General features: G+C 35.1%; 52 protein-coding genes and 1 rRNA gene (1 of these 53 running past the window's edge). 25 read left to right on the top strand and 28 right to left on the bottom strand.

All coding sequences use genetic code 11. The features are described from left to right. A 16S ribosomal RNA gene (locus BMW29_RS09365) occupies positions 1-167 on the bottom strand; the annotation flags it as partial. A gap of 567 nt (positions 168-734) precedes the next feature. Here BMW29_RS09365 and BMW29_RS09370 point away from each other — a divergent pair. Continuing rightward, entirely contained in the window at positions 735-1523 is a 789-nt protein-coding gene (locus BMW29_RS09370; RefSeq protein ID WP_092652735.1) for a tyrosine-protein phosphatase, read from the top strand. Positions 1524-1563: 40 nt separating this feature from the next. On the opposite strand, the gene lysS is transcribed toward BMW29_RS09370, so the two are convergent. Beyond that, a complete protein-coding gene (gene lysS, locus BMW29_RS09375; protein ID WP_092652737.1) occupies positions 1564-3063 on the bottom strand; it encodes a lysine--tRNA ligase in 1500 nt (499 codons plus the stop codon). 109 nt (positions 3064-3172) lie between these two features. After that, positions 3173-4180: a tRNA dihydrouridine synthase DusB gene (gene dusB / locus BMW29_RS09380; protein WP_092652739.1), complete on the bottom strand. Its 1008-nt coding sequence runs from the start codon at positions 4178-4180 to the stop codon at positions 3173-3175. A 222-nt stretch (positions 4181-4402) separates the two neighbouring features. Between dusB and BMW29_RS09385 the strand changes: the two genes are divergently transcribed. Further along, positions 4403-5047: a DedA family protein gene (locus BMW29_RS09385; protein WP_218139663.1), complete on the top strand. Its 645-nt coding sequence runs from the start codon at positions 4403-4405 to the stop codon at positions 5045-5047. A gap of 28 nt (positions 5048-5075) precedes the next feature. On the opposite strand, the gene cysK is transcribed toward BMW29_RS09385, so the two are convergent. Further along, the gene (gene cysK / locus BMW29_RS09390) at positions 5076-6008 is read right to left on the bottom strand and encodes a cysteine synthase A (RefSeq protein WP_092652743.1); all 933 of its coding nucleotides are present in this window, start codon (positions 6006-6008) and stop codon (positions 5076-5078) included. Positions 6009-6096: 88 nt separating this feature from the next. Next, on the bottom strand, positions 6097-6525 hold the full coding sequence (locus tag BMW29_RS09395) for a helix-turn-helix domain-containing protein (protein WP_092652745.1): 429 nt from the start codon (positions 6523-6525) through the stop codon (positions 6097-6099). A gap of 149 nt (positions 6526-6674) precedes the next feature. Between BMW29_RS09395 and BMW29_RS09400 the strand changes: the two genes are divergently transcribed. The 9 genes from BMW29_RS09400 to BMW29_RS09440 all read left to right on the top strand — a co-directional run bounded on the left by BMW29_RS09400 (position 6675) and on the right by BMW29_RS09440 (position 15746). Then, the gene (locus BMW29_RS09400) at positions 6675-7943 is read left to right on the top strand and encodes a serine/threonine-protein kinase (RefSeq protein ID WP_092652747.1); all 1269 of its coding nucleotides are present in this window, start codon (positions 6675-6677) and stop codon (positions 7941-7943) included. 126 nt (positions 7944-8069) lie between these two features. Further along, positions 8070-8573, top strand: a complete 504-nt coding sequence (locus tag BMW29_RS09405; RefSeq protein ID WP_092652749.1) for a DUF5067 domain-containing protein — start codon at positions 8070-8072, stop codon at positions 8571-8573. Positions 8574-8583: 10 nt separating this feature from the next. Beyond that, the gene (locus tag BMW29_RS09410) at positions 8584-8943 is read left to right on the top strand and encodes a hypothetical protein (protein WP_092652751.1); all 360 of its coding nucleotides are present in this window, start codon (positions 8584-8586) and stop codon (positions 8941-8943) included. Positions 8944-9051: 108 nt separating this feature from the next. Beyond that, a complete protein-coding gene (locus BMW29_RS09415) occupies positions 9052-9750 on the top strand; it encodes a CPBP family intramembrane glutamic endopeptidase (protein WP_092652753.1) in 699 nt (232 codons plus the stop codon). Between the two features lie 264 nt (positions 9751-10014). Beyond that, on the top strand, positions 10015-12690 hold the full coding sequence (locus tag BMW29_RS09420) for a pectate lyase-like adhesive domain-containing protein (protein WP_092652755.1): 2676 nt from the start codon (positions 10015-10017) through the stop codon (positions 12688-12690). Between the two features lie 16 nt (positions 12691-12706). Continuing rightward, on the top strand, positions 12707-13270 hold the full coding sequence (locus tag BMW29_RS09425) for a hypothetical protein (protein WP_245706265.1): 564 nt from the start codon (positions 12707-12709) through the stop codon (positions 13268-13270). Positions 13271-13348: 78 nt separating this feature from the next. Then, a complete protein-coding gene (locus tag BMW29_RS09430) occupies positions 13349-14008 on the top strand; it encodes a hypothetical protein (RefSeq protein WP_092652759.1) in 660 nt (219 codons plus the stop codon). 136 nt (positions 14009-14144) lie between these two features. Then, on the top strand, positions 14145-15263 hold the full coding sequence (ald, locus tag BMW29_RS09435; protein ID WP_092652761.1) for an alanine dehydrogenase: 1119 nt from the start codon (positions 14145-14147) through the stop codon (positions 15261-15263). Positions 15264-15275: 12 nt separating this feature from the next. Then, on the top strand, positions 15276-15746 hold the full coding sequence (locus BMW29_RS09440) for a nucleoside 2-deoxyribosyltransferase (RefSeq protein WP_092652763.1): 471 nt from the start codon (positions 15276-15278) through the stop codon (positions 15744-15746). A 64-nt stretch (positions 15747-15810) separates the two neighbouring features. Here BMW29_RS09440 and BMW29_RS09445 read toward each other — a convergent pair whose 3' ends face one another. The 3 genes from BMW29_RS09445 to BMW29_RS09455 form a co-directional block, all read right to left on the bottom strand. Continuing rightward, positions 15811-16218 carry a hypothetical protein gene (locus tag BMW29_RS09445; RefSeq protein WP_092652765.1) on the bottom strand — a complete coding sequence of 136 codons (408 nt, stop codon included), beginning with the start codon at positions 16216-16218 and terminating at the stop codon, positions 15811-15813. Further along, entirely contained in the window at positions 16215-16520 is a 306-nt protein-coding gene (locus tag BMW29_RS09450) for a DUF1129 domain-containing protein (protein ID WP_092652767.1), read from the bottom strand. Before BMW29_RS09450 ends, BMW29_RS09445 begins: the two co-directional genes overlap by 4 nt. 135 nt (positions 16521-16655) lie before the next feature. Further along, entirely contained in the window at positions 16656-18641 is a 1986-nt protein-coding gene (locus BMW29_RS09455) for a S9 family peptidase (RefSeq protein ID WP_092652769.1), read from the bottom strand. A gap of 160 nt (positions 18642-18801) precedes the next feature. On the opposite strand from BMW29_RS09455, the gene BMW29_RS09460 reads away from it, so the two are divergent. The 5 genes from BMW29_RS09460 (at position 18802) to BMW29_RS09480 (ending at position 23312) form a co-directional block, all read left to right on the top strand. After that, positions 18802-19482: a response regulator transcription factor gene (locus tag BMW29_RS09460; protein ID WP_092652771.1), complete on the top strand. Its 681-nt coding sequence runs from the start codon at positions 18802-18804 to the stop codon at positions 19480-19482. 96 nt (positions 19483-19578) lie between these two features. Then, complete coding sequence (locus tag BMW29_RS09465; protein WP_092652773.1) at positions 19579-20511, top strand: ATP-binding cassette domain-containing protein; 933 nt, start codon at positions 19579-19581, stop codon at positions 20509-20511. Further along, positions 20508-21398 carry a hypothetical protein gene (locus BMW29_RS09470; protein ID WP_092652775.1) on the top strand — a complete coding sequence of 297 codons (891 nt, stop codon included), beginning with the start codon at positions 20508-20510 and terminating at the stop codon, positions 21396-21398. The genes BMW29_RS09465 and BMW29_RS09470 overlap by 4 nt, the downstream gene beginning before the upstream one ends. A 28-nt stretch (positions 21399-21426) precedes the next feature. Next, a complete protein-coding gene (locus BMW29_RS09475; RefSeq protein ID WP_092652777.1) occupies positions 21427-22368 on the top strand; it encodes a hypothetical protein in 942 nt (313 codons plus the stop codon). A gap of 17 nt (positions 22369-22385) precedes the next feature. Beyond that, entirely contained in the window at positions 22386-23312 is a 927-nt protein-coding gene (locus BMW29_RS09480; RefSeq protein ID WP_177165736.1) for a sensor histidine kinase, read from the top strand. 6 nt (positions 23313-23318) lie between these two features. Here the strand turns inward: BMW29_RS09480 and BMW29_RS09485 are convergent, their stop codons facing one another. Beyond that, positions 23319-23708, bottom strand: coding sequence for an HIT family protein (locus BMW29_RS09485; protein WP_092652781.1), 390 nt, complete (start codon positions 23706-23708; stop codon positions 23319-23321). A 131-nt stretch (positions 23709-23839) separates the two neighbouring features. Beyond that, on the bottom strand, positions 23840-25468 hold the full coding sequence (locus tag BMW29_RS09490) for an ABC-F family ATP-binding cassette domain-containing protein (RefSeq protein ID WP_092652783.1): 1629 nt from the start codon (positions 25466-25468) through the stop codon (positions 23840-23842). Between the two features lie 287 nt (positions 25469-25755). Between BMW29_RS09490 and BMW29_RS09495 the strand changes: the two genes are divergently transcribed. Further along, positions 25756-26127, top strand: a complete 372-nt coding sequence (locus tag BMW29_RS09495) for a VOC family protein (RefSeq protein ID WP_092652785.1) — start codon at positions 25756-25758, stop codon at positions 26125-26127. Positions 26128-26366: 239 nt separating this feature from the next. Here the strand turns inward: BMW29_RS09495 and BMW29_RS09500 are convergent, their stop codons facing one another. Both BMW29_RS09500 and BMW29_RS09505 read right to left on the bottom strand, forming a co-directional pair. Beyond that, on the bottom strand, positions 26367-26903 hold the full coding sequence (locus BMW29_RS09500) for a hypothetical protein (protein WP_092652787.1): 537 nt from the start codon (positions 26901-26903) through the stop codon (positions 26367-26369). 19 nt (positions 26904-26922) lie between these two features. Further along, a complete protein-coding gene (locus tag BMW29_RS09505; RefSeq protein WP_092652789.1) occupies positions 26923-27384 on the bottom strand; it encodes a hypothetical protein in 462 nt (153 codons plus the stop codon). Between the two features lie 180 nt (positions 27385-27564). Here BMW29_RS09505 and BMW29_RS09510 point away from each other — a divergent pair, with 180 nt between their 5' ends. After that, entirely contained in the window at positions 27565-28530 is a 966-nt protein-coding gene (locus BMW29_RS09510) for an aromatic acid exporter family protein (RefSeq protein WP_092652791.1), read from the top strand. Between the two features lie 76 nt (positions 28531-28606). On the opposite strand, the gene BMW29_RS09515 is transcribed toward BMW29_RS09510, so the two are convergent. From BMW29_RS09515 to BMW29_RS09525, 3 genes are read right to left on the bottom strand one after another with little or no spacing between them, the layout of a single operon-like run. After that, on the bottom strand, positions 28607-29755 hold the full coding sequence (locus tag BMW29_RS09515; RefSeq protein WP_245706266.1) for an ArgE/DapE family deacylase: 1149 nt from the start codon (positions 29753-29755) through the stop codon (positions 28607-28609). A 12-nt stretch (positions 29756-29767) separates the two neighbouring features. Beyond that, entirely contained in the window at positions 29768-31165 is a 1398-nt protein-coding gene (locus BMW29_RS09520; protein WP_092652793.1) for an MFS transporter, read from the bottom strand. A 2-nt stretch (positions 31166-31167) separates the two neighbouring features. Next, positions 31168-32370, bottom strand: a complete 1203-nt coding sequence (locus tag BMW29_RS09525; RefSeq protein WP_177165737.1) for a M20 family metallopeptidase — start codon at positions 32368-32370, stop codon at positions 31168-31170. Between the two features lie 182 nt (positions 32371-32552). Between BMW29_RS09525 and BMW29_RS09530 the strand changes: the two genes are divergently transcribed. Further along, entirely contained in the window at positions 32553-34892 is a 2340-nt protein-coding gene (locus BMW29_RS09530) for a helix-turn-helix domain-containing protein (RefSeq protein WP_092652797.1), read from the top strand. Between the two features lie 51 nt (positions 34893-34943). On the opposite strand, the gene BMW29_RS09535 is transcribed toward BMW29_RS09530, so the two are convergent. After that, positions 34944-36365: an amino acid permease gene (locus BMW29_RS09535; protein WP_092652799.1), complete on the bottom strand. Its 1422-nt coding sequence runs from the start codon at positions 36363-36365 to the stop codon at positions 34944-34946. A gap of 326 nt (positions 36366-36691) precedes the next feature. Between BMW29_RS09535 and brnQ the strand changes: the two genes are divergently transcribed. Further along, positions 36692-38050, top strand: coding sequence for a branched-chain amino acid transport system II carrier protein (brnQ, locus tag BMW29_RS09540; protein WP_281241522.1), 1359 nt, complete (start codon positions 36692-36694; stop codon positions 38048-38050). A 104-nt stretch (positions 38051-38154) separates the two neighbouring features. Here brnQ and BMW29_RS09545 read toward each other — a convergent pair whose 3' ends face one another. Further along, positions 38155-39897 (bottom strand): ABC transporter ATP-binding protein, encoded by a 1743-nt coding sequence (locus BMW29_RS09545; protein WP_092652801.1) that lies wholly within the window; start codon positions 39895-39897, stop codon positions 38155-38157. Continuing rightward, complete coding sequence (locus tag BMW29_RS09550; protein WP_092652803.1) at positions 39890-41653, bottom strand: ABC transporter ATP-binding protein; 1764 nt, start codon at positions 41651-41653, stop codon at positions 39890-39892. Before BMW29_RS09550 ends, BMW29_RS09545 begins: the two co-directional genes overlap by 8 nt. A gap of 157 nt (positions 41654-41810) precedes the next feature. On the opposite strand from BMW29_RS09550, the gene BMW29_RS09555 reads away from it, so the two are divergent. Together BMW29_RS09555 and BMW29_RS09560 are read left to right on the top strand one after the other, a co-directional pair. Next, positions 41811-42638, top strand: coding sequence for a putative ABC transporter permease (locus tag BMW29_RS09555; protein ID WP_092652805.1), 828 nt, complete (start codon positions 41811-41813; stop codon positions 42636-42638). Positions 42639-42652: 14 nt separating this feature from the next. Continuing rightward, a complete protein-coding gene (locus BMW29_RS09560; RefSeq protein WP_092652807.1) occupies positions 42653-43399 on the top strand; it encodes a DUF2262 domain-containing protein in 747 nt (248 codons plus the stop codon). Between the two features lie 124 nt (positions 43400-43523). Here the strand turns inward: BMW29_RS09560 and BMW29_RS09565 are convergent, their stop codons facing one another. From BMW29_RS09565 to BMW29_RS09580, 4 genes are all read right to left on the bottom strand, one after another. Further along, a complete protein-coding gene (locus BMW29_RS09565) occupies positions 43524-44513 on the bottom strand; it encodes an NAD(P)-dependent oxidoreductase (protein WP_092652809.1) in 990 nt (329 codons plus the stop codon). A 351-nt stretch (positions 44514-44864) separates the two neighbouring features. Then, positions 44865-45269, bottom strand: coding sequence for a hypothetical protein (locus tag BMW29_RS09570; RefSeq protein ID WP_092652811.1), 405 nt, complete (start codon positions 45267-45269; stop codon positions 44865-44867). Positions 45270-45300: 31 nt separating this feature from the next. Continuing rightward, positions 45301-46749: a DEAD/DEAH box helicase gene (locus BMW29_RS09575; protein ID WP_092652813.1), complete on the bottom strand. Its 1449-nt coding sequence runs from the start codon at positions 46747-46749 to the stop codon at positions 45301-45303. Between the two features lie 22 nt (positions 46750-46771). Beyond that, on the bottom strand, positions 46772-47167 hold the full coding sequence (locus BMW29_RS09580) for a hypothetical protein (protein WP_092652815.1): 396 nt from the start codon (positions 47165-47167) through the stop codon (positions 46772-46774). 151 nt (positions 47168-47318) lie between these two features. Between BMW29_RS09580 and BMW29_RS09585 the strand changes: the two genes are divergently transcribed. Then, positions 47319-48290, top strand: coding sequence for an asparaginase (locus BMW29_RS09585; RefSeq protein ID WP_092652817.1), 972 nt, complete (start codon positions 47319-47321; stop codon positions 48288-48290). Positions 48291-48358: 68 nt separating this feature from the next. Here the strand turns inward: BMW29_RS09585 and BMW29_RS09590 are convergent, their stop codons facing one another. Both BMW29_RS09590 and BMW29_RS09595 read right to left on the bottom strand, forming a co-directional pair. Continuing rightward, positions 48359-48841, bottom strand: a complete 483-nt coding sequence (locus tag BMW29_RS09590) for a transcriptional regulator, SarA/Rot family (protein WP_092652819.1) — start codon at positions 48839-48841, stop codon at positions 48359-48361. A gap of 223 nt (positions 48842-49064) precedes the next feature. Then, positions 49065-49550: a PTS sugar transporter subunit IIA gene (locus BMW29_RS09595; protein ID WP_092652821.1), complete on the bottom strand. Its 486-nt coding sequence runs from the start codon at positions 49548-49550 to the stop codon at positions 49065-49067. Between the two features lie 537 nt (positions 49551-50087). Between BMW29_RS09595 and BMW29_RS09600 the strand changes: the two genes are divergently transcribed. Both BMW29_RS09600 and BMW29_RS09605 read left to right on the top strand, forming a co-directional pair. Beyond that, entirely contained in the window at positions 50088-51575 is a 1488-nt protein-coding gene (locus BMW29_RS09600) for a glycosyltransferase (protein WP_092652823.1), read from the top strand. A 44-nt stretch (positions 51576-51619) separates the two neighbouring features. Next, on the top strand, positions 51620-52789 hold the full coding sequence (locus BMW29_RS09605; protein WP_092652825.1) for a nucleotide sugar dehydrogenase: 1170 nt from the start codon (positions 51620-51622) through the stop codon (positions 52787-52789). Positions 52790-52823: 34 nt separating this feature from the next. On the opposite strand, the gene BMW29_RS09610 is transcribed toward BMW29_RS09605, so the two are convergent. From BMW29_RS09610 to BMW29_RS09625, 4 genes are all read right to left on the bottom strand, one after another. After that, entirely contained in the window at positions 52824-53774 is a 951-nt protein-coding gene (locus BMW29_RS09610) for an ROK family protein (RefSeq protein WP_092652827.1), read from the bottom strand. Between the two features lie 114 nt (positions 53775-53888). Further along, positions 53889-54635, bottom strand: a complete 747-nt coding sequence (locus tag BMW29_RS09615) for an acyl-[acyl-carrier-protein] thioesterase (RefSeq protein ID WP_177165738.1) — start codon at positions 54633-54635, stop codon at positions 53889-53891. 146 nt (positions 54636-54781) lie between these two features. Next, entirely contained in the window at positions 54782-55840 is a 1059-nt protein-coding gene (rlmN, locus tag BMW29_RS09620; protein ID WP_092652831.1) for a dual-specificity RNA methyltransferase RlmN, read from the bottom strand. Between the two features lie 86 nt (positions 55841-55926). Beyond that, positions 55927-57671 carry the 3' portion of a heavy metal translocating P-type ATPase gene (locus BMW29_RS09625; RefSeq protein WP_092652833.1) on the bottom strand. It continues 121 nt past the right edge of the window, so 1745 of the gene's 1866 nt are visible here — the last part of the coding sequence; its start codon lies beyond the right edge, outside the window — the gene reads right to left on this strand; its stop codon occupies positions 55927-55929.

Consider the following 57671-nt stretch of genomic DNA (forward strand, 5'->3'; position numbering starts at 1 on the left):
CGACTGTTATCCCCCTCTTATGGGCAGGTTACCCACGTGTTACTCACCCGTCCGCCACTCCTCTTTTCAATTGAATGCAAGCATTCGGGAGAAAAGAAGCGTTCGACTTGCATGTATTAGGCACGCCGCCAGCGTTCGTCCTGAGCCAGGATCAAACTCTCATAAAAGTATCGTTCAAACCCGAAGGTTTAAAGTCATTTTTATAATGTGCTTGTAGCTCATTATTTTTGAATTGCTAGCGAATTTTATTCACTAATGTTGTTTGTTTTAACCTTGTTAAAACAACCTACACATTTGGTTCGTCTTACTTTGTTCAGTTTTCAAAGGTCTAGTTTGTCGTCTTTTCGACAACTTCTATATATTATCAGTTATAGAAGCAACTGTCAACAACTTTTTTTATTTATTCGCAAGTGATTTTTGTGTTACGTCATTTGCGACTTCATAAGAATACCATCATGTAGACGTGTCGTCAACAATATTTTTACAAATTTATACATTTTTTTTAAAATACGAATTTCAACCTATGAATCTTGCAATAATCATCAGAAAATCCTTAAAAAAAGGGAACAATAAACAACTATTAGCCTTTTATATTTCGCTATCATTTTATTTATTCTCCTATATTATTCATTTAAAGTTCGATTTTATACATATTTATATGAGATTTTCTCTTTTTCCTATTGTATGTTAAAATGATGACAAAAGATTACATATGAACTAGGAGCTGATTGAATATGACAAAAACACGTTTATTACCTATTGAAAACGGCATAAACTTTAGGGATTTAGGTGGTTACCAAACGATTGATGGCAGAACCGTTAAGTGGCATAAATTAATTCGTTCTGCTTCATTAAATGAGCTAAGCCTTAAAGATCAAGCATTCTTAAAAGATTATGGCTTAAAAACGATTGTTGATTTCCGCTCTCCTGAAGAAGCTGAAAAGGAACCAGACATGACAATCGAAGGAACCAATTATCTTTTTATGCCCGTTTTTGATATTGATGAAACGAAAAACTCGATTTCACCCACCGAACTATTTAATGAATTGTTAAAAGACCCTGATGGTGTCAAACAAATGGTTCAAGTGAATAAAAATTTAGTTTTAGAGCCGCATGCAACAGAAACTTATCGTCAATTTTTCCAACTCTTATTGGAGAATATCGGCGATGACCATTGCCTATTATTCCATTGCACTGCTGGGAAAGATCGTACCGGATTTGGTGCTGCACTGATTTTATCCGCTTTAGGTGTCCCACAAGACACTATTATGGAAGATTATTTATTGTCAGCTCAATATTCCAAAGAAAAGAGTCAGAAAACACTCACTTATTTAAAAGAAAAAGGTGCCCCACAGGCTGTACTTGATGGTGTTGCTGACTTATTAGATGTCAAACCTGTTTATTTACAAACTGCTTTTGATACAATTAATGAAAAATATGGAAACATGTCTACTTATCTAATAGAAGAAATGGGGATTGACGAAACAATCCAGCAAGCATTAAAAGATATTTATTTAGATTAATAAAAGCCCTTGAAACCTAAAGTTTCAAGGGCTTTTCATTTTAGTGATTACGCATTGCTGGAAAAAGTAAAACATCACGAATAGATTGTGCATCTGTTAAGAGCATTACTAAGCGGTCAATCCCAATTCCTAAACCACCTGTTGGCGGCAAACCATATTCCAAAGCTTCAATGAAGTCTTCATCTAATTCATGCGCTTCATCATTACCTTGCTCACGTTCTTTCATTTGTGCTTCAAAACGTTCTCTTTGATCAATTGGATCATTTAATTCACTAAAAGCATTCCCATATTCATGTCCAACAATGAAGAACTCAAAACGATCAGTGAATCTTGGATCTGCTTCATTTTTCTTCGCCAATGGAGAAATCTCTAATGGATGGCCATAAATGAAGGTTGGTTGAATTAATTTATCTTCAACAAAGGCTTCAAAGAATTCATTGACAACATGTCCAAATTGCATATGTTCAGTTACTGGAACATGATGTTTTTTAGCAATTTCTCTTGCTTCTTCATCTGTCATTTCTTGCCAGAAATCAACGCCAGCATATTCTTTGATTGCATCAACCATGTGTTGACGTTTCCATGGTGTTCCTAAATCAATTTCAGCACCATCATAAGTGATTTTAGCAGTTCCTAATACGCGCTCTGCAACCGTTCTAATTAAACCTTCTGATAAATCCATGACATCAGAGTAGTCTGTGTATGCTGTATAAACCTCTAGCATTGTGAACTCTGGATTATGTGTTGTATCTGCACCTTCGTTACGGAAAACACGGCCAATTTCATAAACACGCTCCATGCCACCAACTACTAAACGTTTTAGATGTAATTCTAAAGCAATACGCAAGTAAAACTCTTGGTCTAATGCGTTATGATGTGTGATAAATGGTCGCGCGGCTGCACCACCTGCTAAATTATGCAAAGTTGGTGTTTCTACTTCTAAATAATCTTGTTCATTTAGATAGTTACGAACTTCACGGATAATTTCACTACGTTTTGTGAAGCGGTCAAAACTTTCTTTATTACTAATTAAATCAAGATAGCGCTGACGGTAACGTTGTTCAATATTTGTTAAACCATGATATTTATCAGGAAGCGGGCGTAAAGCTTTTGATAGTTGGATAACTGAAGTAGCTTTAATCGTTACTTCCCCAGCATCCGTCTTCATAATTTCCCCTGTAATGCCTAAAAAGTCACCTAAGTCTGCTGCTTTAAAGGTTTCATAGTCTTCATCGCCTACGGTATCTTTACGAACGTAGACTTGAATTCTGCCAGTACGGTCTTGTAGATGCGCAAAGCCAACTTTCCCTTTACCACGTTTGGTCATTAAGCGACCACCAATTGTTGCTTGCACTTCTTTTTCATGAATTTCTTCTTTTGTTAAAGCATCATAAGTTTCATGCAATGCTTCTGCCAAATGTGTACGATCAAATCTGCTACCAAATGGATCGATGTTACGTGCACGTAAATTTTCCATCTTTTCGCGGCGAACCTGTAATTGATCATTTAGTTCTTCTTGATTATTCGTCTCAAGCGTCATTTTGTTCCACTCCATTTCTAAATGCTTCATTAAAATTAAATATTAGGGCAACTTTCATTCTTCTTAATAATGCCAATAGTTGGCAAAAAAAGCAAGGTTATTCAGAGAATTATTCTGCATTTTTTATTGTATTTTTTGCTTCTCTCTCTTCAGTATCTTCCACAAGTTGATCAAATAGCGCAATCATTTCCTGTTGTTTTAAAGTTTGATTCACCGCTACTTTGGTTTTAGCAGCTCTGGGAATCCCTTTTAAATAATAAGCTGCATGCTGTCTAAACTCAGGAACAGCAACACGTTCGCCTTTTAAATCAACCAAACGTTGCAAGTGGGTTTTAGCTGTTTTAATTTTTTCACGAGCAGTTGGTTCTGCTACTAATTCACCAGTTTCTAAGTATTGCTTCGTTTGATAAATCATCCAAGGATTACCTAGGGCAGCGCGCCCTATCATGACACCGTCAGCACCCACATGTTCTAGCATGCGCTTTGCATCTTCTGGTGTACGAACATCCCCATTTCCCATTAGCGGAATGGTTAATTCTTTTTTTACGTCCCTTAAAACATCCCAATCGGCTTTTCCTTCATACATTTGAACGCGGGTTCTCGCATGCATTGCAATCGCACTTGCACCTGCTCGTTCTGCTGCTAATGCATTTTCAATCGCAAATAGATGTTCTTCATCCCAGCCAGTTCTCATTTTCACTGTTACTGGCACCTTAACTGCATCTACAACTGCTGCCACCATTTCATACACTTTATTGGGATCTAGCAACCATTTCGCACCTGCTTCGGCTTTGATAATTTTATTGACAGGACACCCCATATTAATATCGATCACATCTGCTGTTGTATTTTCTTCAACAAATTTAGCAGCCTCTACCAAGCTTGCTCGATCGCCACCAAAGATTTGCACACCCAGCGGATGCTCTCTTTCATCAATATATAACATATCTAAGGTTTTCTTATTGCGCTGTAAAATACCTTTATCGCTAATCATTTCGCAGACAACATATCCTGCACCAAATTCTTTGACTGTTACGCGAAATGCTGCATTGGAAATCCCAGCCATAGGTGCAACAACTACTCTATTTTGAATCTCTATATCTCCTATTTTCCACATGAGGTTTGCCTCTTTCTATTTGATCTTTCTTTATCTTTTTTACTAAGAGCTTTAGGTATCATATCATATTTAATCAAAGTTCGAAACAATAAATGGTTGCGTCATAGGAAGCAAAAACTTATTTAAAAAATGATTAATTTTCTATTTTATGGTCTACTTTCTCTTTAAAGTATGCTACAATTTTTCGAGAATGTTCCTATTTATAAGAGAGAGGGTTTTAATTTGGCTTGGGTAATTGATTTTATATTGCATATTGATACACATTTAGTTGAGATGATTAACACATTTGGATTGGGTACTTACTTCCTCCTATTCTTAGTGATTTTTATTGAAACAGGTTTGGTTGTTTTCCCATTTCTTCCTGGGGATTCTTTATTATTTGCCGCAGGTGCTTTAACAGTAGCTCATGGTTCTTCTTTAAATATTTTTGTCGTCATTCTGACGTTTATTACCGCAGCTATTTTAGGGGATTTAATGAATTATCATATTGGGAAAAAAATTGGGACTAAAATTCCGGAAAAAGGTATTATCAGCAAAGTTATTAATCAGGAGAAGCTGGATAAGGCAGAAGCTTTCTTTAATAAGCATGGTGGGAAAACGATTTTCATTGCACGCTTCATGCCTTTCATTCGTACGTTTGCACCTTTTGTAGCAGGCGGGAGTAACATGAATGAACGTGCTTTCCTTAAATATAATGTTACTGGCGCAATTGTTTGGGTACTTATTTGTACATTATTTGGTTATTTCTTTGGAAATATTCCATTTGTAAAAGATAACTTCTCTTTAGTTGCATTAGGCGTTATTTTTGTTTCTCTTGTGCCAATTTTAGTTGGATTTATTCGAGGTAAAATGTCTAAAAAAGCTTAACACAATTGTGTTAAGCTTTTTCTTTAGTCTAATCTTCTATATTTGGATAAAGCGCAGTTGAAAGGTAACGTTCGCCATTATCTGCAACAATTGCTACAACGCTTTTCCCTTTACCTAATTTTTTAGCTACTTCAATCGCACCAGCAATTGTTGCACCAGATGAAATTCCTACTAAGATGCCCTCTTCAGCAGCAACTCTTCTACCCATCTCAATCGCATCGTCACTTTTGACTTCTAAAACATCATCATAAACAGATGTATCTAATACTGTCGGAATGAAACCTGCACCAATTCCTTGGATTTTATGTGGGCTTGGGCTGCCACCTGCTAATACTGGTGATTCTGCTGGCTCTAACGCATAAATCAAGACATTTGGATTTGCTTTTTTCAAAACACGCCCTACTCCTGTAATCGTTCCGCCTGTTCCAACTCCTGCTACAAAAGCATCTGGCGTCTTGCCATCAAAGGCTTCTAAGATCTCTGGGCCTGTTGTTAGCTCATGAATTTCAGGGTTGGTCGGGTTATCAAATTGCATTGGCATATAAAAGCCTGGTTTATTCGCAAGCTCTTCAGCTTTTGCAATTGCCCCTTTCATGCCATCAGCCCCTGGGGTTAACACAAGCTCAGCACCATATGCACGCAATAATTTTCTACGTTCCACACTCATGGTATCTGGCATCACAAAAATTGCTTGATAACCTTTGGCCGCCGCAATCATCGCTAAACCAATTCCTGTGTTTCCACTAGTCGGTTCAACAATGGTATCTCCTGCCTTAAGGGTACCTTTAGCTTCGGCTTGTTGAATCATATTTAGTGCAATTCGATCTTTTAAACTGCCTCCTGGATTAAAGAATTCTAGCTTCACATAAACATCTGCTGCCTCTTCTGGTACAACTTTATTTAATTTAACAAGGGGTGTCTTTCCTACAAGATCTGTGATTGATTGAACAATTTTTGTCATCATTTTTCCCTCCTGAATTCTTTTACTAACCTTAGTTTATTAATCTTGAGTATATTTGTCAAGTTAACGCCTTTCTTTTGGAAAACAATTAAAAATCGCCTAAGGTATCTAAACCTTTTTCAAAAAGAAGTAGATTCGTTTCTTCTATTGAATAATCTTTTGCTAATCCATAGATAATGACTGCATCCCACACATGCTTAGCATATAATCTAGCATAACCACTTTTTTTCAATAATTGGTTTGCTTCCTCATCATTTAATCCCAAGCCAAAACATAGGGCGATTAAGCGTTCTCTTGAAGGGTTTCTTTTACCATCAAAATATTGATACCCTGTTACCTCAGACATTGCAGACCTACGAATCACTTGAGCTTTGGTTAGTTTCTTTTCTTCTAGCCATTCATTCAAATAGAACATCACTGTATTCTCTACAAAATGCTCTGTATTTTGTGCAAAAGTTTCAAAAAAATCATCTGATTTTTTCAGTTCGTGATGCAATTTATCTGTATCTTTTTCCATGAAGCATCTACCTCTCTGTCAATTCCGTCTCTATACTTGATGCGTATATTTTACCACTTTTAGGGAACAATACAAAATTCTCCTTTTTATTCCAATATGAGGTGCTATAATAAGCTCATTAAGATTTTTACTAAAGAAAGGGATTCACTATGGACAAGCACTCAGCAAATGAGTATCATAAGGAACATTTTGACCAATATAAAGAAATTGAGCCTTTAAATCAAAAGGAAAACAGTCCTATTTTAGTGCGACATCTTCAGTCAAATGAATTTTTTGTTCGTAAAAAGTATGACCCTAGTTTAAGCAAGCGATTGATTCAATTAAAAAAAGTAAACCATCCAAATTTACCTAAAATCAAAGAAATTGTTTTACAAAATAATCATCTCTGGATTTTTGAGGAGTATATTCATGGTAAAAATTTAACAGATATTTTAAAAGCTGTTCCTGCATTAAAAACGGAAGAAATATTGGAAATCGGGATTTCTGTTGCTGAAGCACTTACCGCTTTGCATGAAGAAAAACTCATTCATCGTGATGTGAAGCCTGGTAATATTATGATTACAACAGATGGCGTTGTAAAGTTAATCGATTTTGATGCGTTAAGATTCTATGATGATTCGAAAAATACAGATACAGTTAATTTGGGCACAATTGGTTTTGCATCTCCTGAGCAGTTTGGCTTTGCACAATCTGATGAACGGAGTGATATTTATTCATTAGGGGTTGTTTTAAATGTCTGTTCGGCGAGAAGATATCCTAAGAACGGAATCACAACTGACCCTATTTTAGCAACCATTATTACCAAAGCAACGAAATTAGATCCTGATGATCGCTATGAAAATATGTTGGAGATGACAAATGCTTTATTGCAAGTAAAAAAAGCAAGCTTCCCAGCAGTTCAGAGCGCTCAGCAACAGCAAGATTTTTATGTGCGAACACTTCCAATTAAAGAAGAAGCCGTCATACAGCAAGAAAAAAACAGCTGGACCCCCTTATCTCCTGAAATGATTCAAGCAGCACAGGAGCAACCTCAGCAGGCAGCGAGTAGCGTTCAACAAAATTGGCTGAGACGTTATGTACCAGGTTTTCGAACCGATCTATTAGCCAATAAAATTTTTGCCTGTTTGATTTATGCTTTATATGCCTATCTTATCTTCTATGAAAACTCAATTGTTACCTTTAAAGATTGGTTACTTCGAGCGCTTCAGAATGCATTTATTTTACTGCCGTTGTCCATCCTTTTTACCAATTTTATGAATATCCAAAAGAAATTACCTTTGATTAAATCAGAGGATAAAAAGAACAGGCGGCTTGGCTTCCTTCTATATATTGTCATTTGGCTCATTGCCTTAACCTGTCTCATTGCACTATTTGATTCACTTCATACACAAGCATTTTTAGATTTTTTTAATAAATAACAAAATAAGCAAAACATTTCATTTAGATAAAAAGAAAATCTTATGCTTGAAGCATAAGATTTTTTCCATATTTCCCTGCATAATTTGATTTGTAAGACGGATCAAATAACAAAGGAGTGCAAGGAAATGAAACAATTAAAAAAATTAGGTGTATTAGGATTTATTACTTTATTATCAGTGGTGATGGTGGCTTGTGGTTCATCAGGTAGCTCTGATAAAGGGAAAGAAAAAGAAAGTGAAAAAACAGAAGAAAAGAAAGCAACAGATTCTGGTGAGCTTGGCGATTATAGTTTAACGATTCATGATGGTTTTGAACTAGCAAAAGATTATAATGATCAAGATGTAATTGTACTTACTTATGATTTCACAAATAATAGCGATGAGAATCAATCTTTCATGTTTAGTATCTCAGATAAAGTTTTCCAAAATGGCGTTGGGTTAGAAAGTGCCATTATGTCGGCTGATTCTCCTGAATTAAAAAACCGCAGTACAGAAATCCAACCAGGTGCTTCTCTTACAGTAAAAGTGGGCTATGTATTACAAGATACAACGTCTCCAGTTTCAGTTGAAGCAAAAGAACTTATTTCATTAGATGATAACAAATTAACCAAAGAATTTAACTTACAGTAGTGATGCCGATATGAAAAAAACAATTGGTATTCTTTCTATTGTCATTGTCCCTATTATTCTTTTTCAATCAATGATTGTGGGTGCTGCAAACACCCTTTCAAATGATTCAACTGCAGTTGATGGTTCAGCTGGTGTTCTGTTGGCAGTCTGTTTATTAGTCAGCGGAATTCTAGTATTAGCTTCTAAAAAAAGCAGAGGCACGTTGATTACAGCGATTGTCTTTTATACACTAGGTGGTCTTATTGGTTTAGCAGGAGCAGGTATCTATCGAGATTTAGTTATTTGGTCCGTCATTAGCTTAATCTTTGCCACATTGCTCTTGGTCTTTCAAATCATTAAACCAAAACGTAACAAGTTGGACCATAAATAAGACACTACTATTTATTTAGTAGTGTTTTTCTTTAGCTACAAATATCCTGATACCCATGTTACAATGAATAAATAGAATAGAATTGATTTGAAAGTGGTGAGGTTTAACGTGACAAATACAAGCAAAAACAAATTAAGTACAGCCATTGGTTTCTTCTTTTTATATTGGGGGCTTTACTTTGGTATTTCTACAGTCTGTGCTTTTATTGAAGTTTTTCGGTTAATGAATCAAACCGGCTTATCAGCAGAAGCACTGCTTTCTTCAGGACTTGTCACTGGTTTTTCATGGTATTTTGTACTTTTATCTACATTAAATTTTGTTTTGGTTATTTGGTTAAGTAAACGTAAAGGTTTAACTTTTTTCTCCTTTAAACCCATTCCGTTGAAGGATTTAGGCTTTACTGTCCTTATGTTTATTGGGATGCTTGCCACAACGACTTGCTTAAATATGATTGCGATTAACTTTATACCAGGCTTTGAAAATACAGCTAATGAAATCGCATTAGATAACATTTTAGCCAATACAGCTTATCCATTATTTTTCTTTTATGCAGTGATTTTAGCACCAGTTTCTGAAGAAGTTATCATACGAGGCTTTTTCCTTAAGTATTTCTTCCCTCATAATAGAAAGCTTGGTTGGATCCTCAGTTCCCTTTTATTTGGGATGCTACATGGTCCTACAGATATCATTAGTTTTCTGATTTATACTTCAATGGGTGCTTTTTTAGGTGGGATATATTATCGAACAAACCGAATTGAATTAGCCATTTTGGCTCACTTTTCGAACAATTTTTTAAGTATGCTATGATTTTTAATAAGATAAGATAAGATAAAAGCAATGTTAAACAACTATTAGTTTTTATTAATGGTTGTTTTTCTATGATTTAACCACGCTTTTTTTGAAACTCTTTTCTAAGATAACCTTTAAAAATCCATAGCTCACACCTTTTTCTTAGTTTTGTGTCAATTCTATGTTTTTTTCATTCAACCCATTGACTACACACATAAAAAGATATACTATTATAACGAAAACTAATATTTATAAATACTATTTATAGAGAGGAGCCAATTTATGAAGCAAAAACTAAATAAATTAAGTGTCATTGGTCTTTTAACTATCCTATTATTCACCATTACACCAATAACTAGTATTGCCTCAGATAAATTGCCTTCCTCAGACTCTACCACTACCGAAGAGCTTCCTATTGATATTGATGATACACCAACACCTCAAGTCGATTACATAGAAGAAGAATTAGAAGAAGAAACGAGCATTAAACAAGAGTTGAATAGCTCAGAACAGCAGCCACTAGAAGAAATACCCGTACAAACAGAAGCTAATCCTCCTGTTCAACAAAATAAATCTGTTACAAATAGGTCTTCTGCAATAGTTACCAACTACGATGAGTTAAAAATGGCCATTGAATACTACTCCGTTGCAGAAGTGATTTTAGGCGCAGATATTGAATTAACAGGAAGGATTGACTTGCCAAACCAAGATATTATTATCAATGGAAATGGGTATAAACTAACACAAAAATCTACTACTACTTACCTAAGGTTAACTCTAGGAAATGGATTACATATCGAACTTAAAAACATGGAAGCATCTGCAAAAACTTTTTACGGGATGGTTTCAGTCGCTGATAGTTGTACAGACATTAACCTGACAATCAATCAAGTAATATTTCATGGTCCTCAACTTACATTCAACCGCAAAGGAACCATTAATTTTGTTGGGAACAATCAAATTTTTATCGAACCAACTGCTGGTGGAGATACAAACCAAGAAGTAGCAGAAGTCATGAATGTTGTGTTTAAAGCTGATACAACCACAACTATTAGTCATGAATCTAGTAGTGATGCTGTCTTTTGGTTAGGTGGTGCTGGCTATAATGATGAAAAGAAAATTCTCATTGAAGATCATGCTACTGTTGATATTACAACAAATAACACCTTAAGTTATGCAGACTTTTCTTCTCCAACTCTTAATTTAGGAACCTCTGCTAGTTTTACACTGAAAGCTGCAAGAGGGACAGGATCGCGCATGAATCAAATTCGTTCAGTTAGCGTTGGACAATCTGCTTCTTTAACCATCACAGATCATCCTACAACTAATTCAAATGTTCCGTTATTAAAAGTAGAAACCTCTATCACTCTAGACACAGATAGTAGTCTTGATGTTACTTCAGCTGTTGGGCGGTCAAATTTGATTCACTTTAATAAAGCAGAAGGCTCAATTACTGCTACTAATCCAAAGTATCTCAATCTATCAAATAATGGAGCAAATCTTATAAATACAATATCTGGGCAAACACTTTCCTTTTATTATTCAGCTGAGAATGTGAATCATTGGCAACGTCCGTTAGCAGGAAAAGTCTTACCAACAGGAATTTGGAGTACTCCTGATTCTTCTTCACTAAATATTGTTTCCATTAAAGGATCAGCAAATGCTGATGGAACTACTGGTGGTGCTACTGCCACTACCTTGCTACACAGTACTATTCAGGAATATGCACCTGCATTCGATTTATATGAAAGGTTTTCTGTAGGATCAGGTAAGATTCTGCTTAATGATGTTGGTGATAATCATTCTGTCATTACTGGCTCAGCAATGCCAAACATTCAAATTATCATTACTTATTTGAATGAAGATGACACAATGGTTACATTAAATGGTATGTCTGATGAGACTGGTACTTTCTCAATACCCACAGTGCCTATTGCAGCAGATACGACCGTTACAGCTTATAGTGCACCAGCTAACATGGCCGTCGCTAAAGCAGAAACGACTGTTAAGGATTTAACACCTCCAACAGCTAATCCTGTTACACAAATTGTTCCAATTAACACGAATCTTACAGATAACCCAGAAAATGTGATTGCAGATTTAAAAGACAACCTTTCACTTAAAGAAAAAATTAAAGTAACCTTTTCTGCGGATGAAAATAAACAGCCAAAACTGGATAAAATTGGATTAACTTATGCCTATGTCACATTAGAAGATGAAGCAAATAATGCTACTGATATAAAAGTACCTGTTTTTGTGACATCTGGTGACAGCAAAACAAGTGCCAACCTAAACGAGGCTATCTATGGAGAAGATTTTACCATCAAACGTTCTCAAGTCACTGGAGATATGGAAGCTATTAAAACACTTGTGTTCAATCAAGCGAAAATTTTAGCTTGGAATAAAGACCAGTATTTAACAAAAGAAGAGCTTACGATAACACTTGATCCTAAATTAACGAATCAGTCTGAAGCCGGTGTTTATACAGCAACATTTGCATATGGCGGAATCACACATACAATTTATGTAACGGTTCTTGATTCTACTGAATTAATCTCCGTTAAAATTCCTGTTAAAATGCTTTTTGGCTCAATGGATATTGATGCAGGGAATATTCATTCTCCAACTTATGCAATTGAGAATCAATCACCTTTTGCAGTAAATGTTGTTTTACAAGAGATTCAAGAAATAGATAATGATGGCTTGTCATTAATCAAACAAGGTATTCCTAACCAAACTGAACAGCGAGCCAAGTTAGATTTATCTATTGAACAAAATAGTTCTCAACAAAAAGTCGAATATTTAGCGCCAAATCTTACTCAGCCTCTTGATATAGCAACTTTAGAAAAAGAAAACGGGCAAGCAAAATTATCCTTTTCAGGCTTTTATTATGGTGATTATCAAGAAGTATTAAAGCCTGCTTATCAATTTAAATTAAAGTTTAGCCCAATAGAATAATCAAGAGGTGATGAAAGTGAAGAAAGAACAGTCCAAAGAAATAGAAGAAAAAGAAAAAAGAAAAAAACGACTTTTTATCTTAATTATCGCGATGATTACAATCATCATTCTACTCTTAAGTCTTAAAAGTTGTGATTTGTTTAGTAAGCCTCCTGAAAAAGAAGCTGAAAACATTGTGACTGCAGATGCCTTACCTGATGCAAGTGGCGATGCCAAAGATATGAGTGATGCTGAAATTAAAGAAAAAATGCAGCAAACAGCGGATGAAAATTATTTCACACTAACAATCAATCCAGAAGCAACATTTGAAAATGGAACAAGTACTGGCTCGATTCAAATTGTCAATGCAGGTCACAATGTCTATCCAATTAGTGTAGACATCCGACTAAATGATACAAATGACTTAATTTATCAATCTGGTGCGATTCAACCAAATCAAATGATTAATGGTGGTAAACTGGTGAAGAATTTAGCAGCTGGAATGTATCAAGCAACTGCAAAAATTTCAATCTACGATGCTCAAACCAAGCTAAAATCTGGTGAAGCAGAAGCTGAAATGACAATTATTGTCAATCATTAACAAACGGTTACTCCTTGAATTTTCAAGTTGAACATATAAATAGCAAGAAAAAAAATATATCATAGAAGGAGCAAGAAAATGAAGAAAAAATTAACAATGGTACTATTAGCAAGTTTAACAATTGGCGGGTTATTATTGCCAACAACAACAGGTTTTGCATGGACTGCAGGAGAAGATTCTCAAACAGGCGAAACTGAAATCAAAGCCGAAGACAATGCCGTTATTCCAGTTGAAGGATGGATTGGTACATTTGATCCAACTGACCCAACTGATCCAAATACTGACCCAAATGAAAGACCAACTCCAGATGATCCAACTGATCCATCTTGGATTAATGTAACCATCCCTACTAAAATACTATTTGGTTCATTAGCATCTGAAAAACCAGCTATTACTTCACCAAAATATACAGTAACTAACAATTCAGTTAAAAAAGTAACTGTTTCTGCATCAAAAATTACTTCTGTAAGTGCGCCTATTGAATTGCTTACATTGAACTTAAAACATGATGCAGCAGAGCATCCAATTATTAAACCAAACGCAGGCAGCACTGTCTACTTAGGCGATGCTGGCTTACCAGCTTTTGATATCGCTATTTTAAAAGGAATTAACGAAACTGGTGGTACAAATGATTTCTTTAACTTTACAATTAGTGGTGAAGTACCTGCAGCACATGACTACTCAGTTGTTGCTAAACCAAAATATGAGTTAACTTTAAAATTTGCAGCACATGATTAACATAAAAAACAATCATTTGGTTTTTAAATCAAATGATTGTTTTTTATTGTTTAAATTTTTCCTTATTTACACTGATCTGAAAAAAATATGGTAACATAGAAGTAGTAAAACTTTAGAATCCATTGGAGGAATCAATATGATAATAGGTATCCCAAAAGAAATTAAAAACAATGAAAACCGAGTTGGTCTTACACCTGCCGGTACAATGTCTTTCAAAAATGCAGGACATCAAGTACTTGTTGAAAAAGATGCTGGCGCAGGATCCGGTTTTACAGATGAAGCTTATGCACAAGCTGGCGCAACCATCATTGAAGACACTGCAGCAATTTGGGCAGCCGATATGGTCATGAAAGTTAAAGAACCTACTCCAAAGGAATATCAGTATTTCAGAAAAGACTTACTCCTATTTACTTATTTACACTTAGCAAATGAACCAGAGCTAACCAAACAGTTATTAGAAAATGAAGTGACAGCAATCGCTTATGAAACAGTTTCTTTAGAAGATCGTTCACTTCCCTTACTTAGTCCAATGAGTGAAATAGCAGGAAAAATGGCCGCCCAAATTGGGGCCCAATTCTTACAAAGTATTTATGCTGGTGAAGGTATCTTACTTGGTGGTGTACCTGGCGTTCCTCAAGGAGAAGTTGTCATTATTGGTGGTGGAATTTCCGGCTTAAATGCAGCTAAGGTTGCTGTTGGTTTAGGTGCACATGTCACTATTTTAGATGTGAATATTAATCGTTTAAGAGAGCTTGATAATATGCTAGGAAATCAAGTAACAACTTTAGTTTCAAATGCCTATAACATTGAAGCCAGTTTGAAAAAAGCAGACTTAGCAATCGGAGCCGTGTTAATCCCTGGTGCAAAAGCGCCTAAATTAGTGACAGAAGCGATGATTGCGCAAATGAAACCTGGTGCGATTGTGGTGGATATTGCCATTGACCAAGGAGGTATCTTTGAAACAACAGATACAATTACAACTCATGATGCACCAACCTATATCAAACATGGTGTTGTTCATTATGCTGTGGCAAATATGCCTGGTGCTGTACCAAGAACATCAACAATGGCTTTATCTAATGCCACAACACCTTATGGTTTACTACTTGCAAGTCAACCTTTTGAAGCCACAGTCAAACAACAACCTGCTTTATTCCGTGGCGTCAATACGTATCAAGGAAAATTAACCTATCAAGGTGTTGCTGAAGCAATAGACTTGCCTTATACACCTTTAGAAACACTATTAAACAAATAAAAGGAGTATTTAATGATGAAGAAAATTTATTTTGCTAGTCCGCTTTTTTCGGATATGGAACGCTTATACAATGAAATGGTTGTCGCTAAAATCCGTGAAACCTATCCTGAATTTGATCTTTTTGTTCCTCAAGAGCAAATGGGGATTAATGATAAAAATGCTTATGCAGATGCTAAAACAATTGCTAAGTATGACACTGATGCTCTATTGAATAGCCAACTTGTAATTGCTGTCTTAGATGGTACAAGTATTGATGTTGGAGTTGCAACTGAAATTGGAGTCGCTTATCAAGCCGGCATTCCTATAGTTGGATTATATACAGATTCTCGTCAACAAGGAGCCACTAACCAAAAGAAATTAGACGCACTACAAGAGCTTGCTGAATCTCAATTCTCTTATATTAATTTATATACAGTTGGATTGATTAAGATGAATGGTATCATTGTGGATAATTTAGAAGATTTAATCCAAGAAATTGCTTAGAAATTTTCTTATCTAGCCTAAAAAAAGCTATCTAACCATCAATTGATGATTGTAGATAGCTTTTTTAGCTGTCATTTTTTCTTAAATTCAATAAGCTCAGCATACCAAAAGTTGCCAAAAAAACGGGGGTAACAAAACGAAGCATATTCACACCCAATAATGTTGTCAGTCCCATATTAAACACTGAGTAGCAAAGGATAGACACATACAATTTATGCTGAACTGACTGCCCTTTTTTCAATTGATTCAATGTTAAATACGCATAAACTGCTATAACAAGGTAAACCAGCAACTCAAAAAAAGTCAGTAAATAAAAACTGATAGATAAATTTTGCAGCAGTAGCATTGTGATAGAACGCTTTCTTGTCAGATATAACACACCCAAAATAACAATACGAACAACACTCAAAAAGAGGCTGTATAAACAAATCAGCAAGGTATATCGATAAACAATTCTTTCCTGTTGGATCATACGAATGAAGCTCCTTTAAAGAAAAAAGAGACTTCAGCCTTTTTTTCCGTATAACGTTGAATCAATTGATCACAATAAACTTTAGGCGATGGTTGATAAAATGAAGTGGTAGTTTCTCCTGCTTGCTGTTGTTTTAAAAGAGAAACTACTTGATTCTGTAGCAGTGTTTCAACGAAGAAAGAATCTAGCTTGGAAGCCCGTAAATAGATTGCCACATTTCCAAACATTTTCTTATTTTCATACGTTAATTGTGATTGTATTTCTCTAATTTCTCTTTGCAGTCTTCTTACTTGAATACTCATATGACAACCTCCTTTTTACTGAATAAATTAAGCATAAAAAAGAAGTCATAAGAATCTGTTAAGAAAGTTGATAAGAATCCGATAAAAAAATAGCAGAACAGATTCAAAGCTGAATCTGTCCTACTACTCTGCTAACTATGCATGATTTTTAAACCACTCAGTGATTTCATTTAATCTTGCTAATCTTAAAGAAGGTAAACCTGTTCTCGATAAATTGTGGCTAGATTCTGGGAAACGAACAAATCTTGTGTCCACTCCTTGATTTTTTAAAGCAATAAAGAATTGCTCCGCTTGCTCAATTGGACAACGTAAATCTGCTTCTCCATGTAAAATTAATAAAGGTGTATCCGCTTGACTCACATAAGCTAATGGCGAATGTTTCCATAATTTATCAATATCCTCTAATCCTGCGCCCATTTCCCATTCAGTAAAGTAGTAACCAATATCACTTGTCCCATAAAAGCTTACCCAGTTTGAAATAGAACGTTGGGTTGCAGCCGCTCTAAAGCGTTTCGTTTGTGTCACAATCCAGTTGGTCATAAAGCCACCATAGCTGCCCCCTGTCACATATAAATGATCTGTATCAATCTCTGGATGCGCAGCTAAGGTTACGTCTACCCCTGTCATTAAATCTAAATAATCTTTATTGCCATAATCGCCCAATACTGCTTTAACAAAATCTTGCCCATAACCATTCCCACCACGTGGATTAATTAATAATACAGCATAACCCTCATTTGCATGCAGTTGCATTTCATGGAAAAAAGTAAAGCCATAACAAACTTGTGGGCCACCATGAATATAAAGCATCAATGGGACTTTCTTAGAGTCTTTTGGCACAATTGCCGGCATATACCAGCCTTGGACTTTAAAACCATCTGGTGCGTCAAAAATAAAGGCTTCTGCAGGTGTTAAGACTTTATCCGCTAAAACAGCTTGATTTGGATTAAATAGCACAGAATAAGTATCTATTAATAATTGAACTTGCCATAACTCACTTGGAATGGTTGGTGTAGAGACAGCAAGGACTGCTTCATCTGTTGCGCCATCAATGTCAAAATCAACAATATGCAGTTCTTTTTCAAAGACAGGTTTAACTTCACCTTGAATCGTGCCATAGTAAAGGAGCTTCTTGCCCCAGGTTGTAACAGGGAAATAAAATGAAGCACTATCTTTTCGCCAGACAACTGAGAATCCTCCTACATTTTGCTGGAAGTCTCCTACCATCATATCTCCAACTTCTTTATCTAAATCTTGTGTTAAACAAGTCAGTTTTTGCGTAGTAAAATCATAGAGGTATAATTTGGTTTGTGTTGCAACGACATGTTTAAAATCATTTCCTGCTAACAATAGTTTTTGACCATCTGGTGAAAAAGCGCCTACTACAAATTGGCCTTTTGGTATGCTATCCGTTAAACAAGTTGTTTTTTTCGTTCCCTTATCAAAAACATAGACATACTGTGCAAAATCTTTTTCATTTTCAGGAAATGCATCTTTGCCAAAAGCAATAGCTTGTCCATCAGGGGAAATCGCTCCTACCTGTACACGAACCTCGGTCTCAAATAATAAGGTTTCATTTTTAGAAAAATCAACTTCATAAAAATGTGTCGGCTGTTGCATCGAAATAAAGCCTGCACCATCGGCCTTATGTTGCATAGCTGTCACAACAGTTGGTTTAGGAAAGTCATTCTCTGTCTTTTCTTCTTGTTCTTTTGGTTCAGTTGTCACAATAATCCCTTGGCTATTTGGCAACCACTCATAGCTTGTGATGCCCGCTTCAAAAGTCGTAAAGGGAATCGCTTCCCCGCCTGCTAATGCCATAACATAGACTTGTGGCTTTTTATCTGCTCCTCTATTTGAAATGAAAGATAACCACTGACCATCTGGTGAAAGCTTTGGTGTTGTATTTTGCGTCCCTTGGGAAGCCCATACTGTCACTTCATTTGTCTCCACATTTAAACGATGAATTTCTGACGTGTACTGATTCTCTTTTTGATGAATCGTTGTTTCAATGTAGAATACATACTTTTTATCCTTCGTAAATTGAGGCTGAGCTAGACTTTTTAATGAGAATAAATCCTCAGCTACGATTCCTTTTGTTTTTTGTTTTTTGTCTGTCATAAAACATTCCTCCTTTAAACTTGAAAACAACCAATTGTCTGAATATTTTTACTCTTATAAGATATCATGCAAGATTTTCAGCATAATAGCAAGAAAATATTCGCTTTTATGCTGAAAAATAGTAAAATGGAAAGTAACGATTAGGATAAGGAGCAGTGAGATGAGACGTTTATTAATTATAGAAGATGACAATGATATTAATCGATTACTAGCCGATTTCTTTTCCAAAGAAAGTTTTCAGATTCAATCTGCTTTTTCTGGAACAGAAGCGATATTATATCTTGAACACGATTCATTTGATATGGTTTTACTTGACCTCATGTTACCTGGAATGACTGGTGAGGAAATTTTAGCGGTGCTTAGAACCAAACAGGATACTCCTGTTATTGTAATTTCTGCAAAAGATGATAAGGAATCAAAACTCCATGCCTTACGAATCGGTGCAGATGATTATGTGACAAAGCCTTTTGATTTAGATATTTTACTAGCGCGAGTGGAAACTAATTTACGTCGCTCTACAACACATCAGAATCAGCAGTCTACTCTTTTTGAATATCAGGATATTCTCTTAGACCAAGAAAGCAGAACAGTGACTGTTGCAAATGTACCGTTGAAATTAACTGGCTATGAGTTTGATATCTTGGCACTATTGATGACCAATCCTCAAAAAGTATTTACAAAAGGAAATATTTTTGAAAGTATCTGGCAGGAGGATTCTTTTGGTGACGAAGGAACAGTCAGTGTTCATATTAGCCATTTACGAACAAAATTAGGAAAAATCAATCCTGATGTCCAGTATATCGAAACGGTATGGGGGATTGGTTTTAAGTTATGTAAATAAATTTACCAAATTCTTCAGTATTTTCTTAATGGTTTCTTATAACCTTTTACATACATTAAATGAAGAAGAAAAGAGTCCATGAAAGGAGGTTTTTCTGTGCCGGAAAAAGTATTAGAAACAAAAAATTTAAGTAAACGGTATGGTCGCCAGCTGGCTGTTAAAGACTTGAATATGACCATTTATAAAGGCGATATTTATGGTTTTATTGGTGAAAATGGTGCAGGAAAATCAACTGTTCTCCGGATGCTTACTGGATTAACCAAGCCTAGTAGCGGGGAAGTTTCTTTCTTTGGCAGTACCAAACACAAGGATCGTGTCGAAAATCAAAAAAGAATGAGCGCTTTAGTTGATGCTCCTTCCTTTTATCCAAATATGTCAGCGAAGCAGAATCTTGAATATTATCGCTTACAACGAGGGATTTTAGAGAAAGAATTAGTCATGGAATCCCTTGAAAAGGTTGGACTTGCGACTCATAGTAAAAAAAAATTCAAGCATTTTTCATTAGGAATGAAGCAACGGCTGGCTCTTGCCTATACAATTATGGAAAGACCAGACTTAATTGTGCTAGATGAGCCCATTAATGGACTGGATCCTGCTGGAATTATTCAAATTAGGGAGCTTATTTTAGAATTAAATCAAAAGCATCATGTGACTTTTTTAATTACCAGTCATTTATTAGCTGAGCTTGCACAGGTTGCTACTGCTTATGGCTTTTTACAGCATGGCGTCCTATTAGAAGAGATTACAAAAAAAGAATTAGATAAAAAGCTCCTAACAAAAATTAAGATTTTTGTAGAGGATATTACTGCTGCAACCACCACTTTAGAATTAATTTGTGATGCTAGCTTATTTGAAGTGCGTAATCACTATGAAATCGTTGTGCAAAATCCTCATATCTCCATTGAAGAGATTAGTCGCCTTTTTTTTGAAAAGAGAATTTATGTGCAAAAGATTTATGAAGAGATTGAAACATTAGAGACTTATTTTAATCAGCTCACAGATGCAGCAAAAGGTCGTGATGTTTTATGAGACCTCTTCTTAGAGCAGACTTTTACCGTCTAAGGCTGAGTAAATCTTACTGGATTGGATTAGCTGCTATTTTACTCATCGTCATTTTGGGGACTTACACGATTCAAAATGTATTAAACACAACAAATAGAGTCTCTGAAAGTACAACGATTACAGAAGAGACCTATTTAAAGCAATACCTTTTCCAAACCATTAAAAGTTATCCTTCTGCTTATGAGGAAAATATTGAAGCTAGTATTGAGCAAGCTTTACCTGATGTCCAACAAAATAAAGTCGCGTTTTTTATCAATATGATGCAAACGGATACCTTAACAATGGTTCTTTTTTATTTGGTGGTGATTACTGGTTTTCTCTATGGCGATTTCTCCTCTAAAAGTATAAAAAACACTTTGCTTTACACAGGATCTAGATGGATTTATTTTCTTGAAAAATGGCTGTTTGGTGCACTGGTTACCTTTAGTGTTCTGACTTTTTTCCATCTGATGGTTACATTTACTTATCCAATTGCTTTTGGAGAAAACCCACTTAATTTCAAAATTTTATTGAGAACCTTTCAAGTTATTTTAGCGCAATTCCCAATTTATTTAGCGATTCATTCATTTGCTTTTTCAGTTTTTTTTCTTGTCTATAAGCGCTGGGCAACTGTTTTAATTACAGGATTTGTTTCAATTCTCTTGCCTATTTATTTAGCCGCGATTTCTGATCAAGTTCCGGCCTTACGGCAGTTTAATCCGTTTAATTTATTTAATACCATTGGTTATTTTAGTAAGGAGACGATGTTAACTGCATCCAATCTTTTTTATGGCGTTACAGTAAGTCTACTCTATTCCCTGATTTTTCTAGTCATTGGTTGGTATGGCTTTACTAAATTTGAGATAAAAAAATAAATATCTAATAGAATGGAGGAACAAGACATTGTTGAATCAAATAAAAGCTGACAGCTATCACTTATTGCAACATAAAAAGTGGTTGCTTGTTCCCCCACTCTTAATGATTCCTATTCTATTTATTTTTGTCATTCAATTATTGATTATTCCGATGTTTACACAATATTTTCAAGAAGTAAAAAGGATTGATCAAGAAGCCATTATTCAGCTAGAGAAAAAATATCAAACGGGGACGATTTCTTTTGATGATTCGTTTAAGCTAGAGATGGTAAGAAGTATTCAAGCAGGGGATTTTTCATTTGATTTTGATTCAGATGAAGAAACAACTAATCTAGCATCTGCTGATTTATTTGCTACAAGACAAGGATTATTAAATCATATGCAAAGTACGGTTGGGTTCGTTGCATTTGTGATGATGATTGTTGTAATCTTATTTTTCGCAGAAGATTTTACAACAAATAGTATTCGTAATATCTTTACTTATCAATTTGATAAGTGGCGGTATTTTTTGAATAAATGGATTTTCGGTGCATTGATTGCGTTGTTTCTATTATTTAGCTATCATTTATTAAACTTTATTGTGTCGCTTTTTCTTTTTCCAATTGATCATGATGTTTTTCGTTTATTAGAACAACTGCTAAAAGTAACCGTTGCGCAATATCCTTTATTTTTAACACAATTTTCATTAGCCTTTGCCCTAATATTCATTACAAGAAAAAAGAGTATCGCTATTTTATTAGCTTTTATTTCACCTGTTTTACTGGCTTTTCTTTTGGACCAGATTGTCACTAGATTGCACTTACCTACTAGCTTAAACTTTAAACCATTTCTTTATCTCACACAATATGGGCAGGGGGAGCACTTGACTTTATTGCCTATTCTACAAACATTAGTTGGCAGTAGCATCGTGATTATCTGTTATGCTTTACTTGGCTGGTTAGGATTTTCTAGATATATAAATAAACAATGATAGAAAGGAAGCAGCATATGCTATTTAGATTTCTGATTATTTTTATTCTTGGCGCCCTGTTTGGTTTCTTTCTTTGTCAAATTGTTTTAAAAAAGGAAATGAAACGGTTAACGCATAAATTAAGCAGCATTCGAACAAGTAAATCAAATGAGCGATTACTATCCTCACTGGGGCAGCTTGCCCTGGCAGATTTTATTCGAGAAGTGAATTTAACCCTTGATGAGGAAGTTAAGAATAATTTGATTTTGGAAGAAAAGGGACAACTCTTAAGGCAGTCCATGACGAATATGTCTCATGATTTAAGAACACCACTCACTTCTATTCTAGGTTATTTAAAATTAGCAACACAACCAGGAATCGCCGAAGATGAGCAACGCAGATATTTAGAGGTTGTGAAGAATAAGTCGCTTAATTTACAGCAATTAATTGAACAATTTTTCTTGCTTTCTCGTGTGGAATCTGAGATTGTTCAAGTAAAGCAACAACCAACTGAATTAACAGCAATTCTGCAAGAAGTCATTGCAAGTTATTATGAGGACTTTATCCAGCAAACGATTCAACCTGTGATTGAAATGCCTGAGAATGCGGTTTGGTGTCTTGGAGATGAGGATGCACTGCGTCGGGTGTTTAATAATCTGCTGCAAAATATGGTAAAGCATGAAGGGAAAAGCGCTGAAATTAAATTAGCTTATGATGGAAATAAAAAATGGGTGTTAATTTATTTTACAAACCATCTAGCGAATATTAATCAAGCTGAAGCTGAACGCTTTTTTGAAAGGTTTTATACAGCAGACAGAATGCGCAGTGGGCAAAATACTGGTCTTGGGCTTTCTATTGTGAAAGAGCTGATGGAAAAAATGGGTGGGGCTGCAACTGCTTCTGCTTGGGAGCAGGAAAACCGTTTTACAATTTTGTTACGGCTTCAGGTAGCGGTAGAGAAATAAAAAGAATTACTTCTGTAGCTCTTTTTTCAATAAGGTAATATCCAATATAGAATGTACAACTTTTTGATTATCCCAAAAATTGTCGTGGCTGTACCTAGGTATCAAGTGAGCATGAAAATGTGTCCCTGTCTCCATAACTTTACCATTATTTTGAATAATGCTTACTCCTAAAACATTAAACTTCTCTTCAAAAATAGTCATAATCTTTTTTTCTAGTTTTATTAATTCTAGCAATTCATGCTCAGGTATTTCTATCATATTTTTATAATGTTTTTTTGAAATGATTAAGAGATGCCCAACTTGAATTGGATCAGTATCCAAAACAACAAAATAGTTCTCTGTTTCAACTAATATATCTTTACTTTTTATTTTAGTACAAAAAATACAGTCAACCATCAGTTTATCCTCTTTTCTCATAATTTTTAAAATCGTATAATAAAAAATATCTTGGCAATTTTCAGTTCTATTTCTGAATCTTACCAAGATATTTTTCTATTTAAAGACGTTTATTGTAAACCATTATTTGATTATGCTTGATATAATTTTTCTACTTGTTCTTGTACATTTTTATCTTCTAAGAATTCATCATAAGTTGTATCAGCACGATCAACAACACCGTTATCAGATACTTCAATAATGCGGTTTGCAATGGTTTGGATGAACTGGTGGTCATGAGAACCGAATAATAATGCCCCTTTAAAGGCGATTAGTCCATCATTTAGCGCTGTGATTGATTCAAGATCTAAGTGATTGGTTGGATCATCAAGTACTAAGACGTTTGCTTTGCTTAACATCATTTTAGAAAGCATACAACGGACTTTTTCTCCCCCTGACAAGACAGAAACTTGTTTCATAACATCTTCCCCAGAAAATAGCATACGACCTAGGAAGCCACGTAAGAAGGTATTGTCGCTTTCTTCTTTTGAAGCAAATTGACGTAACCAATCCACAATGTTTAATTCACTATTGTTGAAGTATTCTGAGTTATCTTTTGGCAAGTACGCTTGACTTGTTGTCACGCCCCATTTGTAAGTGCCTGAATCTGGCTCTAATTCGCCAGAGATGATTTTAAATAAGGTTGTAATCGCAATATCGTTACGGCCAATAAAGGCTGTTTTGTCTTCTTTATTGAGTGAGAAAGTAATGTTGTCTAAAACTTTCACGCCATCAATGGTTTTAGATAGGTTTTCAACGCGTAATAAATCATTACCGATTTCTCTTTCAGGTGTAAATCCAACAAATGGATAACGTCGTGAAGAAGGTTGAATGTCATCTAAGGTAATTTTTTCTAGCATTTTTTTACGAGAAGTTGCTTGTTTTGATTTAGATGCGTTTGCGCTAAATCTTGCAATAAAGTCTTGTAATTCTTTGATTTGTTCTTCTTTTTTAGCATTTGAATCTTGTGCTAATCTTGATGCTAATTGGCTTGATTCTAGCCAGAAGTCATAGTTTCCTACATATAATTTAATTTTTCCAAAGTCAACGTCTGCCATATGTGTACATACTTTATTTAAGAAGTGACGGTCATGGGATACAACAATGACTGTATTCGGGAAATTAATTAAGAATTCTTCTAACCATTGAATTGATTTTGTGTCCAATCCATTGGTCGGCTCATCTAGTAAAAGAATGTCAGGCTTACCAAATAAAGCTTGGGCCAGCAAGACTTTAACTTTTTCTCCACCGGTTAATTCGCTCATTGTTTTTTGTTGTAGGGTTTCATCAATGCCTAATCCTTGTAAAAGAACAGCTGCTTCTGATTCTGCTTCCCAACCGCCTAATTCACCGAATTCACCTTCTAATTCAGCAGCACGAATACCATCTTCATCTGTAAAGTCTTCTTTCATATAAATGGCATTTTTTTCTTGCATCACTTCATACAGACGTTTATAGCCCATAATCACTGTATCTAGGACATTATATTCTTCATAATCATAGTGGTTTTGACGTAACATGGTTAAACGTTCGCCTGCACTAATATTGACATCTCCTGATGTTGGTTGGACATCTCCTGATAATACTTTTAGAAATGTTGATTTTCCTGCACCATTGGCACCGATTAATCCGTAGCAGTTACCTGGTGTGAATTTAATATTGACTTCATCAAAAAGTTTGCGATCTGAAAATTGCAAACCGACGTTTGTTACTGTAATCATAAATTTGTTCCCTCTATTCGTTTTTTTATCTCATCACATTCTATCATAAACTAGGGTTAAATACTACATGATAAAGGGTTATCTAAAAATGAGCAGCAGCTATCATGACCCTACTTTACTAGATAGGATATTTCTTTATTTTGAGAATACATGCTTTCGATTACATTAAATAGGCTATCTAATCATGCGACATAACTTGTCATCGTTTGAATATTCTCTTGACAAAAAGGAACGCATGTTCTTATAATAGTATTGAATAAAATAACAACTATTGGGAGTGAACAGTCATGTTAGATCATTTTACCATTAAGGTAACTGATATTGAAAAAAGTAAAGTCTTTTACAAAAATCTACTCGCAACATTGAATGCAGAAATTAAATTAGATTTTGGTAAAACTGTTAGTTTTGGTGATATTGGCTTTTCTGGTGGTGATCCTGGTGGCTATTTTTGGATAGCTGAAGGTAAACCGCAACATATTCACTTTGCTTTCAACGCTAAATCCAAACAAGAAGTTGATCGTTTTTATCTGACAGCATTGGAGTTAGGCGGAACAAGCAATGGAGAACCGGGTTTTAGAGACTATCATGAAAACTATTATGCTACATTTATTTATGACTTAGATGGCTACAATATTGAAGCTGTTTATCATGGTGAATAAAACAAAAAATGAAATAGAATAGTGAATCTCATTTTCAAAATAAGGTAGGTTTTGAGATGAAGCTTGGCTGATGCACATTAAAAACTGCTTTAGACGCTACTTTAGAAGAGAAATTAATCACCGAGCAACACGTGATTGAATCTTTGATACAAAAAATTTTTTGACAAATAGCAGCATGTTTAAAAGGGGAAGCCGTTTATGTCGATACTGACGGGCTATCCCCTCTTCTAGATGAAAAATCAGCTTAGTTCTTCACTCATAATTTCATAAACCTGATTTTCTTCGGTTATGATTTTAATTTGAAGAAAATCAAAGCCATCTCTTTTAACATCTTCCCAAGCGACCCGTCTATCATCTATCAACACCACATTGCCCTCTGAATCAAAGCTGTAATCTTCTTTCTCACTTTCATAATCAATACCTAGTCCTACAGCTAACTCAATGGTTCTTACTTTTTCTGAAGGGTATTTTTTTAAGCTTCTATTTTTAACAAATAATGGGTCATGTTCATAACAAAACATATTGTCATACCCATATAAAGCCCCATCAAATAGCACAATTTCCTCATTAGAATCATGACTTTTAGCAATGATTAGGATGGGTTCAGCAAGCTTTTCATTTGTTATCAAGCAATCATTTTCAAGATAGATTAAATCCCCTGAATAAAATATTTCAAACCAATCATGTGGAAGTTTAGGCTCAATTTTTAATTCTAAAAAATCATTTTCAGCAATAAATGTTGCATGTTCTTTTAAATATGTAGGGATATGATTCATTGTGTATTCTACTCCTTTTTTATTGGAAATCATTTAAATAGTTTTGGATTTTTTTCCGATCATTAGCTAGTGGCTTAAATTTTTTTTGAAAATCTAGGAATTCTTTTTTGTAGCCTAATGCGCGCATTTTATAAATCGTATCAAAAATATGTAGCGCAATACAAGGATCATCAAGATAAGGAATCAGTTGTGGGGCCAAATAGGCATATTTTCTCTTCCCTAGCAGCATCACAAAACTCTGTCTCCCACGTTTTGCCTGTTTATTTTGAATGATTTTTAGTAGTAGTTTGATTTGTCTTTCATCAAATTGAAACTTTTTATCCGTTTGGATAAGCTGTCTAAGCTGTTCACCCATAGCCCATAATTTACTTTCAAAAGGCAAAGAATAGATAATTCCTAATCTATTTGGAGGTAAATCTTCTAGCATTTTACTTGGAATGAGTTTAATTGCATCTTCTAATAGACTGTTTACTTCTTCCATCAATTAGCCTCCTTCCTTACTTTGTTCTCTTCATTAAATAACACTTCATCTATTGATTGGCAGAATGTACCTGAATTCAAATATAACATAACAAAATGGCATTGCACATTACTTTTTCTCTTAAAAACTGTTCTGTTATGATATGATAATTCATATAAAATATTAAAGGTAGGTTTTGAGATGAAAATTGGCTTACGCACACTAAAAACTGCCTTGGGCGCTACTTTAGCACTGATAATGGCACAACTGTTACATTTGGATTATGCAATTTCAGCTGGGATTATTGTGATTTTAAGTGTCCAAAACACAAAAATGGATTCTTTTAAATTAGCAAGTCAACGGTTACTTTCTACGGTACTTGCACTTGGAATTAGCTCTGCATTATTTGCATTACTTGGTTACCAGCCTTATGTATTTGGCTTGTATTTGCTCTTATTTATTCCAGTAACCGCAAAATTGAAAGTGACAGATGGGATTGTGGTTAGTTCGGTTTTAGTAACACATTTATATATTGAGCAGTCGATTGCTCTGCATTGGCAAATCAATGAATTGTTATTAATGTTTGTTGGGGCTGGCATTGGGATTTTAATGAATTTGTATATGCCTACTTTAGAGGAAAAATTGATTGCTGAACAGCGCGCAATTGAATCTTTAATGCAACGGATTCTTGGGCAAATGGCACATAGTTTAAAAGAGGAAGCTGTTTATGTAGATACTGATGGACTATTCCCTCTCTTAGATCAAAAATTAGTTGATGCGGAGATTATGGCGGAGCAACAGTTCAATAATGTAATTTTTGAGCGGGCACATTACTATGTGAAATATTTTGATATGCGTCATTTACAATTTACGATTTTAGCCTTGATGAAGCAGCATTTGATTCATTTTGATGTGACCAATGAGCAAAGTGAGCAGTTGGCGATTTTGGTTGGAAATACTGCGGTTTGTTTGGATGAAAATAATCCAGTGACTGAGCTTGTTAAGGATGTGGATCAGTTATTAGAAGTATTTAGAAAGAGTCCATTGCCTCAAACTCGGGAGGAATTTGAGAATCGGGCAACACTTTTTCAGTTTTTGAATGATTTTCATCATTTATTGGAAGTGAAGCGGGAATTTTATGAACATTTACACCCCAAAGAAAATTAAGACAATAAAAAGCACGACTTCACACAATCATTTCTTATTTGTGTGAAGTCGTGTTTTCACTTCTAATCGTCTCACTTTATTTCAAATATTCTTTTACAATTCGCTCATTGATTTCAATCATTTGATAAAAATCGTCAATCTTCACAAATTCATTTGGCTGATGTGCATACTTTGTTTCGCCTGGTCCTAAAATTAAAATTGGAAATTCTTTTTTCACTCGTCCAAATTGTGAACCATCTGTATAACCTGTCATACCAAATATATTCGCTTCTCTTTGCGTAACTTCTGTTACGACTTTTTGCGTTAAAATAGTGAATGGATTGTCTACTTCCGTTCTAACGGAAGGTAAGTCATTAATAAATTCAATCTCTGCTTTAAAATCTGGTACAGTATTTGTTAAATGAGCAATCATTTCTTTAAATTGTTGTTTTAATTCTTCGTGATCTTGAGTTTTAATTGTACGGATATCAATTTCTACTGTACATTTATCTGGTACAACATTGGTTCCATTACCAGCATTGATAATATCTAAGCTGGAAGTTGATGCACCAACTAATTCATCAATTGATTTAGAAAAATCAAAGTTTTTTTTGAATGCATTTAAAACAAGTAACATATGTTCAATTGCATTGACTCCTTGATCTGGCATTGAACCATGTGCAGTTTTTCCATAAGTGGTAATACGAGGCCATAATGCACCTTTATGTGCAACACCGATTGCAACATTGGTTGGCTCTCCAATGACTAGAGCATCTAAATCATCTGCATAACCTTTATCTACTAGTTGTCCAGAACCAATAGCGCTGGTTTCTTCTCCAACTGTTGCCAACAGCTTAATTGTCCCTTTAAAATCAGCACCTGCTTCTTTCAAACGAATCATTGCAACAACTGCCGCAATTAAGCCTGATTTCATATCACACGTACCTCGACCAAATAATAAACCATCTTTTTCAAGCGCCGCAAAGGGATCATTTTCCCATGGAATTTCCCCAATAGGAACTACATCCATATGTCCAGAAAAGCCAAGAACTGGACCTTCTTCTTTTCCTTTTAAGGTTGCAACTAATTGATTTCTGCCTGCACTATATTCAACTTGCTCACAAGGAATATCGTAGCTAGTCAATAATTTTTCTAGTTTATCTGCTACTATTTTCTCATCACTTAACACACTTTTTATTTGTACCACTTCTTTTAATAAATCTAACGCTTCTTGATTGTTCATCATTTGATTCGCCCCTTAATTACGTTTTTCTGCTGGAATAATAAATACGATAGAAAGTAATGCCAATAGACAGAACACAACATTTGTAAGTAAACCTAGTGTTGCTCCTAGCGTGTAGTCAACACCTGCACTAAAGCCATTATAAACGGCGGCTGAAATGGCAACGCCTAAAGAACCACCAAGTGAACTCGCCATTTTATAAATTCCTGAGGCAACACCTGCTTTTTCATTTGGTACACTTGAAATAGCTGTATCGGTTGATGGAGTTGCATACATCCCTAAACCCATTCCAAATAAACTATAGCCTATGAAAACTAAGACAAAATAAGCTGTACCTGTAACGGTGGTTAAAGCCATTAAGCCAATCCCGACACCTGATGAAATCGTGCCCCAAAGCATCGGTTTCTTAGCACCAATTGTTTGAAGTAATTTTTCACCAATACGAATGGTTACTAATACTAAACAAAGATAACCGATTGATAATAACCCTGTACTAGCTGCTGATAAGCCACGTCCTTGTTGAACATACGTATTAATAACAATCAATGTTCCTGCAACCGCATTTAATAGGAAATTAGAAATGGTCGCTCCTAGATACCCTCGATTTTCAAATAATGAAAATTCTACAAAGCTATCATCAATTGCTCGTTCTACTTTATAAAAAACAATTAACCCGACAACAACAATGACAGCTAATCCAAGAACCATTGGGCTTGTCCAGCCTAATTCTGAGCCTTTTGAAACCACAATATTTAAAGCGACCATGGAAACAATAAATAGCAATAAACCAATAGTGTCAAACTTACTTTTTTGATTACTTTCAACTTTACTTTCTGGTGTACCAAAAATCAAAAAGATACTCAGTAATGAAATAAGGATTGAAAAAATAAAGACATAACGCCAACCTAGTGAACTAGCAATGGCACCCCCAAAGAAAGAACATAAACCTGAACCACCCCAAGAGCCAATAGACCAATAACTTAATGCACGTTGACGATCTTTCCCATCATAATAAGTTTTAACTAAAGCCATTGTTGCAGGCATAATACAAGCTGCTGACAAACCTTGTAAGATACGACCAGCAATAAATAAGAAAGAACCATTCGCAATAACTAATGCAGCTGAACCAATAATACTTAGAATAAGTCCAATATAAGTTAATTTCATCCGCCCTACTTTATCAGCTAAACCTCCGGCAACTACAATAAAAATCCCGGAAAATAAACCAGTCATGGAAATGCCAATGTTTAAAATACCAGAAGAAACACCTAAATCAGCTTGGACAGATGGCGCCATGTTTAATAGAGATTGTGCAAATAACCAATAAGTAAGCACACTTAAAACAATTCCTATCAGTAATTTATTTGTACCTTTATATGCTACAGCATCTGCTGTGTTTGCTGTTGTTTTCATGATTAAACTCCTTTAGATAAATAGTATACAACTGCACTTGCCATTGATTTTGCTGCAATCATTAGGCAAGCTTCATCAATGTAAAACTTTGGATGATGATGCGGATACATCGGCGTACCTTCTTTATGTGCACCAACAAAAAAGAAACAACTTGGACGTTCTTTTGCATAGTAAGAAAAATCTTCTGATGGTGTTTGCGGACCACATTCAACAAGATTCTTCATTTCAGGTATCGCAGCTTCTTGTAGTGCATTCGCTACCATTTCTGTGACTTTTTCATCATTTACACAAACTGGATAATCATTTTCATAAGTCAACTCGTAAGTCAGTCCAAAAGTATGACTGATACCCTCTACAATTTGTCTGAATTCTTTTTCTACAATTTCACGTGTTTCTTCTTTCATCATGCGAACATCGCCTTCAAGTGTTACAGTATCTTTAATCACATTAGATGAGCCCTTACCATCAAATGAGCCAATTGTAACAGTTGCTGTATCAAATGGATTAATACGACGACTTACAATGGTTTGAATCGCGGTCACAAATTGTGCGGCTGCAACGATTGTGTCATTTGCATCTTGAGGTGTTGAACCATGCCCTCCTTTTCCTTTTAAAGCAACCTTAAATGATGCTCTACCAGTATGAACCGGTCCTTTATGATAAAGTACATCTCCTAATGGCATTGTGCTCATCACATGAATCCCCAAAACATTCTCTACACCATCTAAACAACCTGCTTCAATCATCCCTTTTGCACCACCAGGAGGAACTTCTTCTGCTGGTTGATGAATAACACGAATGGTACCTGCTAATTCTTCTTTTAATTCAATTAAAGAAGCTGCTAAAACCATCATGTATGCTGTATGTCCATCATGTCCGCAAGCATGCATAACACCTGGAATCTTAGAAGAAAATGGCAGTTCGGTCTCTTCTTGAATGGGTAAAGCATCAAAATCTGCTCGAATCGCTAAGGTAGGCCCTTTTTTTCCACCATGAATATCAACTAAAATGCCATTTCCTCCACCAACATTGGTTTGAATATCACAGGCTTTGTCTTCATAAAAAGCAGCAATATATTGCGCTGTTTTTGTTTCCTGAAAAGATAATTCAGGAGACTCATGGAAATGACGACGAATCTGAATCATTTCTGCTTCTTTTTCTTGAAGTTTTGCAAATAGTTTGGTTTGTAAATTTTCCATTATCATCTCTCCTCTCACCACATTACATATTCTATGCTCAATCCAAAGCATCACAATACCCAAAATTTCCTAATAACAGATATCATTTTCCTTTATCTTAAATAAAGAAAATAAAAGAACCACAAAAGGAATATATTTTCGAATCCATGCTATAATAAACCTAATATTGAAACGAAAAGGAGAATAAAATGATTGCCAATAGAAACTATCGAATCTATTACCAACAATTTCAAAAAGAAAAGCAGGTTCTTTATCAAGAAACAACTATTCTGATTCTTTTAAAAGGGAAAATGTTTATTCAAGCAGAGGAAGAGCATTGTTCTTTAGCAGAGGGAGACGTATTTGTGATGAATGCAAATGAACATATTTTACTCACTGTTGAAGAGTCAGACTATTGTTTATATGTAGAAATGCATATCAATCATTTATTTTTTGCTACACAGTTTCCAGCCATTTTTTATACACGCTTTGAATGTACACCTAAGCTAAATGAATATGGAAAAATGGAGGCTATTACTGCACTTAGAAGACAAGTTGCGGAATTGTGTTTAGTTGAATTCAGCAATGATTCAGCTAAAGCGTTAAAAGTGAATCTATTGTTATCTCAAATTATTCTATCTCTTGTCCAATTCTTTCAAAAAGAAAATACGAATAGCTATCAGCTTTCAGATAATCAAAAATTAAGAACAATGATTGAATATATCGAAGAAAATTATCAAAGCGGGATTCTTTTAGCAGATATGGCGGAAAAGTTTTTTATGTCAGAATCAGCTTTATCAAAATTTTTCAAAAAAGAAACAGGTGAGTATTTTTCTCATTATATACGAACTATTTGTGTCAAACATAGTATTCCAGAATTACTGTATTCTAAAAAAAACATTGAACAAATTGCTTTGAATAATGGGTTTAGCAATAGCAAAACGTATCGTCAACATTTTAAAAAACTTTTTAATGAATTACCAACCCTCTATCGCGCTAAACATTTAGATGTTGCCCGCGCACCTTCAAACGAACAGCCCAAGACTATGCTTGAAAATGTTGAAAAGAAGGAAATTCTGATTCCTTTATATAGCTATACCCATGCACCTGCTGAAGACCAACAACCTTCAAAAGTATCTTTAAAAACAAAAAAATTGCACATTACAACAAAAACAGCTGGAATAGAAAGACAAGATTCTGAAATCATGATTCATGTTGGAGATTGGAAAGTTTTAGCCATAAAAAGTGTACAAGAACAACTTCGCCAATTAAACAAAGAGATGAGAATTACTTATATTAGCATTCATTCTTCTTTTAAAAAAGTTCCTTTATCAGTAAAAATCCATCAACAAGCTGCTTTAAACTCTTTTCCTTCTTTTGAAATATTAGATGGGATTTTAGCTTTTTTGAAAGCAGAAGGCTTATCGATTTTTTTCCAATTGTCTTTAGATGAATTTAAACAACTAAATGAAAAAAGCAAAGAGGTTTATCGTCGATTTTTCCAACATATCCAAAGTTATCTTGGAACAGAAGTCGCACCACAATGGAAGGTTAATTGTTTATTTGAGGGGAATGATATTCAAGCGTATCATTCTGAATTTAAAGAAATCTGCCATCTATTACAGAGTATTTCTTCTACAATCGAAATTGGCGCAAGAGTTCCTTTACCTGATCCTTTTTTTGAATTTGAACAATCTCATATATTACCCTGCTTTTATCAAGAAATTGCACAATTTTGTCATTTTCTTTCTTTTTCAGCAGAACCTAATTATGTCTTTCATAATCCTGAAAATCATTTTCCTGATTTAAAAAATTATCATCAGTACGTGGTCGATAAAACCTTATATATCAAGCAAATGATGAAAGAAAACGGCATCAAGTTGCCCTTATATTTGACTGAATGGAATACCTTAACAGGGATGACCAGAAATATCAACGGTACCTTTTTCAGAGGTGCGATTATCTTAAAAAATATGTTAAAATTCGATCAATTAGTTGTAGGATATGGCTTTTGGTTAAATATTGAATTATATGAGGAAAATACACAAAAACGGCCACTTAAAAATGATAGTTTAGAGCTATTTCATTATTATAGTGGGAAACGGCCAGCCTACTTTTGTTTAGCATTGGCCAGACGAACTTTAGGGGAAATGCTAGCACAAGGAGAAGATTATCTTTTAACAGTTCACCATGGAACCTATCAGCTTTTGTTGTTTAATCCCAATTATTTTGATCCGCACCTTTCTTCTGAAGAAGCCTTTTTAAAGAGTCAAACCATCACCATTGATTTAGCTATTACTGGTATTAAGCCCAATCGTTATCAAGTAAAGCTTATTGAATTTAATCGTCAAAATGGTGCATTATTCTATTCTTATGATGAATTTAGTCAGGTAAACCAGTTAGATATCGAAACGCAACAGTATATTGTTGAAAAAACAAAGCCTAAGATAAAGGTTTTTGATACACACATTGAGTCATTATTTAATCATTATCTCACTTTAGATACAAATGGTGTTGCCTTAATTGAGTTAACCCCTATTTTATTCTAAATAAAAAATACCCGCCTACTGCTCCTAAGCAATCGACGGGTAGTGTTTTGTTTATTTATTTCCTCTTCTTGCAATCAATGGCAAGATTAAGCCAAGCGCTACAAAGACAAGCGGTGTTAAAATATTCAAGGTTAATTGGAAGTACCAATCACTTGTGAAGGCTGGTACATTCGGGAACATCCCCATAATACAAGCAAATGCTGTGAAGATGAAGCACCAAGTACCGATTCCAAAGCCTAATTTTGTATTTTTTACAAATTTATATTCAGATTGGAATTTGTCTGAGAGCTTATTCAGCATCATATAAGCTAGGAATACCCATAGGTAACGCATTGGCATCACAATGGCATTTAATTGTAATAACCAGTTATATAATGAGTTCATATCACCAATTCCGATGACTGGAATGAGGATGATGATGCTGACTAGGATACCTGTTAAAATGTAACCATTTCTTGGGGTACCATTTTTATCTACTTTAGATAGTTTTTCTGGAATATACTCTTTATCTGCATCGCCTAAAAGAACTTTTAGTGGTGCATCAATTGAGAAGGCTAAAGCTGAAATCGATGCCATCATATTGGCAATTGCATATAAGACTAGGAAGACATTTCCTACACCATAGTAGTCACCTAACATTTGGAAGGCATAGTATTGGCCATTCATTTTTAAATCTGCTGGGATATTATTAGAATCAAAAATAATGCCCATTGCAAATGAGCCAAGTAAGGCACAAATTGCAACCATAATTGCTAAGAAAATCATTCCTTTAGGGAATTCTCTTGCTGGATTCTTGGTACTATTAACATAAGGTGAAATCTTTTCTGCGCCACCTACTGCGAAGACAAGCATCGAAATGGTTGTGAAGTAGGTGAAATTAAAGTTTGGAATAAATGAATCGAGTGTAATATTTTGTGTTGCTAATTTAATACCTGTCATTGCGGGTGCTGTTACGGCTAAAATGATGAACAGAATAGACATCACAAACATTGCCATACCTGCAATTGAACCGATCCTCTTTAAGGTTGTTAAGCCTTTTGAGGCAATCCATAAAAAGAATAGGAAAATAGCTAAAATCATTAATTGTACATAAACGATGGGTACACCTTTTAATAAATCACCGTTCCCTTTAATCGCCCAGCCTAGCGCAATTAAGATTCCCTGTGGTTTTTGTGCTAAATAAGGAATGTGTACCACCCAATAAGTCCAAGCAGCAAAGTAAGCTAATTTTTTGGTTGTTGTGGCACGAACCCACGCGCTAACACCGCCCTGGCTTTCTTTAAACGTAGAACCTAGCTGTCCTACAATTAGTGCATATGGAATAAAATAAAGTGCTAAAATCAAGATCCATGATGTGACAACTTGAAGTCCTTGGTTTGCATAGTTGTTAACAACATTTCCAAAGCCCCAAACAGATACGAATGCGATTAAGGCAATATTGTACCATCTGAATTGTTTTAAATTGTTATTCATTCTTAAAAATCCCCTTATAAAAAGTATAGTTTCCCTTATAAACACGTAGACAATCATATAATAATTTTATTTTTTCAGCAATTAAAATGAAAAAAATCTAATCTTCCAAAAACCAGGATACTATTTTATTATCAAACATTATCACTAACAAAAACATAAAAAGCTGAAAGAATATTACTTAAAAAATATACTATCATACTTTTGTTTTTCAGAAAGATTCTGACGATTAGAAAACAAAGAGGGAATAGACTAGATAAATTCTTCTTGCAAATTCATTCCCCTCATTATATGATTTCAACATATTGTTAAATTGGAGGCATACTTATTTGGAAGAAAAAAAATTAACAACTTCATCCTATCTATTGATAGGTTCTATGCTATTTGGCCTATTTTTTGGCGCTGGCAATCTTATTTTCCCTGTTCATGTTGGACAAGAAGCAGGCCTACAATTAACACCTGCGACAATTGGGTTTCTGATTACTGGAATCGGCTTACCTTTTCTAGGGGTCGTGGCAATTGGGATTTCTCGTAGTAATGGTTTATATGATTTAGCAAGTCGTGTTCATCCTGTTTATGGCCTTATTTTTACCATGCTACTTTACTTAACAATTGGTCCATTTTTTGCTTTACCAAGAACTGGAACGGTTTCTTATGAAATTGGGATTGCACCGTTCATTCAGCCTGAGCACCAAACAGTAGCATTGGGTATTTTCACTATTTTATTCTTTGCGACAGCACTTGCCTTTGCCCTAAAGCCTTCTAAGATTTTGGTTTGGGTAGGTAAGATTTTAAATCCTTTATTCTTATTATTTTTGGCATTCTTGATTATTGCAGCCTTTGTGAATCCTATGGGTGAATTATCATCACCTACAGCTAATTATCAGGATGCGCCTTTCATTACTGGTTTTACACAAGGCTATCAAACAATGGATGCACTTGCTTCTCTAGCTTTTGGTATTATTGTGGTTCAAGCAATCAAAGATTTAGGGATTACCAAACCAAAGCAGATTGCAATTGACACCATCAAGTCTGGGATGGTTACCATTATTTTAATGGGGATTATTTACAGTTGTTTAGCCTATATTGGTGCGACAAGTGTTGGGAAATTTCCAATTTCAGCAAATGGTGGCATTGCACTTGCACAAATTGCCGATTATTATTTTGGCTCATTTGGTTCTATCTTGCTTGCTATTATTGTGACACTAGCTTGTTTAAAAACAGCTATTGGTCTCATTACAGCAGGTGGCGAATGCTTTAATCAGCTTTTCCCTAAAATTCATTATCGTTATTTTGCAATCGGTTTTAGTGTCTTTGCAGCCTTTGTAGCAAATTTAGGATTAACAAATATTATTAAATTTTCTGTTCCAGTGCTAACTTTCTTATATCCACTGGCAATTAGTTTGATTCTCCTGGCTTTTCTATCCCCCTTATTTCATCATAGAAGAGTGGTTTATGCCATAACAACAGCTTTTACTTTCTGTGTCAGTATGATTGATGGGATCATTTTGTTGCCCTTTAACTGGAAAGCAATGCCTGTACTGCCACAAATTGTGCAATTTTATCAAAAGTTTCTCCCATTTTATGATATTGGGATGGGCTGGGTACTTCCTGTTTGTTTAGGTCTAGCAATTGGCTGGATGATTAGTTTAGCAACGAAAAAGAAAACACCTGAAATCAGTTCTTGATTTCAGGTGTTTTTTTGATTATTCTCTGTAACTAAGCACATTCAAATGCACTGATAAAAGAATAGAGAAATAAATAGAGATCATCTTTTAGATAGAGGCAATTTTTATTCAAATTGCGCCTGATATAGCTTCGCATAAAAGCCATTTTTTTCTAGTAATGCTTCATGCTTCCCTGTTTCAACAACTCGTCCTTGTTCCATCACTAAGATTAAATCGGCTTCTTTAATGGTTGAAAGGCGGTGCGCTATCACAAAGCTGGTTTTCCCAGTCATCATGCTTAAAAATCCGTCTTGAATGCGTTGTTCTGTTAGGGTATCCACTGAGCTGGTTGCTTCATCTAAAATGAGCATGGGCGCATCTGCAAGCATGGCTCTAGCGATGGTTAAGAGTTGTCTTTGTCCAGCTGATAGGCTCACACCTTTTTCACCAATAATTGTCTCATAACCTTTTGGTAATTTACGGATAAAGGAATCAGCGTAAGCTTCTTTGGCTACATGAACAATTTCTTCTCTAGTTACCCCTGGTTTCCCATAAGCGATATTATCTGCAATTGTTCCTGAATATAACCAAGTATCCTGCAGAACCATACCAAAAGCACGTCGCAATGAGTCTCTTGTATAATCTGTGGATTTTTTCCCATCAATATAAATATGGCCACTATTTAATTCATAAAAACGCATCAGTAAATTGACTAAGGTTGTTTTTCCTGCTCCTGTTTGGCCAACAATAGCAACGGTTTCTCCTGGTGAAACGGTTAGATTAAAATCTTGAATCAATGGTTTATCTGCTTCATAAGCAAAAGCAACCTGCTTAAATACTACTTCTCCACGACAATTCGATAAAGTAATCGCCGTTGGAGAATTGGGCTCTTCTGGCGGGGTACGCATAATGGTTAGGATTCTACTAAGTCCCGCAAAGGCTGTTTGGATTTGTGTCGTGATACCTGAAAGCTCAATAAATGGCTTAGAGAATTGAGCAGAATAGATCACAAAGCTTGAAACAACACCCACTGTGATCTGCCCTGATAAAACGAGTAAGCCACCAATCACGCCAATGAATAGATAGGCAAGATGATCTACAAAGCGAGCAGAGGGATTGGTAATGGATGACGTAAACTGTGCTTTTTGTCCCCATGTATATAAGCGCTGATTTTTTTGATTAAAAGCAGCCAACATCGCTGCCTCATAACCAAAAGCTTTGACAATTTTCTGATTGCCTACCATTTCTGATACATAACCAGAAATCTCTCCTACTACTTTTTGTTGTCCTGTAAAATGTTTTTGTGAAAACTTGGCAACAATAAATGCAATCACAAAAATAATGGGTGTTGTAGTCAAGACAACCATGGTTAAAAGTGGGCTTAAATAAAGCATGTAGCCTAGGGATGCAACCACAATAACGATTCCTGAAAATAAACTATTCATGGTAACATTGATGGCATCAGAAATACTATCTAAATCATTGGTAAAACGGCTAATCAGATCACCTTTTGATTGTCCATCAAAAAATGCTAATGGTAGCTGATTGACTTTTTCAAAAGCATCTATTCGCAAATCTCTAATTGCTTGATAGGAAATCTTATTGGCGAAGTATTGAACCAATAATTGTGTCACAATCACAACTAGATATAAACCAATCATGATGCCTAACACTTTGGTTAACTGCGCAAAATGAACCTGCCCTTCACCAATTATTTGATCAATTCCTCGTCCTGTATAATAAGTACCTAAAACTGCAGCGATACCACCTAAAAGTGCAGCTAATAAAGCGCCAAAAATCTGAATTTTATAAACCAAAAGATAAGCTAATAAGTGTTTAAATTGTTGTTTACTTATTTTTTTATTCATGACTGGTTCCCTCCAATCCAGCTGCTGGAGTCGTTTCATTGACTTGAGATTGATAAATTTCCTGATAGACTGCACAATGTTTGAGCAACCATTCATGCTTGCCATGACCCACTAGCTTTCCATCATCTAATACAAGAATTTGGTCAGCTTGCATAATAGAGCTAATTCTTTGAGAAATAATCACAATTGTTGTGTTTTGTAGCTGTTTTTTTAATGCTGCTCGCACTTGTAAATCAGTACGATAGTCTAGCGCGCTTAGTCCATCATCAATGATTAAAATTTCTGGTTTTTTAAGGACTGCTCTTGCAATGGTTAAGCGTTGTTTTTGCCCACCTGAAAAATTCATACCGCCTTCTTGTACGGGTGCATGAATGGTCTCATCCATTTTTTCAACAAAGCTAAGACTTTGAGAAATAGCCAATGCTTCCATAATTTCAGCATCTGTTGCTTCTTTTTTGGCCATTCTTAAATTATCGGAAATTGTCCCTGCAAATAGCACACTTTTTTGTGGAACAATTCCGATGATTTCACGTAATGCTTCTTGCTGGTATTGCTTCACAGAATGTCCATTGACTAAAACTTCTCCTTCTGTGGCATCATAAAAACGTGGAATCAAATGAGCTAAGGTGCTTTTTCCACTACCTGTTGTGCCAACAATCCCAATTGTTTCTCCTTGATTAAAGGTTAAGTGGATTTTTTCTAAAGCTTTTTCTTCTGCTTGTCCATAGCTAAACGAAACAGTTTTAAATTCCACAACTGGTATTTGTGATGATGCTACTGGAACAGGTAAACTGATTTCAGGGTCTTGAATCCCTTCCTTGATGGCTAATACTTCATTAATTCGTGAAGCTGAAGCTGCTGCACGGGTAAAAATAACCACTAAATTCGCTACCATAATCATGGCTGTGAGCATTTGAATTAAATAATTTACCAAAGCCAAGATTTCCCCTTGTTGAGCCGCTCCACTATTCACGCTAAAACCACCGATATATAAGAGGACAATAATCCCAAAATTCATGACTAGGGTTGTTGCAGGATTCATCAATGCAGATAAATTTGACACTCGAATATAAGCTTTGGCTAAATCATCTGAAGCCTCTGCTACTCTTTTTTTCTCTGTCCTACGTCTAGCAAAAGCACGAATCACACGCACACCACTTATATTTTCGCCAATAACTAAGGCAATTTGATCGACTTTCTTTTGGACATAGCGATACATTGGAATCGTTTTTAGCATGACGAGATATAGAATAAATAAAAATAATGGCAATACAACGGCAAAGATTAGTGATAACTTTGGATTAATATAAATGGACATCACTAAAGCGCCAATACTTAAAAATGGTGCTCTAATGACCATTCTTATCAGCATCGCTAAGGCAACCTGCATTTGATTCACATCATTGGTTACTCGTGTAATTAATGTGGCTGTACCCAATTCATCCAATTCTTCATAGGACAATCCAGCTATTTTTTTCATTAAACGATTACGCAATTCTGTGCCAAAGCCTTGGGAAGCAATTGATGCTGAGTATTGACAAATAAACACGGAAATCACACCAATCACTGACATCAGTAACATCCAGCCACCCATTTGGATAATATAGGCTCGATCGCCTTTATTAATCCCATTATCAATTAAGTTCGCCATCAGTAGGGGTAAAAATAATTCAAAAACCGCTTCGATAAATTTAAAAATCGGACCAATTATCATTTGCAGTCGATATTTTTTTGCATATTTTAATAATTTAAACACATGATTAACCTCTTTTCACGCATCATTTGCTCTTTTATTGTGGCATTATTATACCATATAACAACTTCATTTTTATGCTGGCTAGACAGGATTTGGCTAAACAAAGAAAGTAAGGTAAAATAATGAGCAAAGTAATGAAGAGAAAGCTGGTTTTAAGATGGAAAAAACATTTAGTAAACTCATCCTATTATTCTTTATTTATGCCATTATGGGTTGGCTCTGGGAAACAATTTATTGTTCTCTCAAACAAGGGAAATTTGTTTATCGTGGTTTTCTATTTGGTCCCTACTGTCCAATTTATGGATTTGGCTTGATTGGGGTCGTGTATTTGGTTGCACCTTTCCAAAAGAATCTCTTTCTATTGTTTATTTTTTCAAGCCTGATTGTTTCTATTTTAGAATATTTCACCAGTTATTTTATGGAAAAGCTATTCCATACTACTTGGTGGAGCTATGAGGATGTGCCTTTCAATTTAAATGGACGGATTGCACTGCCTATCTCGATTTTCTGGGGAATTGCCTGTGTCTTTGTGGTCAAAGTCATTCATCCTCTAGCAGATCAATGGGTAAGCTGGTTGAATACACATTTTGGCATTACCCTACCTATTGTTTTGTTGATTCTTTTATTGATTGATACCATCGCCTCTATTATGAGTATGAATGCTTTCCAAAAAATGGTTCATCAATTAAATACGGAATTAGAAACTAAATTAGAGGAAGCAAAGACTGCTGTTACTGATTTCGAAAAAGCATTTGATAAAAAACAACATCTGCTCTCTGCTAAATGGAAAAATAAACGAGAAGCTTGGCTCAAAGAAGTCAAAGAAAACCCGATACTATTTAGTAAATTACCAAAATTCAACTTTAATCAACGTCGTTTTTTAAAGAGCTATACTCAAATGAAAATGAAAGATATTAAAGATTTTAAGGCGTTTAAACAGCATTTATTAAATTTAGATGAAATCAAAAAACAACTGAAAAAATAAGGAGCGTCCCCTCTATGAAAACTTATACAATCATCACTGGATTTGGTTATCTTTATAGAAATCCATCAGAAAACACAATTGCAGGAATGGAATATACAGCCTATCACGCAGAAAATGAACCTTTAACAGCAAAAAGCGGCACAATACTTTTTCTTTCAACTGTTGATACCTTTGAGAACTTAAAAGAAAAGGTCTTAAAAAACAGTATGATTCGTATAATAGGAGAAAAGGATGGCGAAACCATTTTTATTCATCAATTATTAGACGCAGCACCCACTCCCAATCAGGAAGAACAATTATTTTTAGAAAAACAAACATTACCTAGAGATTTCGAAGATGCTATTTTGGGAAATTTTAAAGAAAATAGAGCCTTGAATTATTTTGAAGGAAAAATGCAACATCATGGGGAGGAAATTTCTGTTGCATTACAAAACAAAAAGGAGCTTCCAATCGCCCATCAAATTTATGAACAATTAGACCTATTATTGGCACAAGCACGTTCTTTTGCTGCAGAGGAGTTATGCTATGATGCCAATGAGTGGAATTATAGTGATTGGATTGATGAAGGAAAAGATAAAGCTGATTTTGTTGAATTGACAGAGGAAGCCTTTTGCCAAGATTTGACACCCACTACCTTTTCTATTTGGGAAGAGAAGAACTATCAAATTTGGTTTAATACTGGAGATTTATTTACAGATCATGCGATTTGTGTTTATGCAAATTTGAACGATGGATGTTTATCGGCAAATATTGAGGGGTAAGTCCCCATTTATTAAAAACACTGTAATCGGCTCAAACAGGTGCTAGTTGATACCTATTTAATAAAAAACCAACCAATACGCTTTTTTTGTATTGGTTGGTTTTTTATTGAATTGCTAATATATTTTAGTCTCTTCCATTCACAAGTTTAAAAACTTTATCTCTTTCTCCAGTTAAATAATAAACAATATTTTCTGCTGAAATTTGCTGTAGTTTTTTTAATGCTGTAGCTGAATAAAAAGCTGCATGGGGAGTAATGATGACATTAGGCAACCCAACTAAAGGATGGTGAGCTAAATCAGGTGTCTCATCAGCTAACACATCTAACCCTGCGCCTTTGAGATAATGATTTTTAAGTGCTAAGACTAAATCAGATTCCACCACACTTGCACCACGTCCCATATTAATAAAATAAGGCTTTTGTTGCATTTTTTTAAACTTCTCTAAATTGAAATAGCCTTGATTGCTTTCATTTAAATTGGCATGATTAGTGATAACATCTGCTGTTGAAAAAATAGTTTCTGGATTGACCATCTCTACTCCATAGTCTGCACCCTCTTCTGCTGAAAGATAAGGATCATATGCAATAACCTTCATGCCAAGCGCCTTACTTCTACTCGCAACGGCTTTCCCTATTTTTCCAAGGCCAAAAATACCTAATGTCATCTCTTCTATTCTTTTGTTTGGCGCGACTGCATCATAACGCCAATTATGGTGTAAATCAATGTCTTGAAAATAAGGTTTAAAATTTTTAACTAATGCTAAAATCATTGATATTGTATACTCAGCTACATCAATTGTGGCATATTCACCCACTGGACAAACACCAATTCCACGCTTGTTTGCTGCTGCTAAATCGACATTATCATAACCTGTTGCATTAATAGAAATGACTTTAAGATTTGGTGCATGATCCATTGCCTCTTCATCAATCTTAGTAAACGCTGTTAGAATCGCATCTGCATCTTGAATGACTTGATAAAATTCATTTCTTTTTTCGTCATGATAGGGATAGACAACTACTTCACATTGGCTTAAGCCCTTCTCTAAAATGGCTTTTTCTTCGTCATGAGTTGGCATCATTGAATCTGGATAATCAGAAATCACGATTTTCATTCTGTTCCCTCCTTATAAAATAAATGGTTACTCCCTTTATTTTATAAGGAATAGGAGTGAAAAGGAATTGTACACATATACGTTTTAAAGCCGGTTTTATTGTGCTTTAACACAGAAAAAAAGTAGATTAGGAAAAATACTTTCTCATCTACTTTTTTATGATTTCATTAAATTGTGGTTGGGACAAAACTCAAAATTTTTATCCCAACCACGTCTATTGCTTCTATAAACGGTGGCCAAAAGGCAGGTTCTTCGGAAATTTCACAAAATCCAACCAATACAAAAAGCGTATTGTTCGTCTTTTGCTCCAATTTCTCAAACCTTAACGCCTTTTGTCTCAGCCTCCCTTCTTTAAGGTAAATTTTTCTCTATTTCAAACGTTGACGCACTACAATTAAAGAATCCGACACGATGTTTGTGTGCTAATTTTTTAACAAGCGAATAAGCTTCATCTGCTTCACTCCATGCAAATGCACTATAAATCATATCTGTTCCTATTGAATAACTTGTCAGCTTATCTTCTAAATCCGGTTGCTCATCTAACAATTCATCGCTCGGGCTTAATGGGCCATCTAAAGGCGGATAAGATTGAATCAATTCTTCAAAAAAAGCGATCATTCGTTTATTAGATAGATTTGCCACTACATTATAATCAAGTCCTGCATCCCATTTCGTAAATGCCTCATACCATTCCATAAATTCCTCTTCATTGCTAAACTCTTTTTCATTGTCAAAAAGCACTAAATCAAAGCTCATCTCTTAATCCCTGCCTTTCTCTGGTTGTTCATTATTTTTTCTTCGCAATATGCACTTTTAATTGTTTCCCTTTAATGGTTCGACCCTTCATTGCTTGTAAGACAATCTGACCTTTGCCATTTAAGATATCGACATAGCTGACATTCTCTTGAATAGTAATAATCCCAATATCCTCAGCATTTATTCCAGCAATATTGGATAGCGTACCAACAAAATCTACTGCTCTGATTTTCTTTTTCTTTCCACCATTAAAATAAAGCTTGGTAATTTCTTCATTCAAGCGTTTATTTTTTTGTGGCTTTTGCTTGGGTTTGGTCGCAATTTTTTTCTCAAAAGCTGGTTTACTACGACTCACTAGTTTGGCATTTGGTAGCGCAATACGAGTCATAGCTAATTCACCATAAGCTTCAATTTCTTTTCTTAGCGCGTCCTCTTTAGCTGTCACAAAAGTTAAAGCGAAACCTTCTCGACCAGCACGGCCAGTTCGTCCGACACGGTGAATATAATTTTCTTTTTCAAAAGGCACATCGACATTAATCACATGGGTAATATTTTCAATATCAATCCCTCTAGCTGCCACATCAGTTGCAACCAAATAACGAAACTTCCCTTTTCTAAAGTCATCCATAACATCAAAACGATCTTCCTGCACCATACCACCATGCAATTTATCAGCAGGATACCCTTTCTTCGCTAAAAACTGATAGGTATCATTGACTTTCCCTTGTGTATTACAAAAGATAATACAAGTATCAGGATTTTCCACAATGGTTACCGCTTCTAAAGCTGCTAACTTCTCTTCTTCTGTCACTTCTAAATAAGCATGCTGAATTTTAGGTGTTGTTTTCTCTGTTGCTTCAATTTTGACTACAGTAGGATCTTTCAGGTAAAACTCACTCATGCGTTCAATGGTTTCTGGTATCGTCGCTGAAAATAATAAGGTTGTTTTCGCTTCTGGCAAGGCTTCAATAATGGCTTCTACTTGATCTATAAAGCCCATATTTAACATTTCATCTGCTTCATCAATCACTAAATACTCCAGCTTTTCTAGTGGGAAGGTTCCTTTTTCAATATGATCTAACACACGTCCTGGCGTACCAACTACCATATGACTTTTTTGTTTTAGCTCGGATTTCTGCTTGATAAAGGAAGATTTTCCATACACTGCAGTGGCTTTCACTCTTTTATAACGACCGATGTTAATTAAATCTTCTTGTACTTGCTGCGCTAACTCTCTGGTTGGCTCTAACACAAGAACTTGTGGCTTATTTTCAGCCCATTCAACTTTTTCACAGAGCGGAATCCCAAAGCTCGCTGTTTTTCCACTTCCTGTTTGAGATTGTACCAAAACATCTTGTCCATTTAAAACAGCTGGAATCACTGCTTGTTGGACTGCGGTTGGTGTTTGATAGCCTAAATCTGAAATGGCTCTTACAATCACATCACTTAATTCATACGTGTTAAAATTATTTTTATCCATTATTGCCTCATTCTTTTATTTATTAGGTTAAATCTTTTTCGACTACCGTTACCATCATTTTTTTAGCTATGATAAAGCCATCTAAATTGAAAGAGGAGTCGATACTATAGTACTGATAATCTTTAGTATATGGTTCTAAAAACATCGCTTCATGCCACTTTACAATTGATCCATCTATTTCCCACTCGGGATGATCCTCTTCAAATTCTGAAAAAGGATAAGACTCAATATCAAACAATACATTTTGTAACCCAAAGTCTTCTAACTGATGACATAATACAGCGTCAAATAAGATATCAATCTTATCATAGGTTTTTCCATCATTCAACCTAGAGTATGAGCGTGTGCGTAAACAAATACTTTGATTTTCTAAATCCATCACACATTGATATATTAAGTTATCATGTACATTTTGCAACAATTTTTCCTCCTTGTAGCATCTTTTATCGTTTACCTATTCATTATCCAAGAAAAATAGCGGAATTGCAAGAATTCAAAATTTCACTAGCAAAAATAGGCCTATTCTATGTTAAAATAAACAGCGACTGATTTTAAAAGGGGGTTTTTCAATGAAACGGATACTCATTCTCCACACAGGTGGAACAATTGCAATGAGCGAAGATAAAGAAACGGGGAAAGTCATGCCAAATGCAACCAATCCTTTGCTCGCCTTTTCTGCTATGTTTAAAGACAATGTTGATTTAATTGTAGAAGATATTTTTCAAATTCCTTCTCCACATATTACAGCTAAAGATATGCTGTTACTAAAGGAACGGATTGAACAAGGCGTAAAAATGGAGCAAATTGATGGTGTTGTCATTACACATGGCACAGATACACTTGAAGAAACAGCTTATTTTTTAGATATTACAACAGATGTATCTATTCCAATTGTACTCACAGGAGCAATGCGCTCTAGTAATGAGATTGGTGCAGATGGTTTATATAATTTTCAAAGTGCAATTCATGTGGCTGCAAGTGATGTTGCAAAGGATAAAGGGGTATTGGTTGTGATGAATGATGAAATTCATACCGCGCGTTATGTGACTAAAACGCATACAACCAATGTTGCAACATTTAGAACACCTACTTTTGGCCCAATCGGCATTATTGCTAAAAACAAAGTGCTTTTTTTCCAAGAACTCATTACCTTGGAAAAGCATCCGATGACAGCTATTTTGCATGATGTGCAATTGGTCAAGGCTTATGCTGGAATGGATAGCACCATCTTTCATGCCTTAGCTGAAACAAAGATGGATGGGCTGGTGATTGAAGCTTTAGGTGCTGGAAATCTACCACCTGCGACGTTACCAGGCATTCAGAATTTGATTGCTAAAAAGATTCCGATTGTCTTAGTTTCAAGATGTTTTAATGGGATTGCACAAGATGCTTATGACTATGAAGGCGGCGGTAAGCAGCTTCAGGAAATGGGTGTTATTTTTACCAATGGTTTAAATGGACAGAAGGCACGAATTAAATTACTTGTTGCACTTTCGCAAACCACTGATTTAACCATCATTAAACAATTTTTTGCGGATTAAAGCCGAATAAAAAGCACGCTTTATTGATTCTAAACTTAGAATTCAGTAAAGTGTGCTTTTATTTCAGACTAGAATTTTTTACCATAGACATCACGAATGACACTTCTTAAATCATTAAATGTTGGTTGAATGCCAATCATATGCTCAATTTTTTTCGTGCTTTTTTCAATCACAGCTTCTGAAAAATCTAATTCTTGATGAACCTGTTCAACCAATTTTCGACCTTTCTCTTTTAGCTCTACTACCGTAATCCGTTTATCATGTTCATTTTTTTCTAAAAAAAGTAGCTCTTTCTGTGCCATTCTACGACAAAGATTCATTGCTGTTGAAATATGCATAAATCCTTGTGCTGCAATTTCAGAAATCGTTAAATGATTTTCTTCAAATAAAACGACTAAAATCATATATTCATTAATTGTTAAATCAAAATCTTTCAACTGCTGATGCCAATCTTGTTCCACAGAAAACCAAAAAGCTTTGGCTATGCGGAAAATATTTTGTTGTTTTTGAAATAATGCTAATTTTGTCATCGATTCTTCGTTTGTCGCCATTCTTTTCCCCCATTTTTTAGACTAATAGCAATATATTTCTTTTGAATCATGACATCTCATACCTCATTGAATATGATCATGTACTTTCTTCTAAAGCTAATATATGTAAGTTCTCTTAAGCTTGCTATTATGAATAGGAAAATAATGAATGACTGATTCTATTATAGGAAAACAAAATGAAAATTCAGTGAAAACAATCCAATAAAAGTATAAAAATCGCTTTTTATTTTTTGACTGCTTTTCCAATCTCTTCACCTGCTGATACTGTGCCTGGTGCATTTACTTCAAAGCTTGCGACTTCATCACCATTGGTTAAAATCAGCATAATGGTATGGTCCTTCTCTTCTTTTGCTAAAAGTTCTAAATCCATTTTAGCAAGAGCATCCCCTGCTTTAACTTTTTGATTTTCTTCTACAAAAATTTCAAATGGTGCCCCTTTTAGAGCAACCGTTTCAACACCCATGTGCACCAATAATTCTAAACCATTTTCTAGTAATAAACCAATTGCATGTTTGGTTGGAAAAATACTGGTCACTGTACCATCGGCTGGCATCACAATATTTCCATCAGCTGGAATCACTGCATAACCGTCTCCCATCACTTTTTGTGCAAAAACTGGATCTGATACTGTTTCAAGTAATACCAACTCTCCATTTGCTGGTGATGCTAAAGTTGCTTCTTTCTTTTTCTTACCAAATAGTGAAAACATTTCAATCACCTGTCCATTCATTCTTAAATTTTTATCTATACATCTTTTAACAACAATGTATTTATTACTTTTTTGATACCGCTATCAATTGTTTATTTTCCTTATTATAAACCAATGCTAACTACTTTACCACTCTTATTAAGATTTCATTAATGGTTAAATTAGTATTTATTTCTTTTTGAATCAATGGCAAACAACTATTTCCATCAAACAATTTCAGAAGCGCGTCAGTTTTATAAAACCAGATAAAAGCATTGACTACACATGCTTTTTTTATTATAATTCAATAGAACGTTCATAGAGCAAAGATATCTGATTATCCTTTTCTATAAACAGAATTACTATAAAAGACACTTAAAAATAAGATTCATAAGAAAAAATAAACAGACTCTCCTCTATTTATCTATGAGGAAGAAATAGCACTAATAAATAACAAAATATCTCATTCTATTCTTATATTAAGGTAAAATCTTCTATCCATGCGAACAGCTCAGAGAGACCTTTTTATAGGAAAATAAAATTAAAGAGGTGATCTATTTGTATTGGTTAATCACAGTTCTCTACATAATAAGTATGATATTGATTGCACTAGTCATCAGCTTATCAGGTGGAAAAAAGGAAAAAAGAAAACAACAGATGAAAAATGAATCAAAGGTTACATATAAAAGGACAATTTGGCATAAAATCACATTAATAGGCTGTCTATTTAGCTTCTTCTTAGTTGCATCCTATCACTTTATGTCTTTAAAAACCGTACTAGAATGGACGATTCCAGCAATTATTATTTCTTTCTCCTGGAACCTGTTTTTAACAATTTCCTCCTATTTTAATCCAGTTTATGTTAAACCTGAACAAAAAGATCTTGCTCAATTTCGGACAGCCATTGTTATACCTGTTTTTAATGAAGACAAGACAATCTTTAAACAAGTTTTAGCAAGCCTCTCTACACAGACTTGTTTACCAGATTACATATACATTGTCGAAGACGGCTCTTTACCTGAAAATAAATGTGAAGACCTTTTTAACGAATGGAAGAAAGATTATGCGGGACAGGCAAGCTATGTTTATAAAGCGAACGCTGGTAAAAGAGAAGCGCAAGCTGTTGCCTTTAGAGAATTAGAAGGTAAGGTTGATATCTTTATTACGATTGATAGTGACACCATTTTAAATGAGGATGCAGTGGCAGAAGGACTCTATCCATTCTTTGATGAGCAAATCATGTCTGTTGGTGGCGCCTTAATGGACTACAACAATAAAGATAATTTCCTAACTCGTAGTGTCGGTGTTTCATTTGTATCTGCCTTTTCTAATGGCCGCTCAGCTTATTCTCGATGGAAAGCAGTGGGGGTAAACCATGGTTGTTTAGCCTTTTATCGTAGCGAAGTTGTCTACAATTATTTAGAGCATTATCTTTCTCAAATTGTCTTTAATCAACGAGCAAAATTTGGAGATGACCGGATGCTCACTCAGTATGCCTCTTTAATGGGGAGTACTGTTTATCAAGAGACTTCAATTGGTTATACCTTAAACCCAACGAAACTAAGTCATTTACTAAGACAGCGTAGTAGATGGTGGAGAAGCTTTTGGTGGGGCGGTGTCTGGTTTCTTAAACATCAAAGTCCAAGGAAAATGGCATGGTGGATTCAATTAAGCCACTATATCTCTACTGGGGCCTACACCCCAATTTTCGTTGCTATTTACATCTATTATCCAATCCTGCAAATGGAATTCCCAATTGTGATTTATCTTTATGTGATTGCATTGAGCTATATTAGAAATTTAAGAACGCTGACTTTTGATCGAAACGATATGAGTAAAAAAAGGCAAATTCTGTCTTATCTTATTTTCTCGCCTTTCTCCACTTTATTAAACTTATTAATTTGCCAAATATTGCAGATTTATGGACTACTGACAGTATGGAAAGTAGCCAATTGGGGCACTAGAAAAAACGTAGAAGTCAGCATTGCGCCTACTCAATCAAAAAGAATATCAGAAAATGTATTCAGCTTTAAGCATCCTGATTAATGATGATGAGATGTAAATGAATTTAGTATAAGGTAGGAATGACAATGAAAAAATTTTCCATATTTGGGCTTGGTTATGTAGGCCTAGCGAACGCTTTACTTCTTGGGCAAAACCAGGAAGTAAAAGCGTATGATATTATTGAAGACAAAATCAATCAGTTAAATAAAGGAATCTCTCCATTAGAAGACAAGGAAATTTCACAATTTCTAAAGGAAAAAGCAAACCAGGTGCAGTTTACAACAGACTTTGAAGAAACTGTTTTGTTTGGTGACTATCTGATTATTGCAACACCAACTGATTATGATGAGCAAAAGAAATATTTTGATACGACCACTATTGAACAAGTCATTCAGCAAGCCCTTGAGATTCGTCCAAATGCTATTTTTGTGATTAAATCCACTGTGCCTACTGGCTATACTGAAGCGCTGAAGAAAAAGCTACAAACGGAGAACATTATTTTCTGTCCTGAATTTTTACGTGAAGGACGAGCATTGTATGACAATTTATATCCTTCTAGAATTATTGTTGGAGAACGCTCTGAGCGTGGTCAAGAATTAGCTAATATTTTCCTTGCAAACACTGCTGAGCAAAATGCGGCTATTTTACTAACTGATGCAACTGAAGCTGAAGCAATCAAGTTATTTTCGAATACATACTTAGCTTTGCGTGTTGCTTACTTTAATGAACTCGACACTTATGCAGAGACCCAGGGCTTAAATAGCCAACAAATCATTGAAGGTGTCGGCTTAGACCCACGAATTGGTTCACACTATAATAACCCTTCATTTGGGTATGGTGGCTATTGCTTACCAAAAGATACCAAACAATTACGAGCAGATTATGAAGAGGTACCAAATAATATTATTGATGCGATTGTGGAGGCAAACACTACTCGTAAAGATTTTATTGCCCAACAAATTATTGATAAAAAACCAAAAGTTGTTGGTTTTTATCACTTAACTATGAAAACTGATTCTGATAATTTTAGGTATTCTTCGGTTTTAGATATTATGAAAAAAATTCAAGCTAAAAACATCGAGGTCATTATCTTTGAACCAACACTAGCAGAAGAGACATTCCAACAAGCCAGCATCATAATGGATCTTGATGTATTTAAAGAAAAATCAGATTTGATTATTGCCAATCGCTATAAAGAAGAATTGACTGATGTGAAAAGCAAGGTTTATACAAGAGATATTTTTAAAAGAGACTAATCATTGTCTGACAACGAAAAAAAATTGATACTCATTATTTAGTATCAATTTTTTCTTGTTCACCATATTTTTTTTGATAATGAATCACAGCACCAATTAAATTGGCATCATTCTTGAAACGACAGCTTTTTATAATAGGTAATTCATCTTTATTGGTTTCATTAGGAGAAAACAAATCCTGTAGCCAGCTCATAATCTGGTGATCTTTTTCCAAAACTCGCTTCATGCCATCATTGATTCCCTGAATATAATCAGGATTATTACTGGCTCCGCCACCTACACCAATAAATTCTGGATGGAAAGCACTTTGTAAGTGCAGAGCGATTTGTGCAATGTTTTCATATAATAAATCAACTTCTTTTTGTGCTACTTCATCCCCATTTTTAGCCATTTCAAAGACATCTTTCCCTTCAATTTCTGAAGGCATTTTAAACTTTTTCAACGAAACTCTACGCCCCATAAAAACAGCTGATGCGCCAATTGACCGGAATCTCGCAACAGCTTCTGCAATGGTTTTATCCATTTCATCTAATTTAAAGCCTTGATTATGCGTTAATTTTCCATCTTCAATAATTGCTAAACCAACACCTGTACCAATAATCATAAAGATAGGATTCTTTGCTCCCTGACCAACACCATAAGTCATCTCTGCTAAACCAGCGCAATTGGCATCATTTTCCATTGCTAGCTTTAAATTCAGTGTATCCTTCAAAGCTTCTTTAATTGGTGGTGAAGTATGCAAAAATGGCACTGTACTTGTACCATTTAATGTATTTGTCTCTGTATCAACATCCCCTGTGGTACTAATAGCTAATCCTTCTAGCTCATATGTCTTTTCAAAATTTGTTTTAATGGCTGCTAATTGCTCTAAAAACGGTTTCCGAGTTAAAGGTGTTGGAAATTGATCCTTCTCTTTTAATTCACCATCAGCCCAAACCCCATATTTAATCGCAGAACCACCAATATCTATTGTAAAAATTGCCATGATATTCCCCCGCTTTCAGTCCTTTTTTATTATCATAACATATTTTCAAATAGAACACTTCATTCCCTCACCTTGCTTTATCAGACGCACTAAAAAAGAGCCCAAACAGGCTCTTTACTTTTGCTTCCATTCAATTGTCAGTTCACAGGCTGTATGCTCCCCATTTTTAATTTGATGAATGGTTTTGATTGTACCCTCTTCATTGACAACAGATGACACTTTGCTTTCAACAATTTGCCCATATTCAACTTCTTTATCATACTTTACATTGCAATAAATCATATCATGGCTGTTTAAGAAATCAAAATCTAAGACATCTAATGCCCAATCTAAATATTTAGAGTTATTCACATGCTGGTTTGCATCAATATCTAAATAACGAACTTGAAATTTCTTTTCTGTTACCAACTCAGTTAGTTTTTCAGGCTTAGTCATCCGAACCATTTTATTTTCTTTTAAAATGCCAAATGGTGCAACAATTTCTTCCTTGATTGGCACCATCTTTCGTGCATGTAAATCCATTAAAACAAATGAACTAGCTACTGTAAATAAACGATTTCCTGCCAGATCAAAGCCTTCGAAATTGCGATAACTGAAATATTTATTATAGCTTAACGGTGTTGTTTGTATGGTAATTTCTTCATTTACTTGTGGGATTCTATCAAAATGAATTTCATACTGAATCACAACCCATGCAACGCCTAGCTGATGCGTAAAATCTTCCCCCACTCCTAATTCTGTGCATTGACTTCCTGAAACATTTAATAAAATATTTAATAGCATTGGTGCACTTAAATGTCCAGTCGTATCACATTCATAATAGTTAATCACACAATTTTCTTGAAACATTACTCCAGACATTATACTGGCACTTCCTTTCTTACCTTTTCCATACTTATAGGTTATCATATTTTTCCAATTAATCACTATTTTTTATTAAAAACAAACAAAATAACAACAGAAAAACCTCCGAAAAAGTTTACTTTTCGAAGGTTTCTATTGGATTTCTAATCCTTTTTCATCTGTTTACTGCGTAATTGTCCACAAGCGGCATCAATATCGCTACCTTGTTCTTTTCTAATCACACTATTAATTCCTTTTTTCTTTAATGTATCATGAAAAGCCTGTACATCCGCTTTTTTACTACGACTATACTGATCATGCTCAGAAACTGAATTATAAGGAATTAAATTGACATAAGCCAAATGGCGTTTATTAGCCAGTAAAGCAGCTAATTCAAGTGCTTGCTCTTTCTGGTCATTCACACCGCGCAACATAATATATTCAAATGTAATCCGACGATTGGTTTTCTCAAGGTAATAATCAACTGCTTCCATTAATTTTTCAATCGGGAAGCTACGATTAATCCGCATGATACTTGTACGAATCTCATTATTAGGTGCATGCAGCGAAATAGCTAGATTGACTTGTAAGCCATTTTCAGCAAATTCCTTGATTTTCGGTGCCAATCCACTTGTTGAAACCGTGATATGACGTGCACCAATCGCAAGACCTTTTGCATGATTCACAATTTTAAGGAAAGACATCACATGATCATAGTTATCAAAAGGCTCTCCAATCCCCATCACAACAATATGGCTAACACGATCACCTTCATCTTTTTCATCTAGATAATGCTGTACTTGCATAATTTGAGAAACAATTTCTCCAGCTGATAAATCTCTTTGTTTTTTCAATAGGCCACTTGCGCAGAATGTACAACCAATATTACAACCAACTTGTGTGGTCACACAAACGGATAGACCATACTCATGACGCATCAAAACCGTTTCAATTAAGTTACCATCATACAATTCAAATAAATACTTAATCGTGCCATCAGCTGATTCCTGAACAATTTTCTGTTCCAAGGGCTGTAAAACAAAATTTTCTTCTAATAAAGCGATACAATCTTTGGCAATATTCGACATTTCAGAAAAAGCATGAATTCTTTTGACATACAACCAATCCCAGACCTGTGTTGCACGAAATTTTTTCTGTCCATTCGCTAAAAACCATTCAGTTAAAGCATCATTTGTTAATCCATAAATGGAGGGCTTGTTCATATTCATGAACCTCTTTTCATTATTCATTTCAGTTTCTTTATCATACCTATATTTAGTACAAGGCGCAACCTTTTGTGACAAAAAAACTATTTTTTAATATACAATAAGCGCAAGCCATTCAAAATAACCAAAATGGTGCTTCCTTCATGACCTACAACTCCTAATGGGAGATTCACAAATTGAAAAAGGTTGGCTGTGATTAAACAAATAATGACAGCAATAGCAAAGATAATATTTTGCCAAACAACACGATGTAACCGTTGTGACAAATCATAAGCTGTTACGACTTTTGCTAAATCACTTTTAATCAGGACAATATCTGCAGCCTCCATGGCAATATCTGTTCCTTGTCCCATTGCAATCCCTACTGTTGCATTCGCAAGTGCTGGAGCATCATTAATGCCGTCTCCAACCATTGCAACCTGTCCATATTCTTTTTCTAAAGCTACAACTGCATCCACTTTATTTTCTGGTAAGCAATCAGCAATCACTCTTTTCAAGCCTAATTCTTTTCCGATAACCTGAGCAGTTGTTTCATGATCTCCAGTGACCATAATCGTCGCTATCCTTCTTTGATTTAATGCAGCAATCATATTTTTTGCCTCTTCACGCACGATATCCTTTAAGGCTAAAATCCCTACAATCTTCCCATCACAACCAATATAAACCATTGTCTTCCCTTCGTTTGAAAAGCCTTCTGCTTCATCGTAGTAGAACTGCTGTACCGCCTGCTCTTCAAACCATGCGGCTTTCCCAATTTTCCAATTACTTCCAAGATAAGTTGCTTCGACACCCCAACCTGGAACATCTTGAATGACAGCCTCTTCTTGGCTTAAATCCCTTACAGGAAAATGATTGACAATGGCTTTTGCTAAAGGATGAACAGATTGACCTTCAATGGACACAATCGCTTGAATCAATTCCTCTTTTGCTAGCCCATCAGAAATTAGAAAATCTGTTACTTTAGGCTGCCCTTGTGTTAATGTCCCTGTTTTATCAAAAGCGATTCCTTTAATGCCATATAAATTTTCTAAATGAAGACCACCTTTAAATAAAATACCATTTTTAGCACCAAATGAAATGGCTGCTAATGTAGCAGGTGTCACCGCGGCTACCAAAGCACATGGTGATGCGACAATCAATAAGACCATTGCGCGATAAAAAGTTTCATTCCAATCCCACCCCAATAAAAAATGAGGGAGAAACATCATAAATGCAACAAAAATCAGCACACATTTTACATAAGTATTTTCAAATTTAGAAATTAAAGTAGCTGTTTTAGATGGTAAGCTCTGTGCTTGCTCAACTAAACGTACGATATTGCTAAATAAGGTTTGGTCACTTGTATGACTGACAGCCATTGTAACGCCACTACTTAAATTGATCGTTCCGCCATAAATTTGATCTCCCACTGTTTTTTCAAGGGGTATCGGCTCACCACTAATTGCAGCTTCATCAATTGTTGTATTCCCAATTGAAATGACACCATCAATGGGTACCTTTTCTCCTGGTCTGACTAATAGTAAATCTCCCACATTTAAACTTTCAACGCTGACTTCTTTTGTGCCACCATCTGCTAATTTCAGTAAAGCTGTTTCAGGCTGTAGTGCCATTAATTTAGAAATCTCATTTTTACTTTTATCCGTTGTATATTCTTCTAATGCACCACTTAAAGAAAAAATAAAAATCAAAACAGCACCTTCAAACCAATAACCAATGATTGAAGCCCCAATTCCTGATAGAATCATCAATAATTCCACATTTAACTTTTTATGTTCTATCGTGTCTAAAATACCTTCCTTTGCTTGATTAAATCCACCAATGATAAAGG

It is taken from the genome of Isobaculum melis (assembly GCF_900111355.1).
Taxonomy (GTDB): domain Bacteria; phylum Bacillota; class Bacilli; order Lactobacillales; family Carnobacteriaceae; genus Isobaculum; species Isobaculum melis.

Bases quoted from the DNA above. Each gene is read 5' to 3' on its own strand.
- BMW29_RS09505 (WP_092652789.1), bottom strand. From the start codon at position 27,384: ATGGAAGAAGTAAACAGTCTATTAGAAGATGCAATTAAACTCATTCCA.
- BMW29_RS09570 (WP_092652811.1), bottom strand. From the start codon at position 45,269: ATGAGCTTTGATTTAGTGCTTTTTGACAATGAAAAAGAGTTTAGCAAT.
- BMW29_RS09395 (WP_092652745.1), bottom strand. From the start codon at position 6,525: ATGGAAAAAGATACAGATAAATTGCATCACGAACTGAAAAAATCAGAT.
- BMW29_RS09430 (WP_092652759.1), top strand. From the start codon at position 13,349: ATGAAGAAAAAATTAACAATGGTACTATTAGCAAGTTTAACAATTGGC.
- BMW29_RS09545 (WP_092652801.1), bottom strand. From the start codon at position 39,897: ATGAATAAAAAAATAAGTAAACAACAATTTAAACACTTATTAGCTTAT.
- BMW29_RS09495 (WP_092652785.1), top strand. From the start codon at position 25,756: ATGTTAGATCATTTTACCATTAAGGTAACTGATATTGAAAAAAGTAAA.
- BMW29_RS09400 (WP_092652747.1), top strand. From the start codon at position 6,675: ATGGACAAGCACTCAGCAAATGAGTATCATAAGGAACATTTTGACCAA.
- BMW29_RS09575 (WP_092652813.1), bottom strand. From the start codon at position 46,749: ATGGATAAAAATAATTTTAACACGTATGAATTAAGTGATGTGATTGTA.
- BMW29_RS09610 (WP_092652827.1), bottom strand. From the start codon at position 53,774: ATGGCAATTTTTACAATAGATATTGGTGGTTCTGCGATTAAATATGGG.
- BMW29_RS09510 (WP_092652791.1), top strand. From the start codon at position 27,565: ATGAAAATTGGCTTACGCACACTAAAAACTGCCTTGGGCGCTACTTTA.
- BMW29_RS09515 (WP_245706266.1), bottom strand. From the start codon at position 29,755: ATGATGAACAATCAAGAAGCGTTAGATTTATTAAAAGAAGTGGTACAA.
- BMW29_RS09470 (WP_092652775.1), top strand. From the start codon at position 20,508: ATGAGACCTCTTCTTAGAGCAGACTTTTACCGTCTAAGGCTGAGTAAA.
- BMW29_RS09420 (WP_092652755.1), top strand. From the start codon at position 10,015: ATGAAGCAAAAACTAAATAAATTAAGTGTCATTGGTCTTTTAACTATC.
- ald (WP_092652761.1), top strand. From the start codon at position 14,145: ATGATAATAGGTATCCCAAAAGAAATTAAAAACAATGAAAACCGAGTT.
- BMW29_RS09450 (WP_092652767.1), bottom strand. From the start codon at position 16,520: ATGAGTATTCAAGTAAGAAGACTGCAAAGAGAAATTAGAGAAATACAA.
- BMW29_RS09605 (WP_092652825.1), top strand. From the start codon at position 51,620: ATGAAAAAATTTTCCATATTTGGGCTTGGTTATGTAGGCCTAGCGAAC.
- BMW29_RS09460 (WP_092652771.1), top strand. From the start codon at position 18,802: ATGAGACGTTTATTAATTATAGAAGATGACAATGATATTAATCGATTA.
- BMW29_RS09485 (WP_092652781.1), bottom strand. From the start codon at position 23,708: ATGGTTGACTGTATTTTTTGTACTAAAATAAAAAGTAAAGATATATTA.
- BMW29_RS09560 (WP_092652807.1), top strand. From the start codon at position 42,653: ATGAAAACTTATACAATCATCACTGGATTTGGTTATCTTTATAGAAAT.
- cysK (WP_092652743.1), bottom strand. From the start codon at position 6,008: ATGACAAAAATTGTTCAATCAATCACAGATCTTGTAGGAAAGACACCC.
- BMW29_RS09590 (WP_092652819.1), bottom strand. From the start codon at position 48,841: ATGGCGACAAACGAAGAATCGATGACAAAATTAGCATTATTTCAAAAA.
- BMW29_RS09410 (WP_092652751.1), top strand. From the start codon at position 8,584: ATGAAAAAAACAATTGGTATTCTTTCTATTGTCATTGTCCCTATTATT.
- BMW29_RS09440 (WP_092652763.1), top strand. From the start codon at position 15,276: ATGATGAAGAAAATTTATTTTGCTAGTCCGCTTTTTTCGGATATGGAA.
- BMW29_RS09530 (WP_092652797.1), top strand. From the start codon at position 32,553: ATGATTGCCAATAGAAACTATCGAATCTATTACCAACAATTTCAAAAA.
- BMW29_RS09520 (WP_092652793.1), bottom strand. From the start codon at position 31,165: ATGAAAACAACAGCAAACACAGCAGATGCTGTAGCATATAAAGGTACA.
- BMW29_RS09500 (WP_092652787.1), bottom strand. From the start codon at position 26,903: ATGAATCATATCCCTACATATTTAAAAGAACATGCAACATTTATTGCT.
- BMW29_RS09555 (WP_092652805.1), top strand. From the start codon at position 41,811: ATGGAAAAAACATTTAGTAAACTCATCCTATTATTCTTTATTTATGCC.
- BMW29_RS09535 (WP_092652799.1), bottom strand. From the start codon at position 36,365: ATGAATAACAATTTAAAACAATTCAGATGGTACAATATTGCCTTAATC.
- BMW29_RS09585 (WP_092652817.1), top strand. From the start codon at position 47,319: ATGAAACGGATACTCATTCTCCACACAGGTGGAACAATTGCAATGAGC.
- BMW29_RS09480 (WP_177165736.1), top strand. From the start codon at position 22,386: ATGCTATTTAGATTTCTGATTATTTTTATTCTTGGCGCCCTGTTTGGT.
- BMW29_RS09565 (WP_092652809.1), bottom strand. From the start codon at position 44,513: ATGAAAATCGTGATTTCTGATTATCCAGATTCAATGATGCCAACTCAT.
- rlmN (WP_092652831.1), bottom strand. From the start codon at position 55,840: ATGAACAAGCCCTCCATTTATGGATTAACAAATGATGCTTTAACTGAA.
- BMW29_RS09370 (WP_092652735.1), top strand. From the start codon at position 735: ATGACAAAAACACGTTTATTACCTATTGAAAACGGCATAAACTTTAGG.
- lysS (WP_092652737.1), bottom strand. From the start codon at position 3,063: ATGACGCTTGAGACGAATAATCAAGAAGAACTAAATGATCAATTACAG.
- BMW29_RS09405 (WP_092652749.1), top strand. From the start codon at position 8,070: ATGAAACAATTAAAAAAATTAGGTGTATTAGGATTTATTACTTTATTA.
- BMW29_RS09615 (WP_177165738.1), bottom strand. From the start codon at position 54,635: ATGTCTGGAGTAATGTTTCAAGAAAATTGTGTGATTAACTATTATGAA.
- BMW29_RS09455 (WP_092652769.1), bottom strand. From the start codon at position 18,641: ATGACAGACAAAAAACAAAAAACAAAAGGAATCGTAGCTGAGGATTTA.
- BMW29_RS09445 (WP_092652765.1), bottom strand. From the start codon at position 16,218: ATGATCCAACAGGAAAGAATTGTTTATCGATATACCTTGCTGATTTGT.
- BMW29_RS09525 (WP_177165737.1), bottom strand. From the start codon at position 32,370: ATGATAATGGAAAATTTACAAACCAAACTATTTGCAAAACTTCAAGAA.
- BMW29_RS09490 (WP_092652783.1), bottom strand. From the start codon at position 25,468: ATGATTACAGTAACAAACGTCGGTTTGCAATTTTCAGATCGCAAACTT.
- dusB (WP_092652739.1), bottom strand. From the start codon at position 4,180: ATGTGGAAAATAGGAGATATAGAGATTCAAAATAGAGTAGTTGTTGCA.
- BMW29_RS09595 (WP_092652821.1), bottom strand. From the start codon at position 49,550: ATGTTTTCACTATTTGGTAAGAAAAAGAAAGAAGCAACTTTAGCATCA.